Genomic DNA, 57,671 nt, shown 5'->3' with positions numbered 1-57,671 from the left:
CATAATCTGTGTAATCTGTGTTTAAAAGCCCACGAGCCGAAGGCGAGCTACCACGTGCGGTAGCCAAATCGTAAATCGTAATTCATATATCGTACATCCCACGAGCCGAAGGCGAGCATCCCCCTGCGGTAGCCAATCGTAAATAGTAAATCATATATCGTAAATCCACGGGAGCCGAAGGCGAGCTACCACATACAGCAAATCTGAGTCTAATCCGTGCCCATAATCTGTGTAATCTGTGTTTAAAAACCCACGAGCCGAAGGCGAGCTACCACATGCGGTAGCCAAATCGTAATTCGTAAATCGTAATTCATATGTCGTAAATCCCCACGAGCCGAAGGCGACCTATCTTTGCCCAATGCCAGACCATCCCCAATTCCCCGGCCGCCCAGGCGACTGGGTCCTCTACAAGGACAACCAGCTCATCGCCTTCAACAAACCCGCCGGCCTGGCCTCGGCGCCCGATAAGCAGGGCAGCCCCAATCTGCTGCAGATCGGCTCGGCCTATACCCGCCACGACCTGTACCCCATCCACCGGCTCGATCGACCGACCTCGGGGGTGATCCTCTTCGGGAAGAAGCCGGCGGCGCAGGCGCAGGTGTCGGAGCAGTTTAAGGCGCGGACCATCGAGAAGACCTACCTCGCCGTAGTAGGGGAGCGGCCGGAAAAGGACAGCGATAACCTCGTCCATTTCCTCCGTGAGGGCAAGGGCAACAACGCCGAGATCGTCGACAGCAGCGATAAGACCGCCAAACGCGCCGAGCTCAAATACAAATACCTGGGCAGCAGCGACCGCTACCACCTCCTGGAGGTCACGCTTATCACCGGGCGCAAGCACCAGATCCGGGCGCAGCTGGGGGCCATTGGTTCACCCATTCGGGGGGATGAGAAGTACGGCTTCAAGCGGGCTAACCCGGAGCGAAGTATCGATCTGCATGCGTATACGCTGGCGTTCGATCACCCGATTAGCGGGAGCCGGGTGGAGCTGCGGGCACCGGTGCCGGAGGGGGCGGTTTGGGAGGCTTTTGCTTCGTTGCTTACTTCGCGCTCATAGAGCGCTTTGAACTTCGCTGTCGGAGACAGCATTTTACCTGCGCTGTCGGAGACAGCATCTTACTTCGCTGTTGGAAACAGCGTTTTACTATGGCCGATATCATTTTTACATACTTTCCTGATCTGAGTGAGCGGCAACGCGAGCAGTTCACCGCGCTGGATGCGCTGTACCGCGACTGGAACGCCAAGATCAACGTCATCAGCCGCAAGGACATCGACAATCTGTACATCCACCACGTGCTGCACTCCCTGGCGATCGCCAAAGTGGTTTCTTTTCGCGACGGAGCGCAGGTATTGGACCTCGGTACGGGAGGCGGGTTTCCCGGAATACCCTTAGCCATTCTCTTCCCGCACGCACAATTTCATCTCATCGACGGCACCGCCAAAAAGATCCGCGTCTGCAACGAAGTGATCGAAGCGCTGGGCCTAACGAACTGCCGCGCCGAGCAGAAGCGAGCGGAGGAATTGAAGCGTCCGGCCTATGATTTTGTCGTTACCCGCGCCGTTGCCAAGATCGAGCAGCTGGCAAATTGGAGCCTGCGGCTCATCAGTAAGAAGCAGCGGCATGGGTTGCCCAATGGCATCCTGGCCCTTAAGGGAAAGGGGTTGAAGCAGGAACTGGCGGCTCTGCCGAAGGGTGCTTACGTGGAGGAGTATCCGATTGATACGTGGTTTTCGGAGGAGTTCTTTTTGGCTAAGGAGGTGATGTATTTGCAGTATTGAGGTGTTGTCGCCTTGCTACTTGGAAGGTTTTCTCGTCGCTGCGCGACTTAAGGGGGTTCACACGGATTTCACGGATTTTGGGCACGGATTATCACTGATTTCTCTCGTACCCGCTATCGCTGCGCTATTTGGGGGACGTCGTCGCTTCGCGACTTTTCGTTTAGCTAAGAGTGACTCGGAGAACATTTTAAACACAGAGGGCGCTGCGCGCTTCACGAAGGGGTGCACAGAGGTGCCACGGAGATAGACCGATCAGAATCATGGTCCTATACTCATGTATGCGAATCCACTACGTAGCCACGGTTAAAAAAACGAGCCGAAGGCGAGCAAATCCGAACAATGAATCTGCGTCGAATCCGTGCTGAAAATGTGTGCAATCTGTGTTGAAGATTTCACGAGCCGAAGGCGAGCTAACACCTAAAGCAAATCCGTGCAAAATCCGTGCTCAAAATCCGTGCAATCTGTGTTGAAGATAACACGAGCCGAAGGCGAGCTGACTTTTGCGGCAGCAAAAGTAGAAATCCTATTCCCCCCGAGCCGAAGGCGAGCAACCCCGAATAGTGACACTACGTCGAATCCGTGCTGAAAATCTGTACAATCTATGTTGAAGATTTCACGAGCCGAAGGCGAGCTAACACCTAAAGCAAATCCGTGTAAAATCCGTGCTCAAGATCCGTGCAATCTGTGTTGAAGATAACACGAGCCGAAGGCGAGCAGACTTCTGCGGTAGCTAAAGTAGAAATCCTATTCCCCCCGAGCCGAAGGCGAGCAACCCCTTGCGGCGCCTTTCCCCTTCGTAAATCCTACTTCTCCCACGCCACGAGCCGAAGGCGAGCAGCCCCACGCGGCAGCCAATTCGTAATTCGTCTATCGTAAATCGCCCCCCTTCCACGAGCGAAGCGAGCAAACCCCACCCGAATTCACTAATCCAACCCCTCACCCATTCAAAAATTACCTACATATACCCCAATGCCATAACCAAAAAGGTCAGCATAAACGGCATAGCCACCCAGAACCACTGGTTCAGGAAGATCAGCATCAGGAAGAAGATCACCGCGCTGATGAGGAAATACAGCCAGTATTTACCGGTGGAGGTGTGTGGCTGATCGGTAGCGGAAACGGCTTCGCGGGAGGTCATGGGGCTAAATTTTGCAGGGCAAAGATACGGCGGGAATTAATATCCTACCTCGTGGGCGGCGGCCCGATCGAGGAACCAGTGCAGTTCGCCGGAGGTGGGCTGGATGTGGGCGGCGGGGAAGGTATCCGCCAGTTGCTCGCGGTTGATGATCTGGGCGACGCGGAGGGTTTTGGAGCCGCCGGTGATGAGAAAGACGACCTCGTCGGAGGCGTCGATGACGGGACCGGTGAGGGTGACCCGCTTCTGGCCGGACTCCGGATGGGTGGCCACGGCGCAGATCTTATCGGAGGTGAGGAGGCCCATATTATCCGGGAAGATGGAGGCGGTATGGCCATCGCCGCCCATGCCGAGCATGTTGAGGTCGAAGATGGGCAGGCCGTCCGAATTCTGGGGGAGGAGCTCCGTGATAGTGGCGGCGTAGGCCTCCGCGGCGGCTTCGGGGTCCAGGTCGGTGGGAACGGGGTGGATCTGGTCTTCCACTACCGGTACGTGCTTGAAGAGTAGGGTACGGACCTCGCCGTAGTTGCTTTCGGGGCTATCGTAGGGAACCATGCGATCGTCGCCCCAGAAGAAGTGGAGGCGGCTCCAGTCGATCTTGTCCTTGTACTCGGCCGCGAGCAGCTTGAAGAGCAGCTTGGGGGTGGATCCGCCCGACAGCGCCCAAAAGAAGGGACCTTCGGCTTTCTCCTCCAGTTTCTTGACCAGGTGGTCGGCAAAGGCGCGGGCGACTTCCTGACCGTCGGTGTAGACGTGGAGATTGGGGCTGTAGATCGGCTTAGGCATGCTTAATGAGGTCTAGTAGGTCATCGGCGCTGAGGCTGGCGCTCTGTTCGGTTCCGGCGAGGAGGCTGTCGGCCAGGTCCCGCTTCTCAGCGTGCAATTTCACGATTTTCTCCTCAATGGTGTTCTCGGAGACGAATCGGTATACCGTGACCGGCCGCTGCTGCCCGATGCGGTGGGCGCGGTCGCTGGCCTGATCCTCCACGGCGGGGTTCCACCAGGGGTCCAGGTGAAGGACGTAGTCGGCCGCGGTGAGGGTCAGTCCCGTACCACCGGCCTTCAGGCTGATGAGGAAGATGTCGCCCTCGCCCCGCTGGAAGGCCTGCACGGCATCGTCGCGCTTGGGCCCGGGGGTGCTGCCGTCGAGGTACTGGTAGGGGACGTCATTGGCGATCGCCCACTGCTCTACGATCTTCAGGTGACGGACAAACTGGCTGAATATCAGTGCTTTATGACCATTTTCGCGCAATTCCTGTACCGTTTCGGCCAGCAATTCGAGCTTGCTGCTCTCGATGTCGACGTCGGCATCCACCAGTTTGGGGTGGCAGGCCGCCTGGCGCAGTTTCATGAGCTCGGCCAGGATCTGGAAGCGGCGGTTCGGTCCTTCGCTGTCGTCGATGCTTTCCAGTGCGCGTTGGCGCAGGGCCTCGTAGAAGGCACGCTCCGGTGCGGAGAGCTCCACCGTAAGGGTGACTTCCGTTTTCGGTGGCAGTTCTTCCAAGACTTCCTCCTTGCGGCGACGCAGGATGAAGGGCTGGATCAGGCGACGCAGCTGCTGCCGGCGCTCGTTATCGTTACTCCGGGTGATCGGAATGGTATACTTCTCGTTGAAGCGCTGGAAAGTGCCCAGCAGGCCCGGGTTGAGGAAGGTGAACAGGTTCCACAGTTCTCCCAGGTGGTTCTCGATTGGCGTACCGGTGGTCGCTACCCGGAAGTCGCCCTGCAGCTTCATGGCGATCTGGCTCCGTTTGGTGCCGCGGTTCTTGATGGCCTGCGCCTCGTCCAGAACGATGGTCCCGAAGCGCTTTTCCGCCAGCGCGTCTCCCTCGAAGGGAAGCAAGCCGTAACTCACGACCAGCATATCGTAGGGACCGACCTTGTCGATGATCTCCTGGCGGTCGCTACCGACCAGCAGGATGGGATTCAGGGTAGGGGCGAACTTGGCCGCCTCCCGCATCCAGTTGCGCGTCACGGATGCCGGAGCGATTACCAGGGCGGGACCTTCCTCGGCGCGTGCCTGCAGCATCGCCAGGGCCTGTACGGTCTTACCAAGACCCATATCATCGGCCAGACACGCCCCAACGCCCCAATCGGCCAGACGCATCAGCCAACGGAAACCGTCCAGCTGGTAGGGACGCAGTTCCGCGCGGAAGGTGCTCGGTACGCGGGCCATCGTCAGGTTGACGGTCTGAATACGTTCGAGGCTCTCGCGCCAGGCGATATCCGTTTCGAAGGCGCCCAGTTGGTCCGCCACGTCGTCCAGCAGGCCGGAGGCCAGGGGATGCAGTTGCATGCCGTCGCCATCCTTATTCATCAGGCCTTCCATCTCGCGCAGCTTGCGCCGCAGCTGATCGGTGAGCGCAACGTACTGCCCTTCGCTGATCTGGATGAAATTGCTCTGCTCGTTTTCGCTGACCTTATCGATCAGTTCGCGGAAGGAAAGCATCTGCTGCTCGTCTACCGCCAGGGTGCCTTCCACGTCGAACCAGCCGGCTTTTTCCTTGACGCCGAGCGACAGATCGCCGAAGTCGACACTGCCGACCAGTTTGATCTTCTCTCCGCGGGGGTGCTCCAGTACGATGCGGTCGAGTGCGCGCAGCGGCTGCAGTTCCAGCAGCACGTTGAGGCAATCTTCTACTTCATCGACCTGCCATTCGTAGTCGCGGTGGACGATCTTCTGTAGGGTAGGGCAGTCCACGATCACGGCTTCGGCCCGCTCGATCTCCCGCGACAGGTCGCGTTCGGCAAGGCGACGCTGACCGTCGGCCTCGCTGATCACCTTGTTACGGCCGCGGCCGGGTTTGAAGTATTGGTCTTCCTCGGGGATCGGACGGACGAAGAACTCCACCTTAAAGGTTTCCCCGACGGGAAGAAGGTGTACGTAGGTCCGGGAGTCGGCCTTGGTTTCGTCGAGATCATCGATGACCCCGGTGAGGGTGTTCTGAACCTCGGTGAACTTGCTCAGGTTGCGGGCTACTTCGAGCAGGCGGTGGCGGGCCCGCTTGGGGATCTCCAGGCCCTGTCCGATCTGCCGGTGAATCTGGCTGTGGCCGTCGTTCACTTCGATAACCTGGTAGCGGGTTGGGGTTTCCTTGACGACCTGTACGCCGGTACCGTTGAAATCCTGCGCGAAGCGCAGGTGGAGCCGGTTATTGGTCTCCTCGATCAGCAGCTGGGGGTTGCGGCGGATCAATTCCACCCCGATCTGGGGATTCTTGCTCAGATAGAGGTTGGGATGCCCGACCATGGCCAGCAGTGCCTCCTCGTAATTGATGGTATAGCTCCCGTTGGGGTGATACTTGCTGTAATCTTCTTCGATAGCCTTGGCTACGGATACGTCCTGGGGGGTCATTCCCTCCACGTCGCCCTGCTTGACGCGCTTCAGGGCAACTTTCCGTCCCTTCGACCAGCTTCCGCCTTTGCTCAGGGTCTGCTCGCGGGGCTCCAGGTCCCGGTTCTCGAAGTCGACGAACCAGACGAAGCGACTGGTCTTCTTGCTGCGCTTGCCGTTGTTGCGATCGGGGGTACCCATACCCACCAGTACCTCCAGGGCGCGTTCCCAGGGCTCGATGCGGGGCATGGCATCCGCCAGGCTGTAGATCCGGAGATCATCGCTCAGCTGCTGCGCGCGGCTGGCGTAGGCTTCGCGGGCTTCGGCTTCGGGGTGCCGGAGGGAGAGCACGCGGGTACTTTCCATTTCTACCCAGCGATAGCCGTTGTCCTGCGCGGTTTCCCGCAGCTCTTCCAGCTCGTCGAGGTATTTGCCGGCGTGGATCGTGGTATTACCGTCCGTCCACAGTCGGTAGAGGGCGTGGAAGGTGCGGGCGAAGGCATTGGCCTCCATACGCTCGAGCCCCTGCTGCGCGGTAAACTGTGCTTCCTCGTCGTTGCGGAGGTAGGCGTGGAGCGCTTTGAGCACGAGGTAGGTTCCGCCCAGTCGTAGATTCTGAACCGGATCGAGGTTATCCAGGTGGTGACCGATAACCTCGGCACTCTTCACGCCACCATTGCGGAGGAGGGAGAGCAGGTAAAGGTAGCCGGCCAGGTGAGCCGGGTACTTGTTTTCGTACTCCCGTCGGTAGCCCTTGCGGACATCCTCGATGAGCTCCTGCGCCGCCTCGTCGTCGTCGCGCAGGATGTGGTAGATCAGGTGGTTGGCCGCGCTGCGCCATTCGCTGGTTTCCAGGTCGGCCCAGAGTTGCAGGCGACTCCAGGCTCCCTGCAGAACGAAAGCCTCGGCAAGTAATTCCCGCAGCGGACCGGATTCCGGCTCCCGGATATGCTCGTGTTGCTCCAGGAACTCGATCAGGGGGTCGAGGGGCTCCATCGTAACCAGCGCCCGGCGGAAGGCCTTACGCAGGTTGATTTCCTGCCAGGCGGGCAAAAGGGTTTCTACCCACCGCGGGTCGAATTCGGCGAAGAGCGGATCGATAAATTTGCCGGTACGCGCCTGGTCGGGGTAGAAGTTTTCGGATTCCCGCTGGAGGCGGTCGAAGCCGGCCTCATTTTGCTGGTAGAAAGCAATGCGAATCTCCCGCATCAGGGCGTGGGGGCTGGCGGGCTGCCAGTAGGTCTTATAGGGAAGTTCGCGGCGGATCTCGTTGAGCAGCACCGTGAAATCGGGGCGGCGGCCGGCGTGGCGCATGATGGCCTCACTGATCTCCGGGTTGATGCGCCAGCCGTGATCGCTCTGCTTGACCAGTACGTTCTGCTCGTGGAGGCGGTGGACGATCTCCTCCGTGTCCGCATGCGTAAAGCGGGACTCCCCGGCAGGGGGTGTCATCCCGATCTTGTTCAGAAGACGGGAAAGGTCGAGGACGGAGCGCTCCTCATAGACCATGCTCATGGCCGTGGCGACGTCACGGTCGGTAGCGCTCAAATTTTTCCAGGCGGCGCGGAAGGCTCCGTTCATTTAGGTTTCAGTCAGGGTTATCTTGTCTTAAAGGCGCGGCGGCAAAAGTAAGTTGTGCAGGGGTCCGGTTTTTTTGGAGAGCCCCACGGTCGGTACGATGCCATGTATACCTTTGAGGGGTAACGGCACTGGCGATGCGATAAGTGCCCGTGGTAGACATTGTTTTTAGTTGAGCAAAGTTGTTGCGTAAGGACCAGTTCGAGCAATCACCCGACGGAATACGCGTTTAGGAAGTCCTTCCATTCTCCTCTTTATCAGGATAATGACCTAATAAAGCCTATTGCGTCAGGCAATTTAGCTACGCAATCCGGCATGCGAATACCGGATCCCGTCCCGAATCTCTACATCCATATACCTACCAAGTGCCTATTCACCTAAACCCCAATACGACATGTTGGTAAATACGCCATATCGTTGCGCTTTTATCTGCTTTTTACTTCTGTTTACCAACGGATGGGCTTGGGCGCAAGAAACCCGAGCGGATAAAACATTTTTTGCCTTCGAGGTGGGCAGCTTTCACTACCAATGGGACGTATCGGCTAGTAAGTTGCAGTCGATAGAGCGATTGCCCGGTAAGCGAAAGCACGTGGCGTTCCGGGCATCGCGTCATATTAGGGATAACATCGGTGTCGACGTGGGCATATTCTATGCCAACTACCGCTCAACCGCTCGGACTTTCGCGCCACATCATCTGATCAGCGGTCTTGAGCAGGATACAACGGCGTATATCCATGTAAACGAGACCTTCATCGGTCCGGAGATTGGCGTAACTTATAGTCTGCCGATACCCTCAATTTCCGCAAGAATGTACGCCGTAGTCGGACTGCGGTACGGTATACTACTAGCCGGGCGCGGTGAGGGAACGATGTTGACCGTCGACGACTGTTGGTTGTACCGTAACGATGATGAGTATCGCTGCCACTTATATATTTACGAGTTTGACACGGACGATGATAATAAAGGACTGACCACTTTTGACGAGCCCGGAAATAATTTTAGCCTGTATTCTAGTCTTGGATTAGAAATAGGTGAACGACGCATACGCCCTTACGTCGAAATCCGGGGTAATCTTGGTCAGCTGGGGGTACTAAGTCAGGCGTACAGCTACAACGAATACGGTTTGGTAGCCGGCCTGCGCTTTTGATTCCGGTTCTTGGACGTATAGCGGTCGCCATAAGCTTTATACCTGCGCTCGCCGCCCAAAAATTCCATCAGGCGGATGCTTCCTTTTTTACCGCCAGTTCTTCCACCATATCGCCGATCAGCTTGCGCAATTTGGGCTCCACGGACTGCACCGTAGCGATGACATCTTCAACGGTAGTAGGCTGAATATCGGCAATGGGGAAGCATTTATTGCTCACTACGGAAGCCACGAACACCGGAAGCTCCGCGTGACGGGCGACCAGCACTTCCGGCACGGTCGACATACCGATCACGTCCGCCCCGATGATGTTGGCCATGCGGTATTCGGCGGGCGTTTCCAGGTTCGGGCCCGCCAGGGCCAGGTATACCCCCTCGTGGGCCTTAATACCATGCTTCTCGGCAAGTTCGATCGCGCGGGCATTCAGCTGGCGGTCGTAGGTATGGAGCATATCGGGGAAGCGGGGCCCCAGGCGATCGTCGTTGTGCCCACGTAGCGGGTTATCCGGCTGCATATTGATATGATCCCGGAGGAAAACGACATCACCGGAACAGATATCCGGATTCACACTACCGGAAGCATTGGAAATGATGAGGTGCTTGATACCCAGCGCCTTCAGCACCCGCACGGGAAAGGTTAACTGTTGCATGCTGTAGCCCTCGTAGTAGTGTAGCCGACCGGCCATGGCGACTACGGGCACGCCCCGCAATTTTCCCAGTACAAGCTTACCGCGGTGGGTAGCGACCGTGGAAACCGAGAAGTAGGGGAGGAGTCCGTAGACGAATTCCCGTTCCACCTCAATTTCATCGACGAGGGTACTCAGGCCCGTTCCGAGAATAATACCGACCCGGGGTTCGGTTTTCGCACGCTGCTTGATAAAGGCGATGCATTCCTGAATTTGCTGGTATAAGGTCATGGATGCTCAATAAACTTTGGTAAAGACACTGTCGGGAAGATAGCCTCCCCATTTACGATTGTATGTATGTACGCGTTCGGTGGGGCCAGATGCGTCCACCACGTCGTGACCGGAAATTAACCAGGCGTAGATACTGCCGTAGAGATTGTACACCTGCTGGAAACCCCTGCTCTTTAGTTCCTCGGCCATCCGCTCGCTGCGGTAACCAATGGTGCAGTAGACCACGAGGGGCCTATCCGGGTCAAGGTTGTCGAGAACGCTATAGTCCGGATCCTTGTAGCCGAGCGAAAGCGCTCCGGGCAGGTGACTGACTTCGTACTCCGCCGGTTCTCGGGCGTCCAGAAAAACCGCGTTGGGCAGGTCGGCCGCTTCTTCCGCGCTGATCGACAGCGAATCGGCCGTTACCATACTGGAAAGCCGCTCGTCGAGGGGCTGGAAGCCGGTCTGGAGTCGCTCGGGTACCTCCTGGCCGGACAGCCGGCAGGCATACAGCAAGACGAGACCCAGGCCACACAGGAATACGTTCTGTAGTTTCATCGCAGCGGTAACAGCTACCGGGCGAGAGTCGTTGTATTCACCTCCAATTGTTGGGGGCCCTTTCCTACCCGGTCCGCCAGGTACAGTCGATCCTCGCAGTAGGGCAGCAGATGCTCCCGGATGAATCCTTTGACGGGTTCGGCTACGCTATCCGGATACAGTAGATGTACGTTCGGTCCGGCGTCCAACGTGAAGTGTACCGGGTGGCCCGTTTCCGACCGATACTGCTGCAATCGCTGAATGACGTGCAGCGTATTCGGCTCGATCAGGGTATAGTACGGCTGGCTACTCATCATCAGCGCATGCAACGTAAGTGCCTCACTTTCAAGTATTTGTCCGAATTTCTCCGTATCTCCCTCCTTTAATACCCCGAGCATTTCCGCGACCCGCCGGTTCGCCTGCGCGTACCGCGGTGGAGCGTAGGGATTCTGCTCCATGAGCCCGTGACCGGCCCGGCTGCTTACCGATTTTTCCGACCGCGAAACGAGCAGGATATCATCGTGGTAGGTCTGGAAAACAGGGTGCAATATATCCGCCACGCTGACCGCGTGCTCATCACTGCTTCCGGAACAGGCATCGGTTTTACCCCATACCGCTGCGGAACCATATACCGAGCGACTGGCACTACCTGATCCCAGTCGCGCCAGGTAGCTGGCCTTGGTCAGGAACGCTTCGCGATCGGGAAGCGGTTCGAAGAGCGCTTCTTCCAAGCTGACCAGACACAGGGCAAGCGCGCTCATTCCGGATGCAGAACTGGCGATGCCGGCCGAGTGGGGAAAGCTGTTCTGCGTATCCACCCGAAAGCTAAGTTGCCTCAGGAATGGATAGACGGGCAGGAGCCTTTGGAAGAACGTACGCGTACGCGCTCCAAAGTCCTGTCGTTCTTCTCCTTCGAAGTACAGGGTGAGGTCGATCCCATCTCCCAACCGCTCGCGGGCTTGGTAGTGAAGCGTGGTATCGGTGGCCGCACTATCGAGCGTGAAACTGACCGAAGCATTCTGCGGTAACTGATCACCGTGCTTTCCCCAATATTTCACCAGGGCAATGTTCGAGGGGCTTCTCCAGCGGATGGCCCCCGGACTAACTTCGTCGGTGACGAGCGTCAGGCCGGAATTTTCATACGTCATGCCTTCCTTTTACCGGCGTGAACCGCTCTGCTCCATGTTACTGGCGCGCGTATTACGCTGCATGGCATTTTCACCCTCACCGCGCTGCCGGCTTTGGTAGAGATCGAAGCGATTGGCTGCGGACTTGGAAGGGTAGTAGTTGTTGCTGGTGTCGGTATCGGCCGTTTCAATGAATGGGTCAAGGACGATACTGACCACTTCCTGTTCGAAGGGAAATACTTTCGTGATTTCCTCCGTACCCATACGCCAGATTTCGGCGGGAATGCGCTGGACATCCTTAGTTCCGTCCGCAAACGTAAACTCAAGAATGATCGGCATAACCAGGCCACCTATATTCTGGAAGGTGAGTTCGTAGTAGTACTTATCGGCGTTGAGTACATTCTTTTCTTCCTCGCTGAGGGAGCTGAGGTACTGCTGAAATTCTTCCTCGTCGACAACGGTAGCTTCGAGCGGATCATACTCGGAATAGAAATCAACAATAGTCGTGTCCGTTTCGTCGAAGGTGCTGACGATCTCTTCTTCATTGCGGATGCTACTGATATTTCGGGGCGCTTCCTGTTCCTGCTGCCGCATCCGTTGATTCTCCACGGTGGGATTCATGGTATTGATCCGGAATTGCCGAACGTTGGCCAGGGCGATGTCGACGTGGTTCGTGGTGAAGAACCATCCGCGCCAGAACCAGTCCAGATCGATCGCCGAGGCGTCCTCCATGGTGCGGAAAAGATCGGCGGGGGCTGGGTGCTTGAATTTCCAGCGGTTGGCGTAGGTCTTGAAGGCGTAGTCGAATTGCTCCCTACCCATGACCGTCTCGCGCAGGATATTGAGTGCGGTAGCCGGCTTACCGTAGGCGTTGTTACCGAATTGCCAGATCGATTCCGAATTGGTCATGATCGGGCTGATGTACTGCTTATCACCCTTCATATAGTCGACGATCTTGTCGGCGGGTCCGCGGCGGCTGGGGTAATCCCGCTCCCACTGCTGTTCGGCCAGGTACTGGAGGAAAGTGTTGAGGCCTTCGTCCATCCAGGTCCACTGCCGCTCGTCGCTGTTGACGATCATGGGGAAGTAGTTATGGCCGACTTCGTGAATGATTACGCTGATCATCCCGTATTTCGTGCGCTCGCTGTAAGTACCATCGGGCTCGGTCCGGCCGAAGTTGAAGCAGATCATGGGGTACTCCATTCCGATATCGGCGGCATTGATCGACCAAGCAACAGGGTAGGGGTAGTTGAAGGTATAGTGGGAGTACCAACGCAGGGTATGCGCTACCGCCTTGGTAGAAAAGCGTTCCCAGAGGGGATTGCCCTCCTTGGGGTACATCGACATGGCCATGACCACGCTACCGTCTTCCTGCTCGACGCCCATGGCGTCCCAAATGAATTTGCGGGAGGTTGCAAAGCCGAAGTCGCGGACGTTCTCAGCTGCAAAGTGCCAGGTCTTTTCGCGCTTCGACTTACCCTTTTCCCGTTCGACGGCTTCTTCCTGGGTGGCGATTACCACGGGTTGCTCGCGGGAGGCGCGGGCCAATTCCAGCCGGCCGCGTTGGTCGCGGGTCAGTACGTCTCCTTCGTTTTGCAGTGTGCCGGTTGCCGCCACCAGGTGGTCGGCGGGCACCGTGATCTTCACATCGTAATTTCCAAAGGTCAGCGTGAACTCCCCGCGACCTAAAAACTGCTTATTCTGCCATCCATCCACGTCATTGTATACCGCCATACGGGGATAGAACTGCGCGATGGTATAGAGGTAATTATCGTCTTCCTCAAAGTACTCCGAACCGGAACGACCGCCGCCGTCCTTTGCCCGGTCATTGATATTGTACCAATATTTGATATCAAATTCGATCGACTCTTCCGGCTCCAGTGGCTCATCCAGTTCGATGCGCATCATCGTCTTTTCAATGTGGTAGGTCATATCCTCCCCATCGTCATTCTTGACGTGATCGATTTTAAAGCCGCCGTCGAATGTGGGTTCGAGGCGTGATAGCTGCCCCAGAGACATTTGCTCGCCTACCTGATTGGTCGATGTCTTATACGTATCCGAAGTCAGGGCCCGAACGTTCTGGTCGAGCTGCACCCATAAGTACTCGAGCGGATCGGGCGACTGGTTGTAGTAGGTAATCGTTTCGGTTCCGTAGATGCGTTGATTCTCGTCATCGAGACGGATGTCCATCTCGTAATCAGCGCGCTGCTGCCAGTACATATATCCCGGTGCACCGGCCGCGTTACGGTACACGTTGGGTGTAGGCAACTCGTTATCTAGCTGCTTGAATGGATTCTCGTTGATTTGAGCGAAAAGGGTGGGGCCGAGTACGATCAGCACCAGGGGTAGGAGAAAGCGTTTCATTTGGCTGAGTTTAGTCCGCTAAGATATTAATTATCCTCCGCCTTTATTGTCATGCGAACTATATAATTGGGCGGCGGGGCGCAGGTAGAAGCCCGATCAAAGACCATCGAGCTAATTACATGCATGTTCCACGTGGAACAATTAATTTTCTGAATCACGATTGTTCCACGTGGAACATTATACATTCAGAAGCGGTGTGGTCTCTTGCAACTGATCAGAATCAAGCAACCACTGGCGGAATGTCGCGTAATCCGGATTCATCTCCGTAGCGTGTTTCTCAAGATTGCTCAGCCGCTGAAGGCGTTCCGGCACCTCAATAGTATCATCCAGAATCCGTTTCATATCCGGTAAGAACTTACTTGGGTGGGCAGTTTCCAAGATGACGCCTCTAGTATTGGGTTGCTCACGTTGGTATGCGGATAGCGCCAAATAACCTACCGCCCCGTGAGGATCGATGGTATACCCATATTTAGCCTTTACCTCCCTAACAGCATCCTCCGTGGCCCGATCGGTGAAGGCGTATCCGGATATATCTTTCTTCATGCTATCGTGGGTATCGCCACCCGGGTGCTCTTTTCCGGTTACATGACCGTAGAGATTGGTCATCCGGGCAAAGTTGCTGGGAGCCCCTACATCCATTGCGTTTGACAGGGTAGGGACGGAAGGGGCAGTTGCATACTCTCCCCGTTCAAGGTACCGAGGTACGACATCATTCGCGTTGGTTGCCGCCACGAAATGATGGACCGGCAACCCAAGCTGCCGTGCGATGAGTCCTGCAGTGATGTTACCGAAGTTTCCACTCGGTACCGTGAAGACAACCGGATCACCCGCTGATCCTAGCTGCTTATATGCTTCGAAGTAGTAAAAGCTTTGGGGAATGAGACGGGATATATTGATGCTGTTCGCCGAGCTGAGCCGCATCTGCTTACGAAGATCCGCATCCAAAAAAGCCTGCTTGACCAGTGCCTGGCAATCGTCAAAGCTGCCATTAATCTCGATCGCCTGAATATTCTTTCCGAGCGTGGTGAGCTGCTTTTCCTGGAGATCGCTCACCTTGCCACTGGGATAAAGGATGACGACCTCAATACCCGGAGTATCGTAAAATCCCGCCGCAACGGCTCCTCCGGTATCGCCCGACGTAGCAACGAGAATCGTCAGCTTCTGCGGATCATCGTTATAGTAGGCCATCAATCGCGCCATGAACCGGGCACCAAAGTCCTTAAAGGCCAAAGATGGACCGTGGAATAGCTCCAGGATATACTTCTGGTCATCCAATCGGACCACAGGCGCCGGGAAGCTCAATGTTTCATCGACAATTCGCCTTAGGTCGACCTCCGGAATTTCATCGCCTAATAGTTGCCGGCTTACCCATAGACCGATATCGGCAAAACGCATATCGGGCAGGTCCTGAAAAAACCGGTCGGGTAGGGGGGCAATGCGCTCCGGCATGTACAAGCCATTATCGGCCGGTAAGCCGCGGAAGATGGCTTCTTTCGCATCCACCCGGTGCGAAGCGTCGTTGGTGCTATAAAATTTCATCGCTTGTGAGTTTCACTCCGTGACGGACAGAACCTGAACGCCATGTTGATTTATCGGGGATACATATAATTGACTGTCGGTCCCTACCTCCCGAAAGGCGGCCTGCATACCCTGGCCGACGGCTTGTGCCAGGTATCCGCTGTCGCAGAGCGCAAAGACGCTGGGGCCTGCACCACTGATGCTACAACCCAGGGCGCCCCTTTCCAACGCTGCCTTCTGGACAGCATCAAAGCCGGGGATCAACTGTTTACGCTGGGGTTCGACCATGTGATCGCGAAGGGAACGACCTAGCAGGGAGATATCATTGGTATACAGCGCCGTGATAAAACTGGCCAGACTTCCCATTTGCCGGATCGCGGTAGAGAGAGGAATTTGATCCGACAATACCGCCCGTGCATCCCGGGTCAGTATCTCAATTTCCGGATGTACGACCGCGACGTGCAGACCTTCGGGTACGGGCAAATGATGTACGTCGAGGGATTCATTGGATCGTATAAGGGTGATACCACCTACGAGGCAAGGCGCCACGTTGTCGGCGTGAAAGCTACCGTCGGCTACCTCTTCGCCCTGCACCGTGAAGTAGAGAATGGCCTCCCGGGAGAGCGGGCTTCCTAGCAACTCATTGACGGCGACGGCGGCACCGGCGGCACCGGCAGCGGATGAACCCAGGCCCGAACCGAAGGGCATTTTCTTATGAATCTCAAGCTCAATACCCCGATCTGCCATCCCCAGGTGCTCCAACAGGCGCTGTGCGGCAACTCCGGCCGTATTCCGTTCGGTCTCCGTGGGAAGGATCTTATCGCCTGTCCCGGTGATTGCCGTAATTCGTACACCCTGGAAATCCGGATTTAGCCGGGCTACGATTTCGTCACCCGGTCGGTCGATGGCAAATCCCAGAATATCAAAGCCAACCGCTACGTTCGCTACCGTCGCCGGAGCGAATACCCTTACCTCTCGCATAATATCAGCTTTGTGAAGACCCTATCTGGATGATTTCGGCAAAAACACCGGCGGCCGTGACTTCCGCACCGGCCCCCGGACCCCGCACGACGAGTGGTCGTGTCCGGTAACGATCGGTAGTGAAGACGATCATATTATCGCTGCCACTCAACGTGTAGAAGGGATTGTCGCTGCCAACCGCCTGTATACCCACTGTGGCTTCCTCATCGTCCAAACTGGCGATCATCCGCAACACTTTTCCCTCACTAGCGGCCTCCTTCTGCATCTTGGTGAAGTGGTCGGCGTTCTCTTCCAATACCCGGAAGAAGTCGTCTACCGATTCGGCCTCCATAGCACCTTCCGGTAAAAATCCTTCCACCGATACGTTTTCCGGATCGAGGGGTACACCCGTCTCCCTTCCCAGAATCAAAATCTTGCGCGCAACGTCCTTACCGGACAAGTCAACCCGGGGATCCGGTTCGGTGAATCCTTTCTCCTTGGCTTCGCGTACAATATCCGCAAAGGGGCGGCTACCATCGAAATTATTGAATATGTAGCTGAGGGATCCGCTCAGGACGCCCTCGATTTTGTTGATGCGATCGCCACTATCAATCAGATCACGCAGGGTGGAGATCACCGGAAGACCGGCGCCGACGTTGGTTTCGTACCGGAACTGTACGCCCCGCTTATCGGCAATATTTTTTAGTCGTTGGTACTGGAGATAGCCCGATGAGGTAGCTATCTTATTAGGGGTCGATACGCTAATGCTATCGTCCAGAATGGCCTCATAAAAGGAAGCGATCTTTCCGTCCGCCGTATTATCGACGAAGATGCTGTTGCTAAGATTTAGGTCGCGCATCCTTCCTACGAAGACGGGAAGATCCGTGGTCAAATCGGAGGCCTCCAAGTCTTCCTTCCAACTGCCCAGGTCAATCCCCTCGGCATCGAAGAGCATCTTCCGGGAATTGGCCAATCCGACGACCTTCACCTCCATACCTCTACGCTCGCGGAGATATTCGTTCTGTTGCTCGATCTGCTTCAGCAGCGTCCCGCCGATCAGTCCGACACCGATGATAAACAGGTGGGCCGTTTTATAATCGCTAAGGAAGAATGCCTCGTGCAGTGAGTTGAGCGCCTTGGTTTCGTCTTCCCGTGAGATGACGACCGAGACGTTGAGCTCACTCGATCCCTGGGCGATGGCGACGGCATTGATGCCGTTCTTGCCTAGCGCCCGGAACAGACGACCCGAAATACCTGGCTGGTAACGCATATTCTCACCGATGATCGCAACGACACTGAGATCACGCTCCACTTTGATCCGGTTGACGACCCCCCGCTCGATCTCGAAGGCGAAAGCGTCTTCCACCGCCGCTTTGGCCTGATCGGCGGCTGCCGGCTGAACGGCAAAGCTGATCGCGTGCTCGCTCGACCCCTGGGTGATCAGGATGACGTTGATGCCGGCCCGGGCAAGTGATCCGAAGATGCGCCCGGCAATTCCCGGTACGCCGAACATCCCCGTACCGGAGACCGTACAGAGGGCCACGTCGTTGATCGAACTGATTCCCCTTACGGCGACCCCGTTCTTGTCGCTTTCCTCACTCACCTTGGTACCCGGGAATTCCGGCTCGAAGGTATTTTTGATGTAGAGGGGTATCCGCTTCTGAAGCGCGGGCATCAGGGTGGGCGGATAAATGACCTTTGCTCCGAAGTGCGACATTTCCATCGCCTCCGCGTACGTCATTTGCGGAATGGTGAATGCCTTCTTCACCCGACGCGGATCAGCGGTCAGTACCCCACTTACGTCCGTCCATATTTCGATGGAGGACGCGTCCAATCCGGCCGCGAGCAGCGATGCAGTATAGTCGGAGCCACCCCGGCCTAGGGTAGTGGTCAATCCACCTTTAGCAGAGGCAATAAAGCCCGTAACTACCTGAACCTTAGGATGTTCCCGGTAGTGTTCCCGGATTTTGTCATAGGATTTATCGAAAGAAACCTTGGCGTTTCCGAAGGTCTTGTCGGTCTTGATAATTCGACGGGCATCCAGGAACTCGGCCGGTACGCCGGCTTGTTGCAGACACTGCGTAATGATGTAGGAGGAAGACCGTTCCCCGAAGCTGAGAACGTAGTCCATGGTACGCGGTGACGCTTCCCTAACCAGGAAGATGCCGTAGAGTAAATTCTTCAGGACTTCGTGGGACCGGCGCATTTGACCGGCGGTTTCCTCCCGTAGGCGGTCGTCGGACAGCAGATCGTTGATGGCCGCTTGGTGACGGTCCGCGAATTCCTGGAAAAGCTGCCCGTAGCGGTCATCACCCCGGGCGGCAAGGGCACTCATCTCGATGAGGCCATCGGTTACTCCGCCAAATGCGGAAAATACCACGGTAAAGTGGTCACCGGAGGCGTAGTATCCCTTCAGGATATTGACTATTCCACGTATTCTGTCAGGCTGGGCAACGGAAGAGCCACCGAATTTCAGGACTTTCATCGGTAGGAGCATATTTCCCGTAAAGATGCCTTATTTGACTGGCATCCGGGCCTTGCCGGTCGTTATTCCTCAACGGGTTTTACGATATACGGAGGAATTCTACGCGGCGAGTGCTGCCGGACGGAGCGAGAGAGCCCAGGCTTCCAGATCACGCATGGTCCCGGCATCTTCCGATGACTTATCGGACTGCCCGCAGAGGTGTAGTACTCCGTGTACCATAACGCGGTGTAATTCAGTGGTGTAGGACTCACCGTACTCCTTGGCATTATCGGCTACGCGCTCGGTGGAGATGAACAGATCTCCGGATACGAGCGGAAATTCCGCATAGGGAAAGGTGATGATATCCGTAAGGGTATCGTGCTGTAGGTATTCGACATTGACCTGGTGCAGGTAATCGTCGTCGCAGAAGATGTAGGTAAGTTCGCCGAGCCGGCCACCGCGGGCCTCAATAACGGCACGAATCCAATCCTCCAGGAGGGATTCCTCTTGTTCGGGCAGCGTACCGCCGGCTTCGTGAAGGGAAAAAGAGGGGGTCAAAATCAGAGACGAAACTGCATTTCTACCGTGGAACCGCCGTTGATGTACCGCATCTTATCGCAGAGCTGATTCATCAGGAAAACGCCACGGCCGCCGCATTCACAGATGCGCTCCGGACAAGTAGGATCGGGCAGGCTGTCGTAGTTGAATCCACCTCCCTGGTCGGATACCCGAATAGCCAGCGCACCGTCGGTTACCTGGGAAAAACGGATGCTGACGGTTTTGGAACGGTCTTGCTTGTTGCCGTGGATAATGGCATTGCTCACCGCCTCGGTGAGGCTGATGAGGAGATTATCGTGCTTTTCCTGGTTCAGGTGATAGCGAGAGGCGAGTTGCCGCACCAATTGCTCCACTTGACTGATGTTGTTCGGGTCTGACGAGAGTGTAAGCATGTAAGGTTGGGTTCAAAGCTATGACGGACAGGAAGACGAGTAAACTAGTAAAGGTATATAACATCACGCCCCCGTAAAATTGTTTATAACGGGCTGACAGACAGGGAACGAAAGTATTCGTCGACGAGCGTCTGGTAGTACGGCTTTAATTCCGGAGTGACCCGACGGTACTGTTCTACTTCGGCGCGGCGCTGACGGATGTATTCCTCCAGACTGGGGGGAAGCTCCCGGCGTTGTTGATCCGCGGTTTCGGACTTACGCTCTTCATCCATCTTTTGTTCGCGTTCGGCCCGCTCGTGTTCGAGCATCTTGGAGAGGATATCCTGTTGACGCATCAGGGATTCGTTGGTCAACCGCTTGTTGACGAGGTCCTCCTCGGCGGCGTTCATCTCGTCGATCAATTCCTGAAGCTGACCGTCCTTGCCCTCTCCGTTCTGCTGTCTTTCCTGCTGCTTCTCCTCCAGTGCACGGCGTAGCGCGGCCTGGCGGGCGGCCATTTCGGCGAATTCCTTACTGCTGGCCCCCTCTCCTTTTTGCAGACCGTCCTTCATCTCGCGCATCTCCTCCCCGATGTTTCGCTGACCTTCGCTACCGGGATTTTCGCTGGGTTTACCACTCTGCTGGCCCTGTTTTCCGTCCTTCGGATTCTGGCACTGTTGTTGCCCCTGCATCTGGCTGGCCATCTGCTGCTGCATTTGCTCCATACTTTCGCTGAGCATCAGGGCCAGGTCGTTGAGTCCGGTCATGGCGCGCTGTTGGAGATTGGCGGCCTGTGGGGTGCGCCGTTCTTCGAGTTCGTCGACGGTACCACTCAGGTTGCCACGGATGTCGGTCACCTTTTCGGTGATGAAGGTTTCGATCTGGAAGTTGCGCTTGGCCAGGGCCTGTAGCGAGTCTTTCACCAACTCGAAATCGTTGTTGATCTGGAACTGCCGTTGTACGAGTTCCACGTAACGGGGCGTATTTACGGTCGTGAGATTCAGCTGGTCCATCGTTTCTTCCTGGTCGAAACTCAGATCGACGATGTTTTCCAGTAGCTGGCGGATGGCGGCCATGTCCTCGCTGTTCTGCTGTTGCTGCATACTCTGCATGGACTGATTCATCTGCTGGGCCATCTTTTGCATCTTCTGGCTGGCGTCCTGCTGCTTTTTGGCGGCGTCCTGCCGTTGTTGCTGGCCAGACTGCTGTTGCTGTTGCTGCTGCTCACCTTCCTGCGACTCCTGATCCTGGGGTTCGCTTTCTTCCTGCGGTTGGTCTCCCTGTTCCTGGGGTTGTTGTTCCCCGTCCTGTGGCTCCTGTGGTTGCTGCGGCTCTTGCCCTTCCTGGGGTTCTTTCCCTTCCTGCTGCTGGGCCTCCTCCATTTTCTGCTGGGCTTCCTGCATGTCCTGCTCGACCTGCTCGGCCTGTTCCTTCTGGGTATCCAGGGGCATGGGCCGGTCCAGCTGTTCGTTCTTCTCCTCGGTCTGCTCCATCTTCTTCTGGAGCTCCTCGAATTTCTTCTGCAGTTCTTCCTGTAATTTTTGGAGATCTTCCGTAGGCGTATCGCCGGCCTCCGTTTCTTCGGATAGGGCTTCCTGCTCCTCGGCCAGTGCCTCGAGTTCGTCGATGGCCTCCTGCATTTCCTTTTCGATTTCCAGCTGCTTGAAGAGTTCGAGCATCCGGTCGAGTTCGGCTTCTGTTTCCTCGTCGGACATTTCCATATCCTCCATCTTCTCGAGGGTCTGGTCCTTATTGAGCTCTTCCATGAGCCGCTGGATCTCCTCCATCAGCTGTTGCATCTCTTCCGAAAGCGACTTCTCGAACATCTCCTGCAGCTGCTCTTCCTTTTGCTGGATCTGCTCGCTCTGTTGCGGCTGGTTTTCCAGGTTCTCTTGGAAGGCTTCCTGGGCCTTCTTCACCTGCTCCTTGATTTGCTGCTGCTGGGCGGCGAGTTTCTCGACTTCCTTTTTTAGCTTCCAGTCGACCTCTTTCTCCTGAAGCATACGCTCCCGGACTTCTTTGGTTTCTTCCCGGAGTTTGCGGGTATCGTCCAGGGCTTTCTGTAACTGATCCTTGATCTGGCTGTCATTCGCCTCGGCGCGTTCGGCCATTTCCTCCCGGGTAGGCATCCGGTAGGTCATCACCGAGGTTTTGGAACGCTTGCTGCCATTGACGCCGTCATTATCGCGTACCTCGAAGTAGTAGCTCAACTGGTCGCCGGCAACCAGTTCCACGTCCTGCTGAAGGTCGAGTACATGGTCGTACTCCATCCGCTTACCCGCAGAAGCGCTGATGGGTACCCGGATCTCGTCCGTCGCACCGTCGGCATTCTGGATGCGGTATACGAAGTCCAGTCCGCGGATGCCGTGGTCGTCCGAAGCCTCACCGACGAAGAAAATCAGGGATTCCGCGGTCGAGTCCCGGAAACTTTCGACCGTGATACGGGGGTACTGGTCGGGAATGACGTTGAGGGCGAAACTCACGGAGTCTGCCACGGGTAGGCGATCGTTGCCGATATACAGTGTATAGCGATCGTTCCGCATGGCCCGCTTATCGAAACTGTGCAGGTCCCGTCCGTCGCGATGCAGTCGGCCGGTGGTGTCCTCACTATTGAATTTGAGGTCGATGTACTCGGTGTTTTCCGTGTCGAAGGACCACCTCAGGCGGGTGCCCACGGGAACGGTCAGATCACCGATATTGGCCAGTTCCTCGTCTTTGCGTCCGAGGTAATCCGGGTAATCGGCGGCCACGGTAAAACCGGCGATCGTCGGTTTGGGAAGAACCTCGAGGGTATAGTCCCGGCTTTCTACCTCACCGGCGGAGAGATGGAAGGGAACGGACGACTGGACGTTGTTGAACTGATAGGTGAAGGTGCTGGCATTCTCCTTCTGCAGGCGGTACCGGTAGCCATCTACCTCAATAAAGGCCTCGGCCGGCAGCACGTCGCCACGCACATTGATGGTGAGGGGGTAATTTCCGTACTGAACGACTTCCAAATCATCACCCGCCAGGGAGAAGGTAAAGGGAGCGGGGCGTTCGAAACGTTCGCCGTTGCGGATCAGCCGGTTGGTGCTGTCCTGAATAAGGGTAGGCGAGGCCACCAGGATCGCCAGGAGAATAACCAATGGCGGCAGGGCGTATTTCAGGTACCGCCGGTTCTGGGTGAGATCGATAGCCGAGCGGAAGGGCACGGGGCTGATCTCGGAAGATTTTTGATCGATAGATGCCAGTAAGAGGTCATTTTGACCGGTACCGGCCTGGCGACGAAGCTGAAGGACGTTCAATAACTTATCCTGTACGTTGCCGAAGTGCGATCCGATGATCCCGGCCGCCTGCTCGTGACTGATTACCTCCCCCAGGCGAAAGTAGCGGGCGAGGGGAAGCAGAACCCAGCTTCCGAAGGCCAGCACGCTGGCGCCTACAAAACCGTAAAGGAGGATACGACGCGTAGTTCCGGAAAAGTAAAACTGAGATTCCAGCAAGCTTACCGCTAAGAAGAGCAGCAACACCAGCCCCACGGAATAGAGCAGCCCCCGTATGGCACTATTGATATAGTACTTGCGGATAAAAGCATCCAGCTTGCCGATAAGTAGGTCGTAATGTTGTGTACGGGCCATAGGAAGGTAATTGCGACCGAGGGAGAGCGGTACAATATACAATGAGTACTACGACTTCCCGGTTGACTAACAATGCCTTACGGTCGTCAGGTATGCAAAAGGGATAGTTTAGGTAAAATAGTGTGAGAACACCTATCTTTGTGAGTATTAAGCACTAACATATGCTCAACTTAGGGTGGTTGCTCACCGTTTGAGTCCCATTGGCTTAATCACGGTGAAAAGGCACTTCTTTGGGTGACCCCGGCCGGTCGGGCATTAATCTTTTCTATGCATCACCTTACACCATCCCAGATAATGGCCCTCGCCAACAAGGTGGTAGGGGGTGGCATGCACGATTTGTTATGCGCTAATCTTAGCGGGCAGGTACGCTACGCGAACACCTCGGCCTGCACGACGCTCGGCTACTCACTAGACGATATTTTGGGTAAGGGGCTCAACGACTACTGCCCCAAGCTCTCCGAGGACGTCTGGAAGCAACACTGCCTGAAGACGATCAACAACGGCAGCAACCGCATCTATACCTACCACCAGAATTGCGGCGGGCAATCCTACCCTGTAGCCGTCCGAAGCGTTCCCCACATCGTTTCGGATACCAACGAACAGTTGATCTGTAGCATCGTCGAGGACGCCAAGAACAGCACTCGGTATAAGCGCATGCTGGATAATGTCGAGTCGTCCTACCGCATCGGAAGCTTCGACCTGAATTTACAGGATCAGAGTATCCTGGTCAGCGAAAATCTGACCGCCATGATGGGTGTAACCGATCCGGAGGAACTCAAGCCCAGCGCGATCGTCCAGCGCCTCTCCAAGGACGATGCCGCCCGTTGGAACGCACAAATGATTCACTTCCTGAGCGGCTATCACCGCATGGACGAGAACTTTCTCCTGCGCGCCGCCGCCGATCAGATCGTGCTGGTTCGCGTCGTGATGTGGTCCGTGATGCAGGATGGGGTGGTCTCCGGTATAACGGGTTACTACGAAATGATTGACGGAAGCGGCAAAGATCAAATGATCAGCCTGGAGGAACACCAGCGCCGGCACATCATCCGGGCGCTCCGGTTCACGAACGGACGGGTGACCGGCCCCAACGGAGCCGGACGGTTGCTCAACATCAACGGAAAGACGCTCTTCGCCCGCATGAAAAAGTTGCAGATCAATCGCGAGGATTACACCCATCGGTAGGACGCCCGGGCGAATTAGCCGTTCAGGACACTGAACAGGAAGGTCAGTAGGAATTCTCCGGTCTTGTAAAAAAGGATGCCGAGCACCAGCACACCGATTAGGTTTTGCCACCAGCTGTTCGTCTGGTCTCCGAGCAGATCTTTACGGTTAGCCAGTAAGAAGATGACGACGGCGATAAAGGGCAGAAGCAGGCCGTTGATGATCTGCGCCGCCAGTATGACCCCCACGATATCCAGTTGAAGCAGGGCAACCAGTAGCCCGATGATGACGACCACCAGCCAGGTAGCCCGAAAGGCACTACCGCCGGACCGCCAGGTTTTATCCCCGCTGGCCAGCAGGCCCCGCCCGGCCATCGCCGCGGCCAACGGCGCGGTAGTGGCGGAACTGAAACCGGCGGCAAAGAGCCCCGCCCCCAGCACGAGCCGGCCGTATTCGCCCAAAAAAGCCTCCAGACTAACGGCCAAATCCTCAAAGGAAACAAAGCCCGATGCGGTGATCCCCACGACGACGATCGAGGCAGTCACCAATAGACCTACACCAAAGCTGAGTTGCAGGCCCCGCCGCATATCGGCAAGCTGACCACCCGAGCCCAGACCGGCCGCGAGAAAGAAGTTATAGGGAACGATAGTGGTACCCAGCAAGCCCAGGATGACGTTGGTCTCAATGGTCGATACCGGGCGATCGGGATACACCCCGGGCCAGGCGATCTGCACGGCGGCCACTACGAAAAGCATGCCCATGACCGCGACGATGTACGCCATTGTTCGACCGATCAGTTGGGTGCTGCCCTTCCACAGCAGGGCGAAAACGGCGGCACCGACGATCAGGACCCACCAGCGGCGCAGGGGGAATAGAAGCTGCAGGCCACCGAGGGCACCTAGTAGATTTCCGGCCTGATAGGCCATACAACCGAAGAAAACGGCGCCGAAGAGCAGAAAGGGAAGCCACCGGCCGCGAACGCTGAGTAATTCGCCCAGGCTACGGCCGCTCACCAGCGTGACCCGGGCCGCCATCTCCATGAAGACGTAACCGGCCAGGGCGGCCAAAACCACCACCGGTAAATAGGCGTAGCCGCCAACGGCGCCGGCACGGGTTGCCGTAGCCACCGTCCCGGGACCGATAAAGGCGGCCGCAATGAGCGACCAAACAAGGGCGCGGCCCCAGGAGGTAGATTCGATGGCTAGTTGACTTTAGTCAACCACAGTTTACGAAGTCCGCTCCGGATTTGGCGCTCCTGACTCAAATCTACGTAGCTGTGCAGGGGGTAAGCACAGTCGCCACAGCGATGATAGATGGCAAAATCACCGCGGCCGTTGATGTAAATGCGGAAATCGCCCGGCGCCGGTTCTTCGCTGCTGCACCGGTTACAGCGCGCCATCTTGCGCGCGAAGTGCCAGAGAAAATCGCAGTGCTCCCGGAGATGAAGCGCGAGTTCGTTGAAGGAGATACGGATCTCCGTGGTGTAGGTGAGGGGTTTGACCGAATTCATGAGACCAATATTTGCACGCCAATCGGGCGAAAAACAATCTTATTACATTATCTACGCACAATAACGCAATTCTAATGTTATACATTTTCCTCCAGAGCCAAAATATTATTGGGTGGGTCTATAATTAGTAGGCAGCCCGACACGCGGACCAAGGCCGGGAACCTTTTCGCCGCCGTATGTTTAACGGGCTATGATCCTGCTGCTACACACGCTTATCCAGGGGGTAATCGGCCTGTTGTTTCTCTTTTATCCCGCCGTGGGCGACCTGTTACCGGGCTTCGGAGACTCCGCGGGTCCGAGTTTCGTGCTGCTGCAAAAGCTGTATGGATTAGCGGCTCTCTTTCTGGGCGGACTTTCCCTGTATGCCTACTTCCGGCAGTCGGATGACCGGATATTCTATCTGGTCACGCTTAGCCTGAGCATATACCACTATGCGATGATCGGAATCCAGACGGCGTACAATCCCGATCAGCGGTTTGCGCTGCTGCATTTCTTGCTCGCGATATTTCTAACGGGACAGTACCTCGGACGGCGAAGAAAATCGTGGAATACGCCGAATTCATAAACGAATTACACCACCAAATTTTTTTTGCCTTTGTTTTCCACCATCTTTTCCACAGGCAGTAAACGGTCGCCGGGAGAGAAGCGGTAGTTGATGTAAATCACGGCCGCTACCAGGGCGATGGCGGTGAACTGATGGGCCACTCCCCAACCTACCGGAACCTGCCCCTGACTGTTGGTAACCGTAAGAATCCCGAGCGTCACCTGAGTTGTCAACAGGATTATCAACAGGGTCATGGCGCGTTTCATTCCGCTTCGTAAACCCAGCTTGAAGCAGCGATATACGAAGTATAAAACCATGAAGGTCAGCGTATAAGCTACCATTCGGTGAAAGAACTGGAAGAGGGCCGGCTGGAAGAGGCTTTGTTCGTAGTTCACCAAGTTTTCCACAGTCCAGGCCGCCGTCTCCAAAAGGACGGGAGGGACAAAATGACCGTTCATATCCGGCCACGTGGGGTAGGGTAGGGCGGCCCGGGCTCCACTGACCACTCCCCCCAATAACAGCTGTACAATGAGCAGGATATTGACGGCCCAAAGTGATTTTTTCACTCTGCCCTGTGGAAAAGCCCGGTCTACCGGCTGGATCACCTTCAGAGTTATCCACAGGAGGTAGGAAAACAGACTTATCCCCAATGCGAGGTGCAGGGTAAGCTTGTAGGCATTGACCCAGGGACGGTCGATAAGGCCGCTGGCGACCATGATCCACCCGAAGCTGGCCGCGAGGGCCGCCAGGAGCACAACGACGCCCAGACGGCGCATCAGCGGCGGATTAATGTAGCCTTTGCGCCAGAAGACCAGGAAGCCGACAATGAAGACCAAGCCCATGATGCGCGCCCACTGCCGGTGAAACCACTCCCAGAAGTAGATGAATTTAAAATCGGACAGAGAAATGTCGGCGAAGATCTTCTCGTACTGGGGCGACTGCTGGTATTTCTCGAATTCGACCATCCAGTCGGCATCGTTGAGGGGGGGAACGGCCCCGCTGAGGACTTCCCACTCCGTGATGGACAATCCCGATTCCGTTAAGCGCGTTATACCACCGATAACTATTTGCCCGACGACCATCACCAGGCCCACGAGCAGCCAGATTTTCACCGGTCGGGGGTAGCGGCGCAGCGATTTTTCCATGCTCTTAATAGTTATTATTCTTTTTTAAAATTTAAATCCCTTTATCATTGTTAAGGGTGTGGAAAGCGGGAGAAAGAATTCGCCCTGCGGTTGGTATTCTCAGTCTCCACTCCTGCTGTTCCCTTTTTCACAGGCTATTCACATCCTAACACGTGGCTATCGCTAGGGATTTGCCGTTATTCCACATTCGGTGATTTCCGGTGGAGAGGATAACTTTTATGACACAGCCGTGGGGATAACCACCCGCCAACCGTGAAGTCGGCGTGGAAAGCAAATGTGGAAAGCTGTGGAAATGTGGAGAAGTCGCCCTTTTCGGTCGCTTTGTGGGGAAGGTTGTTCATAACTGCCCATTTGTCAACGCTTTTCCACCGTTTGGGGTCGGAAAATTACATTGGGTAAACCGCTGGTTAATAGGACGTTTACACTTGACCGATTTGCGTCATGTTAGGAACGTCCGTTGGAGGTCGTTACTCCCCTACCAGCTCCATCCACTCCATCTCCTTCTCCTCGATGGCATCGTTAACCTCGGAAAGTTCCTTACCGAGTTCGGCGATCCGCTCCGGGGTCAGCGATGCCATATTGTTGAACTGCTGGTTGATCTCCGCCTTGCGGGCCTCGAGTTTTCCAATCTGGCCCTCCACGCGGCGAATCGCCTTGCGTTGTTCCTGCGAGATCTGGTTTTCAGAGGGCGGCGGGGGCGCAGGTAAAGCGCTTTCCCTGGAAGGGGTATCGTTGTAATTGGTCCGCTGCTCTTCCCGCATCATGTCCCGGTACTCCGTATAGAGACCGTTCCAGTCGCGGATCTTCCCCTCCCCCTCGAATATGAACAGGTGATGGGCCAGCTTATCCAGGAAGAAACGGTCGTGACTTACTATAAGGACGCAGCCCGGGAAGTCGAGGAGGAAATCTTCCAGCACGTTGAGAGTAACGATGTCCAGGTCATTCGTCGGTTCGTCCAGGATCAGGAAGTTCGGGTTCTTCATCAGGATGGTGAGCAGGTACAGCCGCCGCCGCTCCCCGCCACTCAGTTGGCTGACGTAGACCTGCTGCTGCTTGCTGTTGAACATGAAGCGCTCCAATAATCCGCGGGCGGTGAGCTTCAGCCCCTTCTCCAGGGGTATGAACTCGGCGATCTCGCGTACCACCTCGATCACGCGCATATCCTGCTTCAGATTAATCCCCTCCTGGGTATAGTAGCCGAAGACGGTATTGGTACCGTGGACCACCTTGCCGGTATCCGGCTCCAGTTCCTTCGTCAACATATGCAATAGGGTGGATTTACCGGCCCCGTTGCGCCCGACGATACCGACGCGCTCCCCCTTCTGGAATTTGTAACTGAACCCCCGGACGAGTTCCTTGTCCCCGTAAGATTTGCTGATGTTGTGGGCCTCCAGGATCTTGCTGCCCAGCCGCTGTCCTTTTATCTCCAGCGTCAGTTCGTCCTCCCGGCGGAAGCTGCCGACCTTCTGTTTGAGATCGCTGAAGGCTGACAGGCGGCTCTTGGCTTTCGTGCCGCGGCCACTGGGCATCCGGCGGACCCATTCGAGTTCCTTCTTCATCCGCTTCCGGTCCTTGTCCAGCTCCGCGCTCTCGGTCTCTTCCCTGGTGGCTTTCTTGTCCAGGAAGTCGGAGTAATTACCGGTATAGTGGTAGATGTTACCTCCTTCCAGTTCGATGATGCGGTTGCAGACGCGCTCCAGGAAGTAGCGGTCGTGCGTCACCATCAGCAAAGTGAGGTTGGGCGACTGTAGCCACTCCTCCAGCCACTCGATCATATCGAGGTCCAGGTGGTTGGTCGGTTCGTCCATGATGATCAGATCCGGCTCGTCGATGATGAGCTTGGCCAGCGCGACGCGTTTGCGCTGGCCTCCGGAAAGGGTCGATACTTGTTGGTTGACGTCCTCGATGTTGAGCTTGCTCAGCACCTCCTTGATCCGCGCTTCGATGTCCCACGCCTGCAGCCGGTCCATGCGCATGAGGGCGTCCTGCAATAATTTGGGTTTATCCGTGCGGGAGAGGGCCTCCTCGTAATCCCGGACGGCCCGGACGAGGTCGTTGTCGCTGTCGTAAACGGCGTCCATTACCGTAGCGCGCTCCCCGAATTCGGGTTCCTGCGGCAGGTAGGCCATGCGGGCTTCCTTATGGACGTAGACACTGGAGCCGGGGCCTTCCGGCTGGTCGATACCGGCGGCGACGCGCAGCAGGGTTGACTTCCCCGTTCCGTTTTTGGCCACGAGTGCCACCTTCGTATGCTGGGCTACCTGCAGGTCGACCTGGTCGAACAGCACTTTTTCCCCGTAAATCTTCGATACCCGTTCTAATTCCAAATAGACCATCTCCGTAAATTTTCGCTGCAAAGATGAGGATAATTGCAGCGCCGGCCGGTGGTCACAGGTGGTCGTACACCCAGCCCAGGATATCTTCCATCTCCGCGTAGTATTCGCGGCTGGGCGCCATGACGTTATTGTGGAGAAAACTGAAAGCCAGCCACTTCCCGGCCCGCGTACGAAGCAGACCGCTGATGCAGATGACGCCGCTCAGTGTACCCGTTTTAGCCCACACGAAGGTTTCTTGTCGGTTATCGAAGCGTTTCTCGAGGGTTCCGCTCACGCCGCCGGCGGGAAGCAGGGAGAGTAGGCGCTCGTGCCCCACTTCGCGATCGAGCGCGGCCACGATTTGCACGAGCTGGTCCGGGCGGACGAGATTATAGCGGCTCAGTCCGCTTCCGTCGCGGTAGCTGACCTCCCCGAGATCCATTTCCAAGAATAGCGTATCGGTCGCCCACTCGAAAAGGGCATCCTCATCCGGCCAACCGTACCGGCTGGTGGCGGCGAGCAAAATCAACTGTTCGGCCAGAAAGTTGTCGCTTTCCTGGAGCACCTTGCGGTAGAGGGTATCCGGAAGCTCGCTCATCAGCGTATCGAGCAGCAGGGATGGGGGTAGGGAGCGGTCGTCGGAACGCACGGACTTTCCGGGTATCCCGCCGCGCAGGTAGCGCAGGGTGGAGGCGGTATCGACGGTCAGGGCGCGCTGGAGGGGGAAATTATAGCGGCGGGTGAAATTCTCGTTGACCGTGAAGAAATTGCTTCCCTCGATGCGGGAAATGGTGCGCTCCTGGCGGGCATCCTGCACGAGGTTGTCGACTACTTCGGAGGGTGACCCGACGAGGACCTCCGCATCGGTATCGCCCACCTGCTGGTAGTCGATATACAGTCGGTTACCGTACACCGGCAGGGAAGAGCGTTCGTAAACGTAGCCGTAGTCGAAATCGTCCCAGCTCCAACCCGCTCCGTATCGGGGTGGCTGGTCCTGCTCCGGAAAATTGAGCACGATGGGCCCCTCCTTCCGCTTTAGCCACGGCAGCAGCGTGTCGTAATCGGTAAAGGAAGGGTGAAGGAGAAGGGGATAACCGGTACCCCAAACGTCCAGCCGGTCGGGCGATTGGTGATACAGCAAGGCGGGTGCACCGTCGGCGAGGAGGCGGTTGGCGACAAAAAAGGTCAGCAGCTTGGTGTTGCTGGCCGGAACGAAATACCTGTCTTCCTGGTACCCGTACACGGTGCGTTCGGCCTCCAGGTCATAGAGCGCGAAGCCGCTGTGGCCGTTGGCGAATACGGTGGAGAGGCGGATTCGGTTATCCAGTTCCTGGGCCGCCGCCCGCTGGGAAATTTCCTGTGCGGGGAGGACGCCGCAGACGATCAGGCAGCCGAAGAGAAGAAGGAAGCGACGCATAGCCGTATAGAAACAAAAAAAAGGCCGAAACACAGAGGCTTCGGCCGAGAAAATTATAATCCCAAAAACTAACTGGTTATACGACGGGCTGCCGCCGTAGGAGTCTTGTCACGGTGATGATTTGGATATGGACGTTAAGTGACAGATTACGCTATAAAAACAGCGAATTGCAGGGGACGGGTATAGACCGGATTTGATTTAACAGGCGGTTGCCGGCTTAGCCTTCCTGTTCGTCCTTGACGAGCAGTTGAAAGCCGTTGCCGTGGATGTTGACGATCTCGATGGCGGTATCCGGCTTCAGGTACTTGCGCAGCTTGGTGACGAATACGTCCATGGAGCGTGCCGTGAAGTAATTGTCTTCCCCCCAGATCTTGGTGAGGGCCTCGCTGCGGCTGAGGATATCGTTTTTATTGATCGCGAACAGCCGTAGCAGCTGGGCTTCCTTGGGGCTGAGCTTGTCCTTGGATTTTTCGCCCTTATCGTCGGTGAAGGTGAGGATACGGAGGGGGAAGTTGAAGTGGAACTTGCCGAATTCGAAATCGGTCTGCTCCTCCTTCGGATCGGCGGGCACCTGGCTACGGCGGAGGATGACGTTGATCCGTGCCAGCAGTTCCTCGCTGTTGAAGGGCTTGGTGATGTAGTCGTCGGCGCCGAGTTCGAAGCCATTGAGCACATCGTCCTTCATGGCCTTGGCGGTGAGGAAAATGATGGGTGTCTGGGTATCGTCTTCCCGGATTTTCTTGGCCAGTTCGAAGCCGCTCAGGCGGGGCATCATCACGTCGAAGATGCAAAGATCCCAGTCTCCGCGGCGGTAGGCTTCCAGTCCGGCTACTCCATCAGTGGCGAGCGTGACGTCGTAATCGTGCGCTTCGAGGTAGGAACGCAGGACGTCTCCGAAGTTTCGGTCGTCTTCGACCAGTAGTAGTTTGGCTTCGGTTGCAGTGGATTCGCTCATCTGTTGGTACAGTTTACTTCAATAGGGGATAATAAATTCAATCGGGTTGACGGTACGGGAAGGTCACCATAAAGCTACTGCCCTTACCGAGCTCACTTCTAACTTCGATACTGCCACCGTGTACTTCCGTGATGGTTTTGACGTAGGACAGGCCTAGACCAAATCCCTTTACGTCGTGCCGATCGCCGGTATGTACCCGGTAAAAACGGTCAAAAATGTTTTTTCTTGCTTCCCGCGTCATTCCGAGACCATGATCGGTGACGGTAACCTGTATTCCGCGGGCCACATTTGTCGTGGAGACGATAATTTCGGGCGCGTCCGGGGAATACTTATTGGCATTATCCAACAGATTGTTGATCAGGCTGGAGAGGTGGGTCAGGTCGCCCTCCACCACCGAAGGATCGGCCTCCAAGTGCGTGGTTACGGTCCCTCCACGAGGTTCCACCTGGAGGCAGATGTATTCAACGGCACTTTGTACTACGTCATTCAAATCAACCGCCGTCAGGTTAAGGTTAAGGCGGCTCTTGTCGAGCTTGGCCATTTGGAGCACCTTTTCTACCTGATCGTTCATGCGTTTGTTCTCCTGCTTGATGATTCGGGCGAAACGCTGCACCTTATCGGGGTCGCCACTGATGCGCGGACTCACGATGCTATCCGTAGCCAGAGAGATGGTCGCGATGGGCGTTTTGAACTCGTGCGTCATATTGTTGATGAAATCGGTCTTCATCTCCGATACCTGCTTCTGGCGCAGGATGACATATATGGTATATACGAAGCACCCCAGGATAATCAACACGAAAAGCAGGCTGGCCGCGAAGTTACCGTACAGCGAACTGTAGATAACCTGATCCTTATTGGGGCTGTAGGCGCGGATCTCCCCGGGAATCCTCGAGTCGTCACCGAATAGGCTAACGGTGTAATCGGCGTGCATCAGGTCCTCATGCCGGGTCGTATCCGAGCCTTCCGGTGATAAGAGGCGGCCGTTGCGCGACAGAAAGCGCTCCTGGCGGGCGTCGTATATGCCATACTCCAGGGGATTCTCGATACCGGCATTCTTCAACTCCTTCACGATCTTGCCGTGAATAGCCTCGCGGTTGATGCGTTCTTCCAGGTTGCGGTTGGCAAATTGGGCCTGCAGGCGGATGGATGAGTTGGGGTTGATCCGGATGGAGCGCGTACTCAGTAAGCCGGGAGAAGATCCACTGATCCGTAATTCACTATAAAAGCCGTCGGGCACGCCGCCGGCGTAGCCATTGCTCAGCGTCAGGCGGATTTCGTCCTTTTCCCGTTCCTCCACTTCGTCGGCCACCTGCTTCAGGACGGTCTGGATCGTCCGGTCGTAGCGTTCCCGGTTCACCTCCAGGCCGGTTTGCAACAGGCGCAGCTGGAGAATGATGAGCCCCACGATCGCGGAGACAATGAGACCGATAATCAGGTAGATTGATTTTTGACTCATAAAGGGAGAAAATACGGCGGAAAATACACCGGAGAGGATGCACGGGCGAACTTGACCGAAACCGGGCAGCTATTCAAGCCGACAAATTCGCGGCATTTCCGGTGGGTTACGTCCGTTATCTAATACGCGGCGAGGAGTGTAAAATATCCATCGGCGTACGCCTTTAAAGGTTTAGTAACTTTGCCCGCCCCAGCATGCCCGCCGTTACCATACATACTACGCAGAATGTCCGCATCGATTACGAAACGGCCGGTATCGGGCTTCGTATCGGAGCCTTCGCGATCGATTTGATTGTCATCCTGCTTAGCTGTTTTCTACTGCTGCTCTGCCTTCAATTGCTGGGTGCCGACCTCAACCTCCACGTCGTGCGGGAGTACGGGATCATTTTCTACCTCATCCTGTATTTCTTCTTTTCCGAGATGCTGAGCCGCGGGCAGACGGTGGGAAAAAAGATCCTGAAACTGCGCATCATCCGCCTGGACGGTGAGGATCCTACGCCGGCCGATTTTCTGATCCGTTCGATGTTCCTGCTGTTGGACGTCGTTTTTACCGGCGGTGTGCTGGCCGTATTGCTCATCGTGACGGGCAGCCAAAACCAACGGCTCGGCGATCTCATCGCCCGGACGGTGGTCATCAATACCCAGCACTTCGGGGGAGTCAGCCTGCGCGACATCCTCACGATTCGCAAACGGGCTGACCACGAGGCGCGCTTTCCCGCCGTGCAGCGGCTCAGCGACGAGGATATGCTGCTGGTCAAACAGACCCTGACGCGCCACCGGCTTTACGGAAACCGGGCCCACCGCCAGGCACTCCGTGAGCTAGCCGAACGGATTGCCGGCCTGCTGGACGTCGCCGAAGGAGATCGTCCGGATTCGGACGAAGCCTTTCTGGAAGCCTTATTGCTTGACTATATCGTACTGACCCGATGATCCTGGAATACACGCTTGCATTGGTAGGATCGCTTCTGGCGGGGGGCATCAACACCCTATCCGGTAACGGTTCGGCGATCACGCTGACCATACTGATGGAAGTGCTCGGCCTGCCCGGTACGGTGGCCAATGCAACCAACCGTGTGGGCATCGTCACGCAGAGCATGGCGGGCACCTGGGCGTTTCACCGGGCGGGACGGCTGAAGCTGTCGCCGGTGCGGCAACGGGAAATGTGGACGATCGTGATCGTCTCGACTTTAGGGGCGATCGTCGGTATATGGCTGAGCCTGGTAGTGGATAACGCTACTTACCGGTCCATCTTCCGGTACTTGCTCTTCGTTATGTTACTGGTGGTGTTGGTCAATCCGAAGCGGTGGTTGCGGGAAGCGCAGGCGGAGAAATCCTTATCGCTCTGGATCGGGATACCGGCCTTCTTTGCCCTGGGCATATACGGGGGATTCATCCAGATGGGGATGGGCATCTTCTTTCTGGCGCTGATGGTGTTGGTCGCGAAGTACGAGATCATCCAGGCGAACGTGGTGAAGGGTATCGTGGTGCTGATTTACACCTCCGTGGCCGTGCTTATCTTCGCCTGGCAGGGTGTCATCGACTGGAGATTCGGCTTGCTGATGGCGGTCGGACAAACGGTGGGGGGATACCTCACCGCCCGATACGCGGCCAACCATCCCAAAGCGGGGGTGTGGTCGTACCGACTACTGGTCGTCGTCATCGTAGCGGCTATCGCCAAAGCCTTCTGGCCCTTTTGAGAAAATGTTTTTACCTGCGCTGCGTCGCCCATAAATACCTCTTCGCCAAGGATCTAAATTTGAACCATTTGCAACACTACCTGCACCCTGAGGTTTATGAAATGGCGTGCGGCACCCCAATAACTCAGCTATGAAGAAATCTACCGTAAGAAACCTCTTGAAAGCGCTGGTTGGTCTGGCCATCGTCGTAGTGGGCTATTTCGGCATGATGTGGTTATTCACCATGAAGGAAGATGCTCCCCGGAAGCCCGTCGAAAAGCGGACGCGTACCGTGGAAACCCGCCGCATCACCAACGGCGAACTGGCGGCTACCCTCGACGTGCAGGGGCGCCTGCAGGCCTACAATAAAATTCAGCTGTTCAGCGAAGTAGGCGGTACCGTACTGGAAACCGGCCGGCCCCTTAAGGAAGGAACTTATTTTCCCAAGGGGGAGGTGATCCTGAAAATCGACGACGAAGAGGCGCGGCTGAACCTACAGGCACAGAAGGCGACCCTGATGAACGCGATCGCCTCGATCATGCCCGATCTGAAGATCGACTATCCTGAAAGCTTCGCGGCCTGGGAATCCTACCTGGACGAGTACAGTGTGGACGAGCCGGTACCGGAGTTGCCCACCGCGGTGGATCAGGCCGAAAAGCTCTTCGTAGCCGGCCGCAATCTTTATACCCAGTATTACGGCATCAAGAGCCTGGAGGAGCGACTGAGCAAATACGTTCTCTACGCTCCCTTCTCCGGTGTTCTCACGGAAGTGATGATCGATCAGGGAGCCGTCGTCCGCTCCGGACAGGCACTCGGCGAACTGATGGCCACCGGCTACTACGAGATGGTGGCCACCGTACCGCTTTCCGATCTGGAATACCTCGAGACCGGCAGCCAGGTAACCCTCTACAGTGAAGATATCGAAGGGGAATGGACGGGTAAGATCCGGCGGATCAGCGACCAGATACAGGCCGGCTCCCAAACCGTGGAGGTGTACATCGGGGTGAGTGGTAAAAACCTGCGCGAGGGGATGTATATGCGCGGGGAAGCCGCGGCCCGTACGCTGGATAATGTCGTCGAGATAGACCGCACGCTGCTGATCGATGAGGAAGAAGTATACGTTGTCCGCGACGATAGCCTGCTGACCCTGGTACCCGTTACCGTCGAGAAGAACAACCGCCAGACGGCCATCGTCAGTGGATTGTCTGACGGTACCCACCTACTCACCAGTACGGTACCCGGCGCTTTCGACGGCATGCTGGTGCGTATTGCCGAAACCGAGAATACGGAGTCGCCTTCCGCGGAAGCCACGGAAGTTGGCAATTCGCAACCTACCAGTAGCCTGAAGTAAAACCGACCGATGAGAGGATTTATCAACTACTTCATTAAGTATCCGGTAGCGGCCAACCTATTGATGTTCGGCCTGCTCATCATGGGGGTGCTGAGCCTGACCCAGATGAAGTCGACTTTCTTCCCGGAAACGCCCAGCCGCGAGATTTTCATCCAGGTTGTTTACCCGGGGGCCGGCCCCGAGGAGGTGGAAGAAGGTATCGTCAATAAGATCGAGGAGAATCTGAAAGGCCTGACGGGCATCGAGCGCTATACGAGCGTGAGCTCCGAAAACAGCGGAACGATCACCGTCGAAGTACTGAAGGGGTACGATGCGGACATCATTCTGCAGGACGTTAAAAATGAGGTCGACCGAGTAAGCAGCTTCCCCACGGGAATGGAGCCGCCGGTCATCTTCAAGCAGGAGCGGCTGGGACGGGCCATTTCCTTCGCCCTCACCGGCGAGGGGGCCAACCTCAAGGCGCTGAAAGCTACGGCCCGGCAGGTAGAAAACGACCTGCTGGCCATCGACGGCATCTCCAAGGTGGAAATGTCGGGTTTCCCGGATGAGGAAATCGAGATCGCCTTTCGGGAGGCCGACCTGCGGGCCTACGAACTGACCTTTCAGGAAGCAGCCGATGCCGTTCGCCGTACGAACGTGGACGTCACGGGCGGTACGGTAAAGGGACTCGACGAAGAGCTCCTGCTGCGGGCCCGGAATAAAGAATACTACGCCGACGGACTGCGCGACATCGTCGTGAAGACCACCCCCGACGGCGGAACCGTACGCCTGCGACAGGTCGCTACAGTCCGCGACCGCTGGGCCGATCAGCCCAACCGCGGCTGGGTAGACGGATTGCCCAGTGTACGGGTAGACGTACAGAATACCCTGGAGGAGGACATGCTTTCCATCACCGACAAGGTGAAGGACTACCTCGAAACCTTTAACGCCGAGAGCGCGACCATCCAGGCCAAGGTGATCAGCGATGCGAGCATCACCCTGCGGCAACGTATGGCCACGCTGCAGGAGAACGGCATCATGGGCTTTGTTATCGTCGCCGTCCTGCTGGCGGTCTTTCTCCACTGGCGCCTGGCCTTCTGGGTAGCACTTTCCATTCCGATCAGTTTCGCCGGTATGTTCATCGTCGCCAGCCTGCTGGACATTACGCTGAACGTCATCTCGCTATTCGGCATGATCATCGTAATCGGCATCCTGGTCGACGACGGTATCGTCATCGGGGAGAATATCTATAGTTACCACGAGAAGGGATTACCCCGCATCAAGGCGGCGCTGAACGGTACCGTAGATGTACTCGGTGCGGTCTTCGCGGCCATCCTGACCACGGTCATTGCCTTTTCGAGCTTCTTCTTTATCGACGGACGACTCGGGGACATCTTCCGGGAAATGGCCATCGTGGTCATCTTCTCGCTCATCTTCAGTCTGGTAGAAGGCGCGATCATCCTGCCGACTCACATTGCCCATTCGAAGGCCCTGGACAAGGACGTGAAGCCGAATAAGGTCCAGCGTAGCTTTGACTGGCTGATGAATTTCCTCCGGGACACGCTTTATGCCCCGGTGCTGGCTTGGACCATGCGCTTCAAGTTTTTGACGCTTTCAATCTGCCTGGCGGTCCTATTCCTGAGTATCGGACTGGTAGGGGGTGGCTTCGTGCTGACCACGGTTTTCCCCACCATCGAACGCGACGAAGTAGATATCGCGGTGCAACTGCCCGCCGGTACGCCGGAGACGAAGACCCTGGAGATACTGGAGCGCATCCGTGATGCCTCCAAACGGGTGAACGAGCGCATGAGTGCCGAACTCTACGACGACGGACGCGAACTCGTGACCCGCATCGAGGTGGCGATCGGCCCGACGACCTACCAGGGAAGCCTGGAGGTGGCCCTGTTACCGGGCGAGGAGCGAGGTCCAGTAGACGTGCGTACGGTGCAGAATGCTATCCGCGATGAAGTCGGTACCGTAGAGGAGGCCGAACTGCTGAGCTACGGCGGTAACTCTTTCTTCGGTAAGCCGGTCAGTGTAAGCCTGGTCGGTAGCGACATCGAGCAACTGGAGCGCGCTACGGCCGACGTCAAAGCCGAACTGGAGCAGATGTCCGAACTGACCGACGTGGTGGACAACGACCAGGAAGGCCTGCGGGAGATCAACATCACGCTGAAGGATAAGGCCCGCTATTTAGGGCTGGACCTACAGGATATCGTCGGGCAAGTACGCTCCGGTTTCTTCGGTGCCGAAGCCCAGCGACTGCAGCGGGGCGAAGACGAGGTACGGGTATGGCTGCGCTACGGTGAGAACAGCCGCCGAAGCATCGCGGACCTGAACAATATGCGTGTCCGCCTGCCGGACGGCGGCGAGTACCCCGTATCGGAAATCGTTAATCTGGAACCCCAGCGCGGCGTGATTGCCATCAACCACACGAACGGACAGCGGGAGATCAAGGTGGAAGCGGACATCGCCACAAACGCGGTATCCGTGACGGATATCAATGCTACGGTATCCGATGAGATCATTCCCGCCGTACTGGCCAACTACCCCGGTGTTACCACCGTGCCCGACGGGCAGGTACGCGACCAGATGAAGACCTCCGCCTCGCTGAAGATCGTTCTACCGGTCGTCTTCGGGCTGATGTTCTTCGTGATCGCGCTGACCTTCCGCTCGGCCGGGCAGGCCGCGATCCTGTTCTCGCTCTTACCCTTCGGTCTGATCGGGGTGATCCTGGGGCACTGGCTCATGGGCAAACCGATCTCCCTCTTCTCCGGACTGGGCATGATCGCGCTGGTCGGAGTAATCGTCAACGACGGACTGGTCTTCATTGCTACCTACAACGATAATATCCGCGGCGGTATGAACATGATGGATGCCCTCAACGATGCCGGTAAAAGCCGTTTCCGGCCGATCCTGCTCACCACCCTGACGACCTTCGCCGGACTGGCGCCGCTGCTGTTGGAGACCAGCCGGCAGGCACAGTTCTTAATCCCCATGGCCATTTCGGTAGCCTTCGGGTTGCTGGCTTCTACCATAGTGCTGCTCCTGCTGCTTCCCGCCCTTATCGTGCTGCTGAACCGGAGCCGGGTAGGTGTCAAGCGGATCACGACCGGCAAAAAGCTGGATTACCACGAAGTGGAGCCCGCCTACCGCGAACTGGGTGAGGACGGAATCGATCACGACAAGCCCATCGGTATTACAAAAGTGGATGTTTGATGCGTATTTGTATTGATATGGATGAAGTGATGGTGGATAACTACCAGCGCTACCATCAGCTATTTGAAGAGCAGCAGGGTCGGAAGATCGACCCGAAGGAGTATTACGGTAAGCGGATCTACGACCTGCCCGGCATCGAGTCGATGCGCGACGAACTGCGTAATCCCGGCTTCTTCCGGGATCTGCCGGTCATGAAGGACGCCCGCGAGGTAGTCAGCGAACTGTACGAACATTACGAAGTCTACGTTGTCACCGCCGCTACCGAGTTCAAGCACTCTTTCACCGATAAGTGGGAGTGGCTCGAAGAGCATATGCCCTTCATCCATTGGGAGCGTATCGTTTTCTGCGGTAATAAGAGCATCGTCCACGGCGACTATATGATCGACGATAAGGTCAGCAACCTGCGCACGTTCAACGGGACGGGATTGCTATTCACCGCTTCCCATAATGTCCACGACACCGGCTACCACCGGGTAGCGAACTGGCTGGAAGTCCGCGATTTCTTCCGTCAGGAACGGGCGGCCGAGCAGGCCTCGGAAGGGTGAAAAAGACGGCCAAAAAAGTATGGGACTTCGGTTGGAAGAAGCTCCCCTTTGCCCTGACCGGGCTGGTGGCCACCGGTATCAACTACGGGCTGTATCTATTTCTGGTAGATACTTATCTGCCTCCGCTTCCTGCCACCCTGATTGCTTACTCGAGCAGCGTGGTGCTCAATTTCTTTCTGCAGCGCTACTTCGTCTTCGAGCTGCGGCGATCGCTGCGGTCCGCCTTCGCGCTCAGTATGCTGGTCAGTTTGGGCGGGCTTTTTCTGGATGCGGCCATCGTGTACGGCCTGCATTCCTTCCCTTTATTGGGGGATCGGGAGTGGCTGATCAAGGGGGTGGCTACGGGGGTGGTGTTTTTTTATAATTATTACGGGAAGCGACGGGTGTTTGAAGGGCGGTAGCGCTCGTCCGCCAAACGGAGCGTAGCGGAGTTTGTCTGCCGAGCGCGGGGGGCTCGCCTTCGGCTCGTGGTTCACTACGGAGGCTACGCCGCACGGAGGAATCACAGAGGGGGATGCTCGCCTTCGGCTCGTTTTGTATTGTCTGAAACACAGATTTCACGGATCGCTACGCTAGGGCACGGATAGACACGGATTTACCGCAGGGACAGCTCGCCTTCGGCTCGTTGGTTCACCACGGAGGCTACGCTGCACGGAGGGCTTCACAGAGGAATCACAGAGTCGTTCGTGACAGCATCTCCGTGATTCCTCTGTGAAACCCTCTGCGTACTCTGTGGTAAACCTGATACTACAGTTGCGACTGAAAGTACGCCACGAACTCCGCCACCGTCATAGCCCCCTTATCTCCTTCGCCCTGGATACGCACGGCCACCTGCCCGTTCTCCACTTCCTTTTCGCCCACGATGAGCATGAAGGGAATGCGTTTGAGCTCGGTGTCGCGAATCTTGCGACCGATGGTTTCGTTGCGGTCGTCGACGGAGCCGCGGATGTCGTGCCTGGCTAGCTCGGTGAGGACTTCCTGGCTGTAGTCGTTGAATTTCTCGCTGATCGGCAGGATGGTGAACTGCTCGGGCGTGAGCCAGAGCGGGAACTTACCGCCGGTGTGCTCGATCAGGATGGAGGTGAATCGCTCCAGCGACCCGAAGGGGGCCCGGTGAATCATCACGGGCCGGTGCGGCTGGTTGTCCCGGCCGATGTACTCCAGTTCGAAGCGGTCGGGCAGGTTGTAGTCAACCTGTACGGTACCGAGCTGCCACTGTCGGCCCAGGGCATCGCGGACCATGAAATCCAGCTTGGGCCCGTAGAAAGCCGCTTCACCATAGGCGGTGACGGTCTTCATATCGATCTCCTTGCAGGCATCAATAATGGCCTGCTCGGCGGTTTCCCAGTTCTTCTCGCTGCCGATATACTTCTCGGGGGTTTCGGGGTCGCGGAGGGAGATCTGGGCGGTCACGTCATCGAAGCCGATCATGCCCAAGACCTCTTTCACGATATCGACCACGGCGATGAATTCCCCCTTGACCTGCTCGGGCATGCAGAAGATGTGGGCGTCATCCTGGGTGAAGCCCCGCACGCGGCTGAGTCCGTGGAGTTCGCCGGTCTGCTCGTAGCGGTAGACGGTACCGAATTCGGCGAAACGCAGGGGTAGCTCCCGGTAGCTGCGCGGCCGGAACTTGTACATCTCGCAGTGGTGGGGGCAGTTCATGGGCTTGAGCATGAATTCCTCTCCCTCCTTCGGTGTCTTGATGGGCTGAAAGCTGTCTGCACCGTACTTATCCCAGTGGCCGCTGGTGACGTAGAGTTCCTTCTTGCCAATGTGGGGCGTGGTCACCTGCTGGTAGCCGGCATCCTCCTGCCGGTCTTTCAGGTAATTGATCAGTCGTTCGCGGAGCTGGGTGCCCTTGGGTAACCACATGGGCAGGCCGGCGCCGACCTTCTCGCTGAACATGAACAGTTCGAGTTCCTGGCCGAGCTTGCGGTGGTCGCGTTTCTTGGCCTCTTCCAGCATATCGAGGTACTCCTTTAGCTCCTTGGCCTTGGGGAAGGAAATGCCGTAGATGCGGGTAAGCTGCTTGCGCTTTTCGTCACCGAGCCAGTAGGCCCCGGCTACCTTCATCAGCTTAATGGCCTTGATGGCCCCGGTGTTGGCGATGTGGGGGCCGCGACAGAGGTCGGTGAAGTTGCCCTGGGTGTAGAAGGTGATGCTGCCGTCCTGCAGGCGGTCGAGCAATTCCAGTTTGTAGGGGTCCTGCTTTTCCTTGAAGTAGGCGATGGCATCGGCCTTACTGATGTCCTTGCGGACGTAGTCCACCTTCCGGCGGGCCAGTTCCAGCATCTTCTCCTCGATGCGGGGCAGGTCTTCGGAGCTGATGCTGCGGTCGTCGCCGGTGTCGATATCGTAATAGAAGCCGTTTTCCACGGCGGGGCCGATGCCGAGCTTCACGCCGGGGTACAATTCTTCCAGCGCCTCGGCCATGAGGTGGGCGGTGGAGTGCCAGAAGGTCTCCTTGCCGCCCTGGTCGTTCCAGGTAAGGAGTTCTACCTTGCTGTCTTCGTGGATGGGCCGATCGGCGTCGATGATGGTGCCGTTGACGCGGGCGCTGAGTACGTTACGGGCCAGTCCGGCGCTGATGCTCTGGGCAACGTCCATGGCACTGCTGCCGGCTTCAAATTGGCGGACGCTGCCGTCGGGGAGGGTGATGTCGATCATCGGGCTTGGGTTTTTACCTGCATACGGACGCAGGATTCGGGGCGCGAAGGTAATAAGAAAGGCCTTCGGTGGCCGGAGAAGTTGCCGCCGCGACCTATTCGTCAAGACCATCCGGGGCGATGCGGCCGGCGGACTGCTCCACCACCACCTCGTAGCCGGCCGACTCCGCCAGGTAAGTAATACCCTCCAGCACCGAATTGCCCTGTTCCCGCGCTCGCTGCAACAGATCGCTGCTCAGCGCCTCGTCGCGCAGGCGCTCCTTGGCCCGGCGGTTCAGGCGGCTATAATCCTCGGCCGTAAAGGTGTTGAACCAGCTTTCATTTAGGTTACGGTACGTCATTTCGTGGTCGATGGCGAGGATTTCCGGGTCGGGGAGGTTGCGGATGGTCATCACCCGGGCGTCTGGGTCGAGGGAGATATCCAGTTGTTCCAGGTCGTAGCCGACCAACACGGTGCCGCGCACTTCCACCGTCGCCTGCTTCTCAAAGGAGAATTGGGAAGGAAGCGGTAAATACAGCGTCACGTTGCGCGAGGAAGTAGAGTTGAATATCTCGCTGACGTCGCCTTCCACGGTCACCAGCTTCATGACGTTGCGTACGCGCTCCAGCAGGATGGTGGCTTCTTCCTGCACCGTCTGCTCCTGGCGGTGATTCTGCCACAGCGTCAGCGCGGCCATGCCCAGCAGGAAGGACAGTGCGACAACCAGGAGCGTAAGCACGGTACGATTCATCAGTCGAGTTTGGCCTCCATCGGGTGGCGGAGGTTCTTGTAGGATTTCAGCACCGCCTTTACGCTGCCGACGGTGACGGGTGACTCGATCATGAGGGGGATTTTGTTCCGGTCGTCACTCACGAAGATCTTCATCTCGTCACCTTCCTTAAACATCTCCCCGGTAATAAGTTGGGGGCTGAAGCGCAGCGTATTGTAGCGTCCGCTGTCTTTGATGCGCACGTTCTCCTTCGGTCCGAGGTAATGGATCTTGAGGGGGTGCATCTCCTGGTCCATTACGATCTTGATGGGAATCTCGTCTCCTTCGTCCAGCGCCTGGTAATCCAGGTTCCGGGTGAAGTAGATGATGGAGATCAGGTCATGCATACAGGGATCGACGTCCATGTATTTTGGCTTGGTATCCTCGCGGGTGCGACCGCGGTGGCTGATGATGCGCTCCTCGTCCTGAAAGAAGGTGGTACGGTCATATTTCTGGTAGCCCCCCTCCTGGATGTCCTTGATGTGGATCTTGGGCAGCAGCGTTTCCTTATCCAGGTAACTGGTATAGTTATCGGTTACCTTGTAGAACCACTCGTAGCTCGGGTAGGTACGCCCCTTCACCGTGATGCGGTAGCTGTCCTCCAGGTCCGTGACTTTGAAGGTAACCTCCCCGGCGGCCAGCCACACGAAGTTCCAGTTGTAGTAGAGTTTGTACACGATCTCCTCGCCGGCCTGAAAGCTCGTATTGTCAATGGAGCAGACGTCAGCAACCGGCGGATCGTTTTGGCGGCGGAGCGCAGGATAAGCGCCTTGGTCGACGGAGGAAGGTGCCGTCCCAACCTGGTCCATCGTCACGCCGGGCAGCGCCAAGAACAACAGCAGGAAAGATTTCAACACCAGGGAATTCATCGGGAATAGTTTTTACGCACGATCAACCAGTAACCAGGCACGGCGGGCAGTAATACATTAACGCAGAAGAGGGCCGTATATGCTGCCAGTACCGCAATCGATCCCTCCGGTCCCACCGACCAGAGCAATAATCCAAGCTCCGTGCGGGTCACCAGGTTCAGGCCGGGCGGTAACGGAATGCCGGCCTGCACCAGGTAGATCGCCATGATTCCGGCCATACCGCCGAGAAAGGGCAGTGCGAGTCCGAAAAACCGCAGCAACACGTACAGCTGCACACAGTAAACAACAAAACGCAGCGTAGCGTAGATGCTGCTGCGTGACATTAGCGAAAGCTTAACTTTAGTCAGGGATTCGCGGAGTGTCGTCGCGTCGCGGACAAACCGACCCTCGCTCCAGTCCACTACGCGCAGCAACAGCGGCTTCCCCCCGATGGCCGCCACCAGCAGCAGGAGGGGGCCGATGGGTAAAAACCAACCGTAGGAAACGCCGATGTCTATCTGGGGAAGCCGCCCCACCGTAATCACCAGCGCCGGCCAGGCCAGCAGAAGAAAGGCCACCCACTGGCACAAACTTCCCAGGATCGAGGAGGCTACTACGGCGGGCCATTCCTCCCGGTGCGCCAGGAGCATGCGTCCGCCGATCTCGCCGATCCGGTTCGGAGTAGCCGCGCTCACGCTGACGCCCGCGAGCGTGGCCCGGAATACCTTGGCGAAGGGCCAGTCCAGAAAGGCCCGCAGCAGGAGTTGCCACTTGCGCGTTTCGAGCAACCAGTTGACGGGCATAAGCACGGCGACGAGGGCGAGGTAGCGCCAGTTTCCGGGCCGGGTCAGGGAACGCCAGAAATGCGGCCAGTCGATCTGCCCCGCCACCTTTTGGAACTGGTAGATAAATACGGCCAGCACGGCTACCGTCAGGATTCGGAGCAGCCAGGTGCGGACGGCGGGAGACGGCAGGAAGCGAGAAGACCGGACCATGTGAAGCAACAAAGTACGGCGAGATTAGCGCCAGCCTGGACTTGTTCTCCCACTTCAATCAAATAGTTTTTAGTCCGCTGTTGAACTAAAAATTTGTTGGCCTGCCCTTTTTCCACTTACCTTGCGGGCCTAAGATGTACCTCGATCGCCCTGCCGCGACTACGGCAATCGGGGGCTGTGCCCGTAAACCTCACTCAATTACATTATTCTTGGCCGCCAAAAAAGCTCCCGAACCGGCCGTTTACCGCATCATCGGCATCGACCCCGGTACCGTGGTGCTCGGTTTTGCCGTAGTCGAGGTACATCCCCGCAGCCGCCGCATCGTTGAATTGGGCGTACTCAAGCTCGCCCAGCTCAAGGATCATTCCCGCCGGCTGGAACTGATCCACCGCCGGCTCACCCAGGTGATCCAGGAGCACAAGCCGACGATCATGGCCATCGAGGCCCCCTTCTTCGGCAAGAACCCCCAGTCGATGCTCAAGCTCGGCCGCGCCCAGGGCGTGTGTATGGCCGCCGCCATCGCCCAGGGGCTGGAGGTCACCGAATACGCCCCCCGCAAAATCAAACAGAGCATCACCGGCAACGGCAACGCCAGCAAGGAGCAGGTGGCCGCCATGCTCGAAAACGAATTCGAACTCGATAGCAGCCGCTACCTGGCCGATGCCACCGACGCCCTCGGAGCGGCCATGTGCCACTTCTACCAGAACCGCAGTGCGGTACCGGGCGGAAAGCGATTTTCCGGCTGGGAGGGCTTCCTCAAGGCGAATGCCGATCGGGTGAAATGATCGATCCGCGCCAGTTGCAGGACTTCTTCGAACTCCCACCCGCGGAGCTCGAGCGCCTGTCTCGCAAATTCAGCCCGCTTGAACTGGCGAAGGGGGAGGATTTTTTGCGGCAAGGAAGTTACCACCCCCGCATGGCTTTCGTTCGCACCGGATATCTCCGCATCCACACCGAAACCCAGGGCAAGGAAGTGACCCAGTGGATCGCCCTGCCGGGCTACCTCGTCACTGACCTGGCGGCGCTCTTTTATAACCAGCCCGCCCGCTGGACCATTACGGCCCTTACCGATTGCGAGATGTCCGTCATCTCGGCCGCCGACTACGCCGGACTGGCGCGGGAGATTCCCGGCTGGTCCCGGGCCGAGCGCAGCTTTATAGCGCACTGCTTCGTCACGCTGGAGAATCGCGTCCTGTCCTTCTTATCCATGACCGCCCGCCAGCGGTACGACGCTTTCTTTGCCAACCACCCCGAGCTGTTTAACACCGTTCCGTTGCAATACCTGGCTTCCATGCTGGGTATGACCCCGGAGACGCTGAGCCGTATTCGCGCCGGGCGGGCTTCTTGATCTATATCAACCGGAGGGATGTAATGGCCCCCCAATTTTGGAGAAAAGCAATCGTTATGCCCCTCCAATTATCCACTTCCATCCGCATACAGGCAACCCCCGAACGCATCTGGGCGATCCTGACCGACTTCCCCCGCTACGACGAATGGAACCCCTTTATCACGCCGGCCGGCGGTGAGGCCATCGTGGGGAGCAAGCTGAAATTGACCATTGCCGGCACCGGGTTCCGACCCCGCGTATTGGTGGCCGACCCCAACCGCGAACTTCGTTGGCTGGGGAGTCTCGGCATTCGGGGCTTATTCGACGGGGAACACTATTTCGTGCTCACCCCGCAGGCGGACGGCTCAACCCTCCTCGAACAGGGCGAGCATTTTCTCGGCATATTGGTACCGCTATTCCGGTCGAAGTTGGAAAGCGATACCAAGGCCGGTTTTATTGCCCTGAACGAAGCCCTGCGCGACCGGGCGGAGCGGGCATCAGTTTCGGCTTAGTTCCCGCTCCAGCCTGTACATGAAGTCGTGGTAGTGTACCTCAATGGTGTGCCGCTTGGACCGCTGGAAGTCCCGGTCGATGCGGTCGCTGTCTGCCTCGGCGCGGGCGCGTAGATCGGGGGGTAGGGTGTAGGACCCCGTCATATACGCTGCCGCCAGCCTGGACTGCGCGTCGGCGAGTGGCCAAATGGCCCCCTGCGGCTGAAAGAGCCCGATAAAAATCAGACTGGGATAGTCTGGATGGAACATGCGCAGGTACAGCGGTATGCGGTCCGCTTCCTCATAATCGATCAGCACCCGATCCAGGAAGGGAAAGGTGATGCGGTAGCCCGTGGCCGCTACGATGGTATCGTATTCTTGCTCGGTCCCGTCGGCGAAGGCGACCGTTTTATCCGTTACCCGCTGGATGGCCCTTCGCGGGTGTACCCGGCCGTGGCGAATTTTATAGAGGAGTTCCGAGTTCAGGGTAGGGTGGGTGCTCGTCACGGGTACCGTGGGCGACTCCAGTCCGTACTGCCCGTAGTCACCCACCATCGCCTTCACCGTGAGCCGACGTAGGCCCCGCTGAACGAATTTGGGAAAGTAGCGCAGTGTCTGATTGAAGGTATCAACAGGCCGGCCCAAAAAGAACTTCGGCAGGATATAGTGCGCGCGCCGGATGCTGATGTCAGTCCGGCGGGCCAGTCGGCTGATCTCGACCGCGCAGTCGCAGCCGGAATTGCCGCCCCCGATCACCAGCACCCGTTCGCCGGCGAAGGACCGGTTGTTTTTGTAATCGTGGCTGTGCAGATACCGTCCCGTGAAGGCCGCCCGGACGTCCTCGGGGTGCCGGGGGGCATGGTGATGGCCGTTAGCGACGATCAGGTAATCGTATTCGGTCGATTCGCCGGTATCCGTCGTGAGCCGCCAGCGTTGGTCCGGGAGCAGATGAGCCCCGGTTACGCGGGTGCTGAATTGAATGTATGGCCGCAGGTTGAAATGCTTGGCGTAGCTCCGGAAGTAGGCCAGGACCTGCTCGTGGCTGGGATAATCCGGGTAATCGTCCGGCATCGGAAAGTCGAGGTAGGCGCTCAGCGATTTACTGCTGATGAGATGCGTAGTCTCGCATACGCTGCTGTGCCCCGGTTGCTCGGAGTAAAGCCAGTTGCCGCCTATATCGTCGTTCGCTTCGTAGCAGGTGACCTCCATGCCCCGCTCGCGGCAGTTTTTGATCGCCGTAAGCCCCGAGCACCCGGCGCCGATGATCGCCACGGTAGCATGCTTCTTCATGGAAGGAAGATAGGAAGTCTAGAACCACACCCTCACCGCCAGCAGTAGGCCGAAAAGCCCGAGGGCAACCGCCCCCGCCCGCTGGGCCCGCAGCATGGTCGCCGGCCGTAGCAGTTCCCGGATCTTGCGTGCCCCGAGCACCTTACACGAGTCGGCGATGATAATCGTACCCATGATGCCTCCGTATACCGCCAGCGGTTCGTACGACAGTAGGTTACGGTTGTGTACCTGCGTTACGACGAAGGTGGACCAAAAAAATGCCGTGAAGGGGTTGAACGTATTGAGCGCGAAGCCCTGGAACCAGGCACTCAGGAGGCCGCGGCGGGAGGGCATGATCCGCTTGGCTTTGAGGTTGGGCGGCTTGCGGTACCACATGACCACCCCGACACCGATCAGCAGGATAGAGCCGATGGTACCGACGATCTCGTGGATGTATTCGTAGTCGAGTAGTCGTTCGAGACCTTCCAGTCCGAAGTGCGAAAGGGAGATGTAGAGTACGTCACTGGTCCAGATGCCCAGGGCGGCGGCAAAACTGGCAACCGTGCCCCGGCGCAGACTCAGCTGTACCAGGAGGACGACCAGTGGCCCGACCAGCAGGGAGAGTACCAGACCCGCCCGAATGCCTTCCCAGACAAACCACAACATCTAGGCTTCTTCGAGTAGCTGGGCGGCGTGCGTCTTGGTCTTAACCTTGGTAATTACACGCTCGATCTTGCCCTGTTCGTCAATGACGAAGGTGGTCCGGTGGACGCCGTCGTACTCTCGACCCATGAATTTCTTCGGCCCCCACACGCCGAAAGCATCCATGATCCGGTGATCTTCGTCGGCGACCAGCGGCATGGGTAAGTCGTATTTATCGATGAATTTTTGGTGTTTCTTCGGGTTGTCGGGGCTGATGCCGAGTAGTTCGTAGCCCGCCTTCTTAAGATCGCCGTGGTAGTCGCGCAGGCTACAGGCCGCCGCCGTACAGCCGGGGGTGTCGTCTTTCGGATAAAAGAAAATAATGAGTTTCTTCCCGGCGTAGTCGGAGAGCGATACAGTCGAACCGTCCTGTAGGGTCCCCGTAAACGCAGGTGCCTGGTCGCCAGCTTGGAGTGTAGTCATACGGATTGAAACAAGGCCTTCCCCTCCGGGTTCAGAAAGATAAAGACCCACCGTGCCCACCCAATTCGCTTATATTCTGGTCATCCTGATCCTGGTTGGCGTACTGATCTACCGACCGATCATGAAACTGGCGCGCCGCGACATGGCCGCTCGCACGGCGGCGGGGCTCAGTAATTCGGTGGTGTACGCCATTCTGTTATTGCCCGTTGTCGGTCCGGTTTTTTACCTGCTGATACGGAAGGCCATGCTGCCTAAAGAATGAGCTTAGCCGTCCGCTGCCTGATCCATTATACTTTTGCGGCGGTGCGCAGGAAGAATGGGAATGCCGGAACGAATACTTAACTCAACCAAAAAGCAATACTTTGGCGGAAACCACGACCATGAAATTCGGCATAGATCTCGGCGGAACCAAAATAGAAGGTGTCGTAATGGACGATATGGGAGACGTCATCGAAAGACGGCGTATCCCCACCGAACGGGAGAAAGGCTACGATCACATCATCGGTAATATTAAGCGCGTCGTCGATCAATTGGAGGAGGTTACCGGCCTCAGCGCCGAGCACATCGGAGTTGGTACCCCGGGTACGATCGACCCGCCGACCGGCCTAATGAAGAACAGCAATACCGTCGTCCTGAACGGCCAGCCGCTGGGCCGCGACCTGGAGAAGTTGCTGAATAAACCCGTCACCCTGGCCAACGACGCCAACTGCTTTGCCGTAGCCGAAACACTCATGGGCTGCGTCCCCGAGCAGGCACCGGATGCGAAGGTCGTCTTCGGCGTCATCCTCGGTACCGGCACGGGCGGCGCGGTCGTGGTGAATCAGAAGATCGTAGCCGGAGCACAGGGCATCGGGGGCGAGTGGGGGCATACCTTCCTCGACCACTCCGGCGGTCACTGCTACTGCGGCCGGGTAGGCTGTACGGAGCAGATCATCGCCGGCCCGGCCCTCGAGCGCTACTACCTGCGCATGAGCGGTAATGCATTGAGCATGCGCGATATCGTGCCCCGTCACCGCGGCGGCAATGACCCGGCGGCAACGCGCACCCTCGAACGCTTCTTCCACTTCTTCGCCAAAGGCATCGCCAATATCATCAACGTCCTCGACCCGGACGTCGTCGTGCTAGGCGGCGGCCTCGGCAACATCGACGAGCTCTACGAATACGGCGTACCCCAGGTGGTCGATCACCTTTTCAACCCCCGCATGGACACCAAATTCCTGAAGCCCAAGCTCGGCGATTCCGCCGGCGTCTTCGGCGCCGCCCTGCTATAACGCTGCCTCCGACAGCGCCAGTACAAAGCTGTTTCCAACAGCGATGTAAAACGCACTCTCCGAGTGCGCTGGCGGCGGAACCTCGCGGTTGGAAACCGCGTTGCACCAGAAAATAGCGCAACCATGGCCGACCAAGAAAAACCCAAGATTCCCTATTGGCACGTCTACACCGATAAAGACGGCACCAGCAAGCAGAAGAAAGAGTACCTCACCGACTTCAACCTTGAGAGCATGGGCGGCGACTCCGACAAGCAGTGGAACAACAAGCTGACCAAAGGCGCCACCCAGATCATCTTCAGCGAACTACCCGCCGATTTCGATGGCGACTGGCATGAAAACCCCGCCCCCCAGTGGATCATTCCCCTCAGCGGCGGCTGGTGGGTAGAAACCATGGACGGCACCCGCGTCGAGATGCGCGAGGGCGAACTCAGTTTCGGCGCCGACCAGGGCACCAAGGACGAGAAAGGACACAAATCCGGCCCCCTCGACGGCAAGCCCTGTAAGATGATGATCGTGCAGTGGAAGGATAAGAAGGAGCTGGAGGGCGGTAAGGTGGCGCCGCACGCGCTGTAGGAAGTACGAGGTTTGAAGTACGAAATACAAAGTACGAAGGTGCCACCCATCACCGAGGCCATCTTCGAAGCTACCATCCCGGGTTGAGGACCTCCCGGTCCGAACGCACCCGAGCGCAGCGAGGGGTACCATACCGCAAACCCGAGTCATGACCGCTCCTCAGTGACTAGCTCCCAGTCGGACCTGGAGGTCCTCCGCCCGTGACGATTCCCGCAGTCGGTGCCGGCCATTCCGGGTTGAGGACCCCCCGGTCCGAACCCACCCGAGCGCAGCGAGGGGTAAGTGTGACACTGCGGTCGCAAGCAGTCGGACTGGAAGTCCTCCACCCATAACCGTGCGTACCCTAGGTGCTAATACCCCGGGTTGAGGACCTCCCGGTCCGAACGCACCCGAGCGGAGCGAGGGGTAAGTGTGACACGGCGGTCGCAAGCAGTCGGACTGGAAGTCCTCCACCCATAACCGTGCGTACCCTAGGTGCTAACACCCCGGGTTGAGGACCTCCCGGTCCGAACGCACCCGAGCGGAGCGAGGGGTAAGTGTGACACGGCGGTCGCGAGCAGTCGGACTGGAAGTCCTCCACCCATAACCGTGCGTACCCTAGGTGCTAACACCCCGGGTTGAGGACCTCAGGTCCGAACGCACCCGAGCGGAGCGAGGGATAAGTGTGACACGGCGGTCGCGAGCAGTCGGACTGGAAATCCTCCACCCATAACCGTGCGTACCCTAGGTGCTATCACCCCGGGTTGAGGACCTCCTGGTCCGAACGCACCCGAGCGAAGTGAGGGGCAACGATTACCCCTAAAGGCCGTAGCGTAGGATATCTTATTGCCGCCGGATCTATTCCGGTCGGCTGCCCCACCAGTCCGCGTTGGGCGACCAATCTTCCCGGAACATCTCCCGGCGTTGGTTTTCCAAGCGGGGCAGGAGCGTGTCCCGGTAGAAGATCTCTTTTTGCCGGAATAGGGCTAAATCAAATTCCGGATCCGGGCGGGGGTAGGCGGCACCCCTGTCCTCCAGGAAAGTCAACAATTCGGTGCGAAGTTCCTCGACGCGATCGGGTTGATCGTTTGCGAGATCCGCTTTTTCCTGCGCTCCGCCGCCCAAACGGTACAACTCGTCGTGCCCGTCTTCCCAGTAGTGGATGAGCTTCCAGTCGCCGCGCCGGATCACCGAGCTGGGGTCGCCACCCTGGTTGCCGTAGTGGGGGTAGTGCCAGATGAGTGCGCGTTCGGGCCAGTCGTCGTCGCGCAGCAGGGGCATGAGGTTCTTGCCATCGATGATCTGGGGCGGCTCCACGTCAAGACCCGACAGGGAGACGAGGGTGGGGTAGAGGTCCGCCCCGATGACGGCTTCACTGATAGTCTGGTGGGGGATACGATCTCCGACGCGGAGGAACAGCGGCTCCCGAATGCCGCCCTCCCACTGGTAGCCTTTGCCGCCGCGCAGGGGTAAGTTGCTGGTGGCGTAGGCGTCGCCGCTGGCTACGCCGCCGTTGTCGGAGGTGAATACGACGATCGTGTTGTCGGCAATACCGAGGGAGTCCAGGGCGTCGAGCACGATACCCACGGCGTCGTCCATCTGCCGCACCAGTCCGGCGTACACGGGATTGTCCTGTTCGGTGCGGATGGGCAGGCGGCGTTCCATGGAGAAGGCACTTTGGGCGTTACCGCCCTCCACGGCCTTATTGCGAAAGTAGCGCCAGTCCTCCTCCGTGGTCTGGATGGGACCGTGTACGGCATAAAAGCTGAGGAAGGCGAAGAAGGGGCCCGGTTCGCCAAAGATAAACTCCTTGGTTTCCCGGGCCAGCCGCCGGGAGAGGTTCTCCCCGGGCAGCCGATTCGGGAGGTCGCGATTGTCATAGGGGTCGAAGTAGCCGCCCACCGGGGATCCTTTATCATTTCCGCCTACGTTGACGTCGAAACCGTGGTCGGTGGGCATGCTCCCCGCGCCCCCCAGGTGCCACTTGCCGGCGAAGAAAGTGCGGTAGCCGTTCTGCTGGAAGGCTTCGGCGAGGGTGAGGGCGCTATCGGGGAGGACGCGGTTATACTGCGGCGGCAGGTGGGAGGTGAACCGATTGTACCGCCGCCATTCTTCTTCCGCCGGTGCCCCGATCCAGTCGGTGATGCCGTGGGTAGCCGTGAACTGCCCGAGCATGATCGACGCCCGGGAGGGACTGCACACCCGACTGCCGGCGTAAGCCTGGTCGAAAACGACGGAGGAAGCCGCCAAGCGGTCGAGATTGGGCGTTTCGTAGTAGGTAGAGCCGGTGAATCCCAGGTCGTGGTAGCCTAAATCATCGGCCAGGATGAATACGACGTTCGGTGGCTGCTCCCCCGGATCCCGGTTGGAGGAAGGGCGAGGTTGGCAACCCAACAACAAACAGCCAAGTAGAACAACGGACACGCATCGACTCATCCACGAAAGCTAGCGGATTAGGGCGGGATGGACAAGGGGGTGTGCTTCCGTGAGCAAGTCAACCGGGTAACGACGCCCCGCGCAGCCGAGCGCAAATCCGTGGAATTTAGGTATGCGGGATCATCCGTGGCCATCCGTGCCCTAATCTGAGTAGGCGCAGCCGATCCGTGTTTACGTGGAGCCGGGGGGCTGGTGGTGTGATGGGCCGAAGGCCTGTCTGCATCTGCTTGATCCGGAGGTGGAAGCGGTGAAATTTGGGCGCTAATCCGCTCATCCTCTTTGGAGTCTGCGGTTTAGCTATTAGGTACTTCGCAGCCGGAGGCTGCTTCGAACGGCGCGGTCGGAGACCGCGTTGTACTAAACGGCCCCACCCTCCGAGGAAGATGGGGCCGAAGTTGACCGTTCCGGTAAGCCGGGTTCTGTCGGCCCCTCCGAAGAAGGACGCTCCACCATTTATCTAGGCCGCCGGTTGCCCGACGGCTCGATCTACCTACCCGCAGTGCTGGGGTTCGACCGGGCCGGCCGCATCCCCGGAGGGAACGCACTGCTGTTTGGTATTTCAACCCACGGGGTTTACCTCCATCCCGTATTACTACGCGAAGGCGTGGGCTCTTACCCCACGGTTTCACCCTTACCTCCCGTGAAGGAGGCGGTTTGCTTTCTGTTGCACTTTCCGTGCCTTCCCGGAGGAAGACCCCGGCCGTTAGCCGGCGTGGTGCCCTGCGTTGCCCGGACTTTCCTCTTGCCCACGAGGGACAAGCGGTGGAGTGGACGGTCAGGAAGTATAAACCCTTTAGCCGCCGCGGGGTTGTTGACGCTATGAAAACAGCCGTCATCGGAGCGGGCATTGCCGGGCTCGCCGCCGCCGTTCGCCTGGCCGTCCAGGGCCACGAGGTGGAGGTGTACGAGGCGGCCGACGGACCCGGGGGGAAGCTGCACGAATTTTCGCTGGAAGGGGGCTACCGCTTCGACTTCGGCCCCTCCCTCTTCACCATGCCGCAGTACGTCGACGAGCTCTTCGAACTGGCCGGCGAAGACCCCCGCGACCACTTCAACTACGCGCGCCTGGACGAAGTCTGCCGCTACTGGTGGCCCGACGGAACCCGCTTTACCGCTCCGGCGGATACCGATGACCTGGTCCGGGAAGCCGCTCAGACCTTCAACGTGAGCGAGGTGGCGATGCGTAAATTTATGGACAAGGCCGCCGAGAAGTACGAACTGACCGGTCGCACCTTCCTCGAAAAGAGCCTCCACAAGATCGGTACCTGGCTGGATCCGCAGGTGGCCTACGCCATGCTGAAGATCCCGGGCCTGGATCTCTTCCGGAGTATGCACGACGTCCACGCCGCGGCCTTTGATGATCCCCGGCTGGTGCAGCTCTTCGACCGCTTCGCGACCTACAACGGCAGTAACCCCTACAAGGCACCGGGGCTGCTGAGCATGATCCCCCACTTCGAGCACCATTTCGGGGCCTACCTGCCAACCGGGGGGATGTTCGACATCACCACCGCCGTCTACGAGCTGGGCCAGCGGTTGGGCGTACGCTACCACTTCGGCCAGCGGGTGGAGCAAATTTATTGCGGCGGAGCGCAGGTAGAAGGCCTACGGGTAAGCGGGGTTGAGCTTCCCTTCGATACCGTCGTGTGCAATATGGACGTCTGGCTCGCCTACGATCGTCTGCTCCCCAAGGCCAAGCAACCCGGTATCACCCTGAAACAGCAGAAAAGCACCAGTGCGGTCATCTTTTACTGGGGCATCGACCGAAAATTTGACGAGCTAGGACTGCACAACATCTTCTTCAGCCGCGACTACGCCTCCGAGTTTGAGAAGCTCGAAGGAGGTGATCTGCACGACGACGTCACGATTTACGTCAACGTTAGCAGTAAGCTGGTGCCGCAGGACGCCCCGCCCGGCCACGAAAATTGGTTCGTGATGGTCAACGCCCCCGCCCACGCCGGCCAGGATTGGGATAGCCTGGTTTCGGACCTTCGGGAACGGGTGCTGAAGACGTTGGGGGAAAGGCTTTTACCTGCGCTCCGCCGCCATAATGGGGAGGCTGGAAACCTGGAGGATCATATTCGTGCGGAACGGATCGTTCGGCCACCCGACATCGAAACCCTCACCGGGAGCCACCAGGGTGCGCTCTACGGCAGCAGCAGCAACAACCGGATGGCGGCCTTTCTGCGGCACCCCAACTTCAGTCGGAACATTGACGGACTGTACTTCCTCGGGGGCAGCGTGCATCCGGGTGGGGGCGTACCGCTGTGCCTGCTATCGGCCAAGATCGTGGCGGATCTTGTTAAGGCGCCTTAACGGAGCCTCACCAAACATGGTGTATGCATACCCTGTTTTGGTAGATGCATTCAAATCAACAAAGCATTATGAAGACTATTTATAAATCATGCACCGTACTCGTACTGGCCGTTCTGATGGTATTTGCCACCGGCTGTAATACCAGCAAAGCCGTCAAAGGCGGCGCTGCGGGTGGTGCTATCGGCGGTGTCGTAGGCGGCATCATCGGTAAGAACAACGGAAGCGGTACCAAGGGAGCCATCATCGGATCCGTAGTCGGTGGTGCGGCCGGTGCCGTCATCGGTGACTACATGGATAAGCAGGCCGAAGAGATCGAGCAGATTGAAGGTGCCGAAGTGGAGCGCGTAGGCGAGGGCATCATGGTGACCTTCGATAGCGGAATCCTCTTTGAATTCGGTAGCTACAGTCTTACCGAAGCCTCCAAGGTGGAGCTCACCCGGATGGCCGACGTATTCAAAAAGTACCCCGAGACCGACATCATGATCGACGGTCATACCGACAGTGTAGGTAGCGATAAGTCTAACCAACGGCTGAGCGAGCAGCGTGCCGCCAGCGTCGCCGATTACCTCGCCGAAACCGGCATCGATCGCCTGCGCATGCAGACCGTCGGCCACGGAGAAACCCTTCCTGTCGCCTCGAATGACACCGACGAAGGCCGTGCCGCCAACCGTCGCGTAGAGGTAGGCATCACCGCCAACGAGCAACTGCAGGAAAAAGCCCAGGACGGTACCCTTACCGTTCCTGAATAACGGATACTTTATCCCTTTCGCGAACGGCGACGGACTTCGGTCTGTCGCCGTTTTGTATTTAGGGCACGGTGGCGGAGCTCCCCCTCCGCTAAAAGGAGAAGTTGGCATTACTTGGAGGCACCCAATACTGAGCCAGTTATGTTCATTGCCTCGCTGTGAGAGGCCCGAAGCTGGAGCTTCGGGACCCGGGGGTGATCAGGGTGGCGGAGCTCCAGCTCCGCCGAATG

Annotated in this window: 47 protein-coding genes and 1 other RNA gene; 19 read left to right on the top strand and 29 right to left on the bottom strand. The window is 57.6% G+C overall.

The genetic code is table 11. From position 1 onward, the window contains the following. The first annotated feature begins 358 nt into the window (after positions 1–358). A complete protein-coding gene (locus DRW39_RS21825; RefSeq protein WP_116109343.1) occupies positions 359–1,054 on the top strand; it encodes an RluA family pseudouridine synthase in 696 nt (231 codons plus the stop codon). Positions 1,055–1,143: 89 nt separating this feature from the next. Next, positions 1,144–1,776, top strand: coding sequence for a 16S rRNA (guanine(527)-N(7))-methyltransferase RsmG (gene rsmG / locus DRW39_RS21820; protein WP_116109341.1), 633 nt, complete (start codon positions 1,144–1,146; stop codon positions 1,774–1,776). 955 nt (positions 1,777–2,731) lie between these two features. On the opposite strand, the gene DRW39_RS21815 is transcribed toward rsmG, so the two are convergent. From DRW39_RS21815 to DRW39_RS21805, 3 genes are read right to left on the bottom strand one after another with little or no spacing between them, the layout of a single operon-like run. Then, positions 2,732–2,914 carry a hypothetical protein gene (locus tag DRW39_RS21815; RefSeq protein WP_116109340.1) on the bottom strand — a complete coding sequence of 61 codons (183 nt, stop codon included), beginning with the start codon at positions 2,912–2,914 and terminating at the stop codon, positions 2,732–2,734. A gap of 36 nt (positions 2,915–2,950) precedes the next feature. Next, positions 2,951–3,697 (bottom strand): 6-phosphogluconolactonase, encoded by a 747-nt coding sequence (pgl, locus tag DRW39_RS21810; protein WP_116109338.1) that lies wholly within the window; start codon positions 3,695–3,697, stop codon positions 2,951–2,953. Next, complete coding sequence (locus DRW39_RS21805) at positions 3,690–7,826, bottom strand: DEAD/DEAH box helicase (RefSeq protein ID WP_116109336.1); 4,137 nt, start codon at positions 7,824–7,826, stop codon at positions 3,690–3,692. Before DRW39_RS21805 ends, pgl begins: the two co-directional genes overlap by 8 nt. An 805-nt stretch (positions 7,827–8,631) precedes the next feature. Here DRW39_RS21805 and DRW39_RS21800 point away from each other — a divergent pair. Next, a complete protein-coding gene (locus tag DRW39_RS21800) occupies positions 8,632–8,970 on the top strand; it encodes a hypothetical protein (protein WP_116109335.1) in 339 nt (112 codons plus the stop codon). 67 nt (positions 8,971–9,037) lie between these two features. On the opposite strand, the gene DRW39_RS21795 is transcribed toward DRW39_RS21800, so the two are convergent. The 10 genes from DRW39_RS21795 to DRW39_RS21750 form a co-directional block, all read right to left on the bottom strand. Next, complete coding sequence (locus tag DRW39_RS21795) at positions 9,038–9,883, bottom strand: purine-nucleoside phosphorylase (RefSeq protein WP_116109333.1); 846 nt, start codon at positions 9,881–9,883, stop codon at positions 9,038–9,040. Between the two features lie 6 nt (positions 9,884–9,889). Beyond that, positions 9,890–10,420, bottom strand: coding sequence for a rhodanese-like domain-containing protein (locus DRW39_RS21790; protein ID WP_116109331.1), 531 nt, complete (start codon positions 10,418–10,420; stop codon positions 9,890–9,892). A 14-nt stretch (positions 10,421–10,434) separates the two neighbouring features. Next, the gene (locus DRW39_RS21785; protein WP_116109330.1) at positions 10,435–11,547 is read right to left on the bottom strand and encodes a diphosphomevalonate/mevalonate 3,5-bisphosphate decarboxylase family protein; all 1,113 of its coding nucleotides are present in this window, start codon (positions 11,545–11,547) and stop codon (positions 10,435–10,437) included. Between the two features lie 9 nt (positions 11,548–11,556). Next, positions 11,557–13,890, bottom strand: a complete 2,334-nt coding sequence (locus tag DRW39_RS21780; protein ID WP_116109328.1) for a M1 family metallopeptidase — start codon at positions 13,888–13,890, stop codon at positions 11,557–11,559. Between the two features lie 177 nt (positions 13,891–14,067). Continuing rightward, the gene (thrC, locus tag DRW39_RS21775) at positions 14,068–15,429 is read right to left on the bottom strand and encodes a threonine synthase (RefSeq protein ID WP_116109326.1); all 1,362 of its coding nucleotides are present in this window, start codon (positions 15,427–15,429) and stop codon (positions 14,068–14,070) included. A gap of 12 nt (positions 15,430–15,441) precedes the next feature. Then, a complete protein-coding gene (locus tag DRW39_RS21770; protein WP_232830221.1) occupies positions 15,442–16,389 on the bottom strand; it encodes a homoserine kinase in 948 nt (315 codons plus the stop codon). 4 nt (positions 16,390–16,393) lie between these two features. Then, entirely contained in the window at positions 16,394–18,853 is a 2,460-nt protein-coding gene (gene thrA, locus DRW39_RS21765) for a bifunctional aspartate kinase/homoserine dehydrogenase I (protein WP_116109323.1), read from the bottom strand. Positions 18,854–18,952: 99 nt separating this feature from the next. Next, positions 18,953–19,390, bottom strand: a complete 438-nt coding sequence (gene ybeY / locus DRW39_RS21760) for an rRNA maturation RNase YbeY (RefSeq protein ID WP_232830220.1) — start codon at positions 19,388–19,390, stop codon at positions 18,953–18,955. A gap of 2 nt (positions 19,391–19,392) precedes the next feature. Further along, positions 19,393–19,782 carry an ATP-binding protein gene (locus tag DRW39_RS21755; RefSeq protein ID WP_116109321.1) on the bottom strand — a complete coding sequence of 130 codons (390 nt, stop codon included), beginning with the start codon at positions 19,780–19,782 and terminating at the stop codon, positions 19,393–19,395. Between the two features lie 83 nt (positions 19,783–19,865). After that, complete coding sequence (locus DRW39_RS21750) at positions 19,866–23,378, bottom strand: DUF4175 domain-containing protein (protein ID WP_116109319.1); 3,513 nt, start codon at positions 23,376–23,378, stop codon at positions 19,866–19,868. A 267-nt stretch (positions 23,379–23,645) separates the two neighbouring features. Here DRW39_RS21750 and DRW39_RS21745 point away from each other — a divergent pair, with 267 nt between their 5' ends. Continuing rightward, positions 23,646–24,560 carry a PAS domain-containing protein gene (locus DRW39_RS21745; RefSeq protein ID WP_116109318.1) on the top strand — a complete coding sequence of 305 codons (915 nt, stop codon included), beginning with the start codon at positions 23,646–23,648 and terminating at the stop codon, positions 24,558–24,560. A gap of 14 nt (positions 24,561–24,574) precedes the next feature. Here the strand turns inward: DRW39_RS21745 and DRW39_RS21740 are convergent, their stop codons facing one another. Next, positions 24,575–25,666, bottom strand: coding sequence for an NRAMP family divalent metal transporter (locus DRW39_RS21740; protein WP_157976300.1), 1,092 nt, complete (start codon positions 25,664–25,666; stop codon positions 24,575–24,577). Between the two features lie 74 nt (positions 25,667–25,740). Further along, positions 25,741–26,049, bottom strand: a complete 309-nt coding sequence (locus tag DRW39_RS21735) for a hypothetical protein (protein WP_116109314.1) — start codon at positions 26,047–26,049, stop codon at positions 25,741–25,743. 190 nt (positions 26,050–26,239) lie between these two features. Between DRW39_RS21735 and DRW39_RS21730 the strand changes: the two genes are divergently transcribed. After that, positions 26,240–26,614 (top strand): hypothetical protein, encoded by a 375-nt coding sequence (locus DRW39_RS21730; RefSeq protein ID WP_116109313.1) that lies wholly within the window; start codon positions 26,240–26,242, stop codon positions 26,612–26,614. 5 nt (positions 26,615–26,619) lie between these two features. Here the strand turns inward: DRW39_RS21730 and DRW39_RS21725 are convergent, their stop codons facing one another. The 5 genes from DRW39_RS21725 to DRW39_RS21705 form a co-directional block, all read right to left on the bottom strand. Continuing rightward, a complete protein-coding gene (locus tag DRW39_RS21725; protein WP_116109311.1) occupies positions 26,620–27,738 on the bottom strand; it encodes a COX15/CtaA family protein in 1,119 nt (372 codons plus the stop codon). A 467-nt stretch (positions 27,739–28,205) separates the two neighbouring features. Next, the gene (locus DRW39_RS21720; RefSeq protein ID WP_232830219.1) at positions 28,206–30,095 is read right to left on the bottom strand and encodes an ABC-F family ATP-binding cassette domain-containing protein; all 1,890 of its coding nucleotides are present in this window, start codon (positions 30,093–30,095) and stop codon (positions 28,206–28,208) included. Positions 30,096–30,126: 31 nt separating this feature from the next. Continuing rightward, the gene (locus DRW39_RS21715; protein WP_116109307.1) at positions 30,127–31,470 is read right to left on the bottom strand and encodes a D-alanyl-D-alanine carboxypeptidase; all 1,344 of its coding nucleotides are present in this window, start codon (positions 31,468–31,470) and stop codon (positions 30,127–30,129) included. A gap of 217 nt (positions 31,471–31,687) precedes the next feature. Next, positions 31,688–32,425, bottom strand: a complete 738-nt coding sequence (locus DRW39_RS21710) for a response regulator transcription factor (RefSeq protein ID WP_116109306.1) — start codon at positions 32,423–32,425, stop codon at positions 31,688–31,690. A 37-nt stretch (positions 32,426–32,462) separates the two neighbouring features. Then, positions 32,463–33,881, bottom strand: a complete 1,419-nt coding sequence (locus tag DRW39_RS21705) for a sensor histidine kinase (protein WP_116109304.1) — start codon at positions 33,879–33,881, stop codon at positions 32,463–32,465. A gap of 194 nt (positions 33,882–34,075) precedes the next feature. Here DRW39_RS21705 and DRW39_RS21700 point away from each other — a divergent pair, with 194 nt between their 5' ends. The 6 genes from DRW39_RS21700 to DRW39_RS21675 all read left to right on the top strand — a co-directional run bounded on the left by DRW39_RS21700 (position 34,076) and on the right by DRW39_RS21675 (position 41,051). Next, on the top strand, positions 34,076–34,810 hold the full coding sequence (locus tag DRW39_RS21700) for an RDD family protein (protein WP_116109303.1): 735 nt from the start codon (positions 34,076–34,078) through the stop codon (positions 34,808–34,810). After that, the gene (locus DRW39_RS21695) at positions 34,807–35,577 is read left to right on the top strand and encodes a sulfite exporter TauE/SafE family protein (RefSeq protein WP_232830218.1); all 771 of its coding nucleotides are present in this window, start codon (positions 34,807–34,809) and stop codon (positions 35,575–35,577) included. Before DRW39_RS21700 ends, DRW39_RS21695 begins: the two co-directional genes overlap by 4 nt. Positions 35,578–35,707: 130 nt before the next feature. Beyond that, positions 35,708–36,907, top strand: coding sequence for an efflux RND transporter periplasmic adaptor subunit (locus DRW39_RS21690; RefSeq protein WP_116109301.1), 1,200 nt, complete (start codon positions 35,708–35,710; stop codon positions 36,905–36,907). 9 nt (positions 36,908–36,916) lie between these two features. Continuing rightward, positions 36,917–40,105 carry an efflux RND transporter permease subunit gene (locus tag DRW39_RS21685; protein WP_116109300.1) on the top strand — a complete coding sequence of 1,063 codons (3,189 nt, stop codon included), beginning with the start codon at positions 36,917–36,919 and terminating at the stop codon, positions 40,103–40,105. Beyond that, on the top strand, positions 40,105–40,650 hold the full coding sequence (locus DRW39_RS21680; protein WP_116109298.1) for a 5' nucleotidase, NT5C type: 546 nt from the start codon (positions 40,105–40,107) through the stop codon (positions 40,648–40,650). The genes DRW39_RS21685 and DRW39_RS21680 overlap by 1 nt, the downstream gene beginning before the upstream one ends. Next, the gene (locus tag DRW39_RS21675; RefSeq protein ID WP_157976299.1) at positions 40,647–41,051 is read left to right on the top strand and encodes a GtrA family protein; all 405 of its coding nucleotides are present in this window, start codon (positions 40,647–40,649) and stop codon (positions 41,049–41,051) included. The genes DRW39_RS21680 and DRW39_RS21675 overlap by 4 nt, the downstream gene beginning before the upstream one ends. Positions 41,052–41,397: 346 nt before the next feature. Here the strand turns inward: DRW39_RS21675 and thrS are convergent, their stop codons facing one another. The 4 genes from thrS to DRW39_RS21655 form a co-directional block, all read right to left on the bottom strand. Further along, on the bottom strand, positions 41,398–43,320 hold the full coding sequence (gene thrS / locus DRW39_RS21670; RefSeq protein WP_116109295.1) for a threonine--tRNA ligase: 1,923 nt from the start codon (positions 43,318–43,320) through the stop codon (positions 41,398–41,400). A 94-nt stretch (positions 43,321–43,414) separates the two neighbouring features. Then, entirely contained in the window at positions 43,415–44,050 is a 636-nt protein-coding gene (locus tag DRW39_RS21665; RefSeq protein ID WP_116109293.1) for a DUF4230 domain-containing protein, read from the bottom strand. Further along, positions 44,050–44,937, bottom strand: a complete 888-nt coding sequence (locus DRW39_RS21660; RefSeq protein WP_232830217.1) for a DUF3108 domain-containing protein — start codon at positions 44,935–44,937, stop codon at positions 44,050–44,052. Before DRW39_RS21660 ends, DRW39_RS21665 begins: the two co-directional genes overlap by 1 nt. Further along, a complete protein-coding gene (locus tag DRW39_RS21655; protein WP_116109291.1) occupies positions 44,934–45,911 on the bottom strand; it encodes a lysylphosphatidylglycerol synthase domain-containing protein in 978 nt (325 codons plus the stop codon). The genes DRW39_RS21660 and DRW39_RS21655 overlap by 4 nt, the downstream gene beginning before the upstream one ends. A gap of 209 nt (positions 45,912–46,120) precedes the next feature. Between DRW39_RS21655 and ruvC the strand changes: the two genes are divergently transcribed. Genes ruvC through DRW39_RS21640 form a run of 3 tightly spaced genes read left to right on the top strand, consistent with a single transcriptional unit; the run spans position 46,121 to position 47,750 of the window. Further along, positions 46,121–46,696: a crossover junction endodeoxyribonuclease RuvC gene (gene ruvC, locus DRW39_RS21650; protein WP_232830216.1), complete on the top strand. Its 576-nt coding sequence runs from the start codon at positions 46,121–46,123 to the stop codon at positions 46,694–46,696. Continuing rightward, positions 46,693–47,259 carry a Crp/Fnr family transcriptional regulator gene (locus DRW39_RS21645; RefSeq protein ID WP_116109288.1) on the top strand — a complete coding sequence of 189 codons (567 nt, stop codon included), beginning with the start codon at positions 46,693–46,695 and terminating at the stop codon, positions 47,257–47,259. The genes ruvC and DRW39_RS21645 overlap by 4 nt, the downstream gene beginning before the upstream one ends. 56 nt (positions 47,260–47,315) lie before the next feature. Further along, positions 47,316–47,750, top strand: a complete 435-nt coding sequence (locus tag DRW39_RS21640; protein ID WP_116109286.1) for an SRPBCC domain-containing protein — start codon at positions 47,316–47,318, stop codon at positions 47,748–47,750. On the opposite strand, the gene DRW39_RS21635 is transcribed toward DRW39_RS21640, so the two are convergent. From DRW39_RS21635 to bcp, 3 genes are read right to left on the bottom strand one after another with little or no spacing between them, the layout of a single operon-like run. Next, positions 47,736–49,019, bottom strand: a complete 1,284-nt coding sequence (locus DRW39_RS21635; protein WP_116109284.1) for an NAD(P)-binding domain-containing protein — start codon at positions 49,017–49,019, stop codon at positions 47,736–47,738. The two genes, DRW39_RS21640 and DRW39_RS21635, sit on opposite strands and share 15 nt — an antisense overlap. Before the next feature lie 18 nt (positions 49,020–49,037). Continuing rightward, positions 49,038–49,664, bottom strand: coding sequence for a LysE family translocator (locus DRW39_RS21630; RefSeq protein WP_116109283.1), 627 nt, complete (start codon positions 49,662–49,664; stop codon positions 49,038–49,040). Beyond that, positions 49,665–50,123 (bottom strand): thioredoxin-dependent thiol peroxidase, encoded by a 459-nt coding sequence (gene bcp / locus DRW39_RS21625; protein ID WP_116109281.1) that lies wholly within the window; start codon positions 50,121–50,123, stop codon positions 49,665–49,667. It abuts the gene before it with no gap. Positions 50,124–50,175: 52 nt separating this feature from the next. On the opposite strand from bcp, the gene DRW39_RS21620 reads away from it, so the two are divergent. The 3 genes from DRW39_RS21620 to DRW39_RS21610 all read left to right on the top strand — a co-directional run bounded on the left by DRW39_RS21620 (position 50,176) and on the right by DRW39_RS21610 (position 51,967). Then, entirely contained in the window at positions 50,176–50,385 is a 210-nt protein-coding gene (locus DRW39_RS21620) for a hypothetical protein (protein ID WP_116109280.1), read from the top strand. Positions 50,386–50,503: 118 nt separating this feature from the next. Continuing rightward, positions 50,504–51,394, top strand: coding sequence for an ROK family protein (locus DRW39_RS21615; protein ID WP_116109278.1), 891 nt, complete (start codon positions 50,504–50,506; stop codon positions 51,392–51,394). 123 nt (positions 51,395–51,517) lie between these two features. After that, on the top strand, positions 51,518–51,967 hold the full coding sequence (locus DRW39_RS21610; protein ID WP_116109276.1) for a cupin domain-containing protein: 450 nt from the start codon (positions 51,518–51,520) through the stop codon (positions 51,965–51,967). A gap of 837 nt (positions 51,968–52,804) precedes the next feature. On the opposite strand, the gene DRW39_RS21605 is transcribed toward DRW39_RS21610, so the two are convergent. Together DRW39_RS21605 and rnpB are read right to left on the bottom strand one after the other, a co-directional pair. Next, complete coding sequence (locus DRW39_RS21605) at positions 52,805–54,382, bottom strand: sulfatase (RefSeq protein ID WP_116109275.1); 1,578 nt, start codon at positions 54,380–54,382, stop codon at positions 52,805–52,807. Between the two features lie 392 nt (positions 54,383–54,774). Beyond that, an RNA gene (rnpB, locus tag DRW39_RS21600) (RNase P RNA component class A) lies at positions 54,775–55,160 on the bottom strand. A gap of 41 nt (positions 55,161–55,201) precedes the next feature. Here rnpB and crtD point away from each other — a divergent pair. After that, positions 55,202–56,695, top strand: a complete 1,494-nt coding sequence (crtD, locus tag DRW39_RS21595; protein ID WP_116109353.1) for a 1-hydroxycarotenoid 3,4-desaturase CrtD — start codon at positions 55,202–55,204, stop codon at positions 56,693–56,695. A gap of 68 nt (positions 56,696–56,763) precedes the next feature. Then, a complete protein-coding gene (locus DRW39_RS21590; RefSeq protein ID WP_116109273.1) occupies positions 56,764–57,444 on the top strand; it encodes an OmpA family protein in 681 nt (226 codons plus the stop codon). Positions 57,445–57,671: the final 227 nt, after the last annotated feature.

The organism is Lewinella sp. IMCC34191 (genome assembly GCF_003390935.1).
GTDB lineage: Bacteria > Bacteroidota > Bacteroidia > Chitinophagales > Saprospiraceae > Neolewinella.
This window is presented reverse-complemented; position numbering and strand designations above follow the sequence as displayed.

Bases quoted from the DNA above. Each gene is read 5' to 3' on its own strand.
- DRW39_RS21825 (WP_116109343.1), top strand. From the start codon at position 359: ATGCCAGACCATCCCCAATTCCCCGGCCGCCCAGGCGACTGGGTCCTC.
- rsmG (WP_116109341.1), top strand. From the start codon at position 1,144: ATGGCCGATATCATTTTTACATACTTTCCTGATCTGAGTGAGCGGCAA.
- DRW39_RS21815 (WP_116109340.1), bottom strand. From the start codon at position 2,914: ATGACCTCCCGCGAAGCCGTTTCCGCTACCGATCAGCCACACACCTCC.
- pgl (WP_116109338.1), bottom strand. From the start codon at position 3,697: ATGCCTAAGCCGATCTACAGCCCCAATCTCCACGTCTACACCGACGGT.
- DRW39_RS21805 (WP_116109336.1), bottom strand. From the start codon at position 7,826: ATGAACGGAGCCTTCCGCGCCGCCTGGAAAAATTTGAGCGCTACCGAC.
- DRW39_RS21800 (WP_116109335.1), top strand. From the start codon at position 8,632: ATGTACGCCGTAGTCGGACTGCGGTACGGTATACTACTAGCCGGGCGC.
- DRW39_RS21795 (WP_116109333.1), bottom strand. From the start codon at position 9,883: ATGACCTTATACCAGCAAATTCAGGAATGCATCGCCTTTATCAAGCAG.
- DRW39_RS21790 (WP_116109331.1), bottom strand. From the start codon at position 10,420: ATGAAACTACAGAACGTATTCCTGTGTGGCCTGGGTCTCGTCTTGCTG.
- DRW39_RS21785 (WP_116109330.1), bottom strand. From the start codon at position 11,547: ATGACGTATGAAAATTCCGGCCTGACGCTCGTCACCGACGAAGTTAGT.
- DRW39_RS21780 (WP_116109328.1), bottom strand. From the start codon at position 13,890: ATGAAACGCTTTCTCCTACCCCTGGTGCTGATCGTACTCGGCCCCACC.
- thrC (WP_116109326.1), bottom strand. From the start codon at position 15,429: ATGAAATTTTATAGCACCAACGACGCTTCGCACCGGGTGGATGCGAAA.
- DRW39_RS21770 (WP_232830221.1), bottom strand. From the start codon at position 16,389: ATGCGAGAGGTAAGGGTATTCGCTCCGGCGACGGTAGCGAACGTAGCG.
- thrA (WP_116109323.1), bottom strand. From the start codon at position 18,853: ATGAAAGTCCTGAAATTCGGTGGCTCTTCCGTTGCCCAGCCTGACAGA.
- DRW39_RS21755 (WP_116109321.1), bottom strand. From the start codon at position 19,782: ATGCTTACACTCTCGTCAGACCCGAACAACATCAGTCAAGTGGAGCAA.
- DRW39_RS21750 (WP_116109319.1), bottom strand. From the start codon at position 23,378: ATGGCCCGTACACAACATTACGACCTACTTATCGGCAAGCTGGATGCT.
- DRW39_RS21745 (WP_116109318.1), top strand. From the start codon at position 23,646: ATGCATCACCTTACACCATCCCAGATAATGGCCCTCGCCAACAAGGTG.
- DRW39_RS21735 (WP_116109314.1), bottom strand. From the start codon at position 26,049: ATGAATTCGGTCAAACCCCTCACCTACACCACGGAGATCCGTATCTCC.
- DRW39_RS21730 (WP_116109313.1), top strand. From the start codon at position 26,240: ATGATCCTGCTGCTACACACGCTTATCCAGGGGGTAATCGGCCTGTTG.
- DRW39_RS21725 (WP_116109311.1), bottom strand. From the start codon at position 27,738: ATGGAAAAATCGCTGCGCCGCTACCCCCGACCGGTGAAAATCTGGCTG.
- DRW39_RS21715 (WP_116109307.1), bottom strand. From the start codon at position 31,470: ATGCGTCGCTTCCTTCTTCTCTTCGGCTGCCTGATCGTCTGCGGCGTC.
- DRW39_RS21710 (WP_116109306.1), bottom strand. From the start codon at position 32,425: ATGAGCGAATCCACTGCAACCGAAGCCAAACTACTACTGGTCGAAGAC.
- DRW39_RS21705 (WP_116109304.1), bottom strand. From the start codon at position 33,881: ATGAGTCAAAAATCAATCTACCTGATTATCGGTCTCATTGTCTCCGCG.
- DRW39_RS21700 (WP_116109303.1), top strand. From the start codon at position 34,076: ATGCCCGCCGTTACCATACATACTACGCAGAATGTCCGCATCGATTAC.
- DRW39_RS21695 (WP_232830218.1), top strand. From the start codon at position 34,807: ATGATCCTGGAATACACGCTTGCATTGGTAGGATCGCTTCTGGCGGGG.
- DRW39_RS21690 (WP_116109301.1), top strand. From the start codon at position 35,708: ATGAAGAAATCTACCGTAAGAAACCTCTTGAAAGCGCTGGTTGGTCTG.
- DRW39_RS21685 (WP_116109300.1), top strand. From the start codon at position 36,917: ATGAGAGGATTTATCAACTACTTCATTAAGTATCCGGTAGCGGCCAAC.
- DRW39_RS21680 (WP_116109298.1), top strand. From the start codon at position 40,105: ATGCGTATTTGTATTGATATGGATGAAGTGATGGTGGATAACTACCAG.
- thrS (WP_116109295.1), bottom strand. From the start codon at position 43,320: ATGATCGACATCACCCTCCCCGACGGCAGCGTCCGCCAATTTGAAGCC.
- DRW39_RS21665 (WP_116109293.1), bottom strand. From the start codon at position 44,050: ATGAATCGTACCGTGCTTACGCTCCTGGTTGTCGCACTGTCCTTCCTG.
- DRW39_RS21660 (WP_232830217.1), bottom strand. From the start codon at position 44,937: ATGAATTCCCTGGTGTTGAAATCTTTCCTGCTGTTGTTCTTGGCGCTG.
- DRW39_RS21655 (WP_116109291.1), bottom strand. From the start codon at position 45,911: ATGGTCCGGTCTTCTCGCTTCCTGCCGTCTCCCGCCGTCCGCACCTGG.
- DRW39_RS21645 (WP_116109288.1), top strand. From the start codon at position 46,693: ATGATCGATCCGCGCCAGTTGCAGGACTTCTTCGAACTCCCACCCGCG.
- DRW39_RS21640 (WP_116109286.1), top strand. From the start codon at position 47,316: ATGCCCCTCCAATTATCCACTTCCATCCGCATACAGGCAACCCCCGAA.
- DRW39_RS21635 (WP_116109284.1), bottom strand. From the start codon at position 49,019: ATGAAGAAGCATGCTACCGTGGCGATCATCGGCGCCGGGTGCTCGGGG.
- DRW39_RS21630 (WP_116109283.1), bottom strand. From the start codon at position 49,664: ATGTTGTGGTTTGTCTGGGAAGGCATTCGGGCGGGTCTGGTACTCTCC.
- bcp (WP_116109281.1), bottom strand. From the start codon at position 50,123: ATGACTACACTCCAAGCTGGCGACCAGGCACCTGCGTTTACGGGGACC.
- DRW39_RS21615 (WP_116109278.1), top strand. From the start codon at position 50,504: ATGAAATTCGGCATAGATCTCGGCGGAACCAAAATAGAAGGTGTCGTA.
- DRW39_RS21610 (WP_116109276.1), top strand. From the start codon at position 51,518: ATGGCCGACCAAGAAAAACCCAAGATTCCCTATTGGCACGTCTACACC.
- DRW39_RS21605 (WP_116109275.1), bottom strand. From the start codon at position 54,382: ATGAGTCGATGCGTGTCCGTTGTTCTACTTGGCTGTTTGTTGTTGGGT.
- crtD (WP_116109353.1), top strand. From the start codon at position 55,202: ATGAAAACAGCCGTCATCGGAGCGGGCATTGCCGGGCTCGCCGCCGCC.
- DRW39_RS21590 (WP_116109273.1), top strand. From the start codon at position 56,764: ATGAAGACTATTTATAAATCATGCACCGTACTCGTACTGGCCGTTCTG.